Origin of the sequence: Longispora sp. NPDC051575, from assembly GCF_040681875.1 — a bacterium.
Taxonomy (GTDB): domain Bacteria; phylum Actinomycetota; class Actinomycetes; order Mycobacteriales; family Micromonosporaceae; genus Longispora.
Genome location: NZ_JBFAZP010000017.1, coordinates 1 through 57671 on the forward strand (window position 1 = coordinate 1; position 57671 = coordinate 57671).

At 68.6% G+C, this 57671-nt stretch carries 31 protein-coding genes (1 of these 31 running past the window's edge); 20 read left to right on the forward strand and 11 right to left on the reverse strand.

Annotation, left to right across the window (positions count from 1 at the left end):
* Window positions 1-347: 347 nt before the first annotated feature.
* Entirely contained in the window at window positions 348-1406 is a 1059-nt protein-coding gene (locus AB0M43_RS36615; protein ID WP_363731769.1) for a site-specific integrase, read from the reverse strand.
* Between the two features lie 16 nt (window positions 1407-1422).
* Here AB0M43_RS36615 and AB0M43_RS36620 point away from each other — a divergent pair, with 16 nt between their 5' ends.
* On the forward strand, window positions 1423-1773 hold the full coding sequence (locus tag AB0M43_RS36620; RefSeq protein ID WP_363731771.1) for a hypothetical protein: 351 nt from the start codon (window positions 1423-1425) through the stop codon (window positions 1771-1773).
* Between the two features lie 792 nt (window positions 1774-2565).
* Window positions 2566-8952 (forward strand): ATP-binding protein, encoded by a 6387-nt coding sequence (locus AB0M43_RS36625; protein WP_363731774.1) that lies wholly within the window; start codon window positions 2566-2568, stop codon window positions 8950-8952.
* A gap of 83 nt (window positions 8953-9035) precedes the next feature.
* Here the strand turns inward: AB0M43_RS36625 and AB0M43_RS36630 are convergent, their stop codons facing one another.
* Window positions 9036-13580, reverse strand: coding sequence for a hypothetical protein (locus AB0M43_RS36630; protein ID WP_363731776.1), 4545 nt, complete (start codon window positions 13578-13580; stop codon window positions 9036-9038).
* 296 nt (window positions 13581-13876) lie between these two features.
* The gene (locus AB0M43_RS36635; protein ID WP_363731779.1) at window positions 13877-14533 is read right to left on the reverse strand and encodes a hypothetical protein; all 657 of its coding nucleotides are present in this window, start codon (window positions 14531-14533) and stop codon (window positions 13877-13879) included.
* A 246-nt stretch (window positions 14534-14779) separates the two neighbouring features.
* On the opposite strand from AB0M43_RS36635, the gene AB0M43_RS36640 reads away from it, so the two are divergent.
* The 7 genes from AB0M43_RS36640 to AB0M43_RS36670 all read left to right on the forward strand — a co-directional run bounded on the left by AB0M43_RS36640 (window position 14780) and on the right by AB0M43_RS36670 (window position 30611).
* Complete coding sequence (locus AB0M43_RS36640) at window positions 14780-16498, forward strand: hypothetical protein (RefSeq protein WP_363731782.1); 1719 nt, start codon at window positions 14780-14782, stop codon at window positions 16496-16498.
* 128 nt (window positions 16499-16626) lie between these two features.
* Window positions 16627-17694 carry a hypothetical protein gene (locus tag AB0M43_RS36645; RefSeq protein ID WP_363731784.1) on the forward strand — a complete coding sequence of 356 codons (1068 nt, stop codon included), beginning with the start codon at window positions 16627-16629 and terminating at the stop codon, window positions 17692-17694.
* A 746-nt stretch (window positions 17695-18440) separates the two neighbouring features.
* Entirely contained in the window at window positions 18441-21125 is a 2685-nt protein-coding gene (locus AB0M43_RS36650; RefSeq protein WP_363731786.1) for a hypothetical protein, read from the forward strand.
* Window positions 21126-21345: 220 nt separating this feature from the next.
* The gene (locus AB0M43_RS36655) at window positions 21346-24735 is read left to right on the forward strand and encodes an AAA domain-containing protein (RefSeq protein ID WP_363731788.1); all 3390 of its coding nucleotides are present in this window, start codon (window positions 21346-21348) and stop codon (window positions 24733-24735) included.
* Window positions 24728-26131, forward strand: a complete 1404-nt coding sequence (locus AB0M43_RS36660; protein ID WP_363731791.1) for a hypothetical protein — start codon at window positions 24728-24730, stop codon at window positions 26129-26131. Before AB0M43_RS36655 ends, AB0M43_RS36660 begins: the two co-directional genes overlap by 8 nt.
* A 162-nt stretch (window positions 26132-26293) precedes the next feature.
* A complete protein-coding gene (locus tag AB0M43_RS36665; RefSeq protein WP_363731792.1) occupies window positions 26294-27025 on the forward strand; it encodes a hypothetical protein in 732 nt (243 codons plus the stop codon).
* Window positions 27026-27566: 541 nt separating this feature from the next.
* Window positions 27567-30611: a hypothetical protein gene (locus AB0M43_RS36670; RefSeq protein ID WP_363731795.1), complete on the forward strand. Its 3045-nt coding sequence runs from the start codon at window positions 27567-27569 to the stop codon at window positions 30609-30611.
* Here AB0M43_RS36670 and AB0M43_RS36675 read toward each other — a convergent pair.
* Both AB0M43_RS36675 and ligA read right to left on the reverse strand, forming a co-directional pair.
* Window positions 30608-32185 (reverse strand): hypothetical protein, encoded by a 1578-nt coding sequence (locus AB0M43_RS36675; RefSeq protein WP_363731797.1) that lies wholly within the window; start codon window positions 32183-32185, stop codon window positions 30608-30610. The genes AB0M43_RS36670 and AB0M43_RS36675 overlap by 4 nt on opposite strands.
* A gap of 258 nt (window positions 32186-32443) precedes the next feature.
* Entirely contained in the window at window positions 32444-34519 is a 2076-nt protein-coding gene (ligA, locus tag AB0M43_RS36680; RefSeq protein WP_363731799.1) for an NAD-dependent DNA ligase LigA, read from the reverse strand.
* Window positions 34520-34806: 287 nt separating this feature from the next.
* Here ligA and AB0M43_RS36685 point away from each other — a divergent pair, with 287 nt between their 5' ends.
* Complete coding sequence (locus AB0M43_RS36685; RefSeq protein WP_363731801.1) at window positions 34807-34962, forward strand: hypothetical protein; 156 nt, start codon at window positions 34807-34809, stop codon at window positions 34960-34962.
* 255 nt (window positions 34963-35217) lie between these two features.
* Here AB0M43_RS36685 and AB0M43_RS36690 read toward each other — a convergent pair whose 3' ends face one another.
* Entirely contained in the window at window positions 35218-36681 is a 1464-nt protein-coding gene (locus tag AB0M43_RS36690; protein ID WP_363731803.1) for a pentapeptide repeat-containing protein, read from the reverse strand.
* 1036 nt (window positions 36682-37717) lie between these two features.
* Between AB0M43_RS36690 and AB0M43_RS36695 the strand changes: the two genes are divergently transcribed.
* From AB0M43_RS36695 to AB0M43_RS36710, 4 genes are all read left to right on the forward strand, one after another.
* Entirely contained in the window at window positions 37718-38050 is a 333-nt protein-coding gene (locus tag AB0M43_RS36695; protein ID WP_363731805.1) for a hypothetical protein, read from the forward strand.
* The gene (locus tag AB0M43_RS36700; protein WP_363731808.1) at window positions 38040-41024 is read left to right on the forward strand and encodes an ATP-binding protein; all 2985 of its coding nucleotides are present in this window, start codon (window positions 38040-38042) and stop codon (window positions 41022-41024) included. The genes AB0M43_RS36695 and AB0M43_RS36700 overlap by 11 nt, the downstream gene beginning before the upstream one ends.
* A gap of 330 nt (window positions 41025-41354) precedes the next feature.
* The gene (locus AB0M43_RS36705; RefSeq protein ID WP_363731810.1) at window positions 41355-41915 is read left to right on the forward strand and encodes a hypothetical protein; all 561 of its coding nucleotides are present in this window, start codon (window positions 41355-41357) and stop codon (window positions 41913-41915) included.
* Between the two features lie 204 nt (window positions 41916-42119).
* Window positions 42120-42752, forward strand: a complete 633-nt coding sequence (locus AB0M43_RS36710) for a hypothetical protein (RefSeq protein ID WP_363731812.1) — start codon at window positions 42120-42122, stop codon at window positions 42750-42752.
* A gap of 1895 nt (window positions 42753-44647) precedes the next feature.
* On the opposite strand, the gene AB0M43_RS36715 is transcribed toward AB0M43_RS36710, so the two are convergent.
* Window positions 44648-47350, reverse strand: coding sequence for a hypothetical protein (locus tag AB0M43_RS36715; RefSeq protein WP_363731814.1), 2703 nt, complete (start codon window positions 47348-47350; stop codon window positions 44648-44650).
* 280 nt (window positions 47351-47630) lie between these two features.
* Here AB0M43_RS36715 and AB0M43_RS36720 point away from each other — a divergent pair, with 280 nt between their 5' ends.
* The gene (locus tag AB0M43_RS36720; protein WP_363731816.1) at window positions 47631-48242 is read left to right on the forward strand and encodes a hypothetical protein; all 612 of its coding nucleotides are present in this window, start codon (window positions 47631-47633) and stop codon (window positions 48240-48242) included.
* Between the two features lie 286 nt (window positions 48243-48528).
* Here AB0M43_RS36720 and AB0M43_RS36725 read toward each other — a convergent pair whose 3' ends face one another.
* The gene (locus tag AB0M43_RS36725) at window positions 48529-49077 is read right to left on the reverse strand and encodes an Appr-1-p processing protein (RefSeq protein ID WP_363731818.1); all 549 of its coding nucleotides are present in this window, start codon (window positions 49075-49077) and stop codon (window positions 48529-48531) included.
* Window positions 49078-49118: 41 nt separating this feature from the next.
* Window positions 49119-49358, reverse strand: coding sequence for a hypothetical protein (locus AB0M43_RS36730; RefSeq protein ID WP_363731821.1), 240 nt, complete (start codon window positions 49356-49358; stop codon window positions 49119-49121).
* Between the two features lie 764 nt (window positions 49359-50122).
* Here AB0M43_RS36730 and AB0M43_RS36735 point away from each other — a divergent pair.
* Complete coding sequence (locus tag AB0M43_RS36735) at window positions 50123-50365, forward strand: hypothetical protein (protein ID WP_363731822.1); 243 nt, start codon at window positions 50123-50125, stop codon at window positions 50363-50365.
* A 552-nt stretch (window positions 50366-50917) separates the two neighbouring features.
* On the opposite strand, the gene AB0M43_RS36740 is transcribed toward AB0M43_RS36735, so the two are convergent.
* Complete coding sequence (locus tag AB0M43_RS36740) at window positions 50918-51139, reverse strand: DUF6458 family protein (protein WP_363731824.1); 222 nt, start codon at window positions 51137-51139, stop codon at window positions 50918-50920.
* A gap of 365 nt (window positions 51140-51504) precedes the next feature.
* Here AB0M43_RS36740 and AB0M43_RS36745 point away from each other — a divergent pair, with 365 nt between their 5' ends.
* On the forward strand, window positions 51505-52290 hold the full coding sequence (locus AB0M43_RS36745) for a hypothetical protein (RefSeq protein ID WP_363731825.1): 786 nt from the start codon (window positions 51505-51507) through the stop codon (window positions 52288-52290).
* A 180-nt stretch (window positions 52291-52470) separates the two neighbouring features.
* Entirely contained in the window at window positions 52471-52848 is a 378-nt protein-coding gene (locus tag AB0M43_RS36750; protein WP_363731827.1) for a hypothetical protein, read from the forward strand.
* A gap of 11 nt (window positions 52849-52859) precedes the next feature.
* On the opposite strand, the gene AB0M43_RS36755 is transcribed toward AB0M43_RS36750, so the two are convergent.
* Window positions 52860-53939, reverse strand: a complete 1080-nt coding sequence (locus AB0M43_RS36755) for an AI-2E family transporter (protein WP_363731830.1) — start codon at window positions 53937-53939, stop codon at window positions 52860-52862.
* Window positions 53940-54651: 712 nt separating this feature from the next.
* Between AB0M43_RS36755 and AB0M43_RS36760 the strand changes: the two genes are divergently transcribed.
* Together AB0M43_RS36760 and AB0M43_RS36765 are read left to right on the forward strand one after the other, a co-directional pair.
* Window positions 54652-56892 (forward strand): catalase, encoded by a 2241-nt coding sequence (locus tag AB0M43_RS36760; RefSeq protein WP_363731832.1) that lies wholly within the window; start codon window positions 54652-54654, stop codon window positions 56890-56892.
* Window positions 56893-57291: 399 nt separating this feature from the next.
* Window positions 57292-57671, forward strand: partial view of a metal-dependent hydrolase gene (locus AB0M43_RS36765; RefSeq protein ID WP_363731835.1) — the 5' end (the start) only. The gene runs 862 nt beyond the window's last position; only the first 380 of its 1242 coding nucleotides appear in the window; the start codon lies at window positions 57292-57294; its stop codon lies beyond the right edge, outside the window.

The window sequence follows — 57671 nt, forward strand, 5'->3', positions numbered from 1 at the left end:
AACTCGGGCGGGAAAGCTTTCGGCACGAAGACATCCTTCCAGGAGGACCAAGATCCTCACAGATCAAGGAGTCAACCAAACCGGGTGCAGTCCCATCCTGCGGTGGCGATATCGGTGGCCACACCGAGCCTTTCGATCTCTTCTGCCGTCCAGTTGTGCTTGCGCATGACATCTCCAGCTCCGGAGCTCCACCACAGCCGGGACGCTGCGCATACGGGACCTCCTGACATCTGACCGAACTCCCCTGTCCTCAACGGGATCGGGGTGCTTCCCGCGGTTGTCTAGTCCGAGCCTGGCTCAGGAGCTGTCGAGGTGACAGGGGCACTGGGTGACACGTGGGGGCAGGGCTACTGGTGTTGGACTGTGGACGGGGCCATGAATCGCGGCAGGGAAGCGATGGGGCCGGAGAGGGGATGCGGCTGCCCGGTCATCGCGGCCAGCGCGGTGGCGACGGCTTGCACGTCGGCTTTGATGTAGGTCGTGGTGGCGGGGCCGACACTGTCGGTGTGCCCTGCGTATGCCCGCGCGACTCCATAGCCGAAGTGCCTTTCGACCCAGGTCAGGGTTGTGTGACGTAGCCAGTGCGCGGAGACGCCGTGCGCGGCGACCCACGGCAACACCTCGCCGATTCGCTTCCAGAGGGCGTCGTAACGACGGCTGGTGAGAGGTCGGCCGTTCCTGAATCGCAGCAGCTTGTCCACGGGAGCGTTCGCACCGCGCTGCCTGGCGCAGGTGTCGAGGTGCCGGGCGAGTTCGAGGGTGATCGGCTGCCAGCGTTGGGTGCCGCCCTTCTCGGTGAGTCGTACGAGGCCACGGCTGACGTCGAGGTCAACGAGCCGCAGGCCGAGGGCGCCGCCGCGCCGGCACGCGGTCTCGGTGTGCAGCCGCAGGAGAAGTGAATCAAGCACGACGTCGTACCCGCCCGAGCGTGCCACGCGATTGATCTCCTCCAGCTCCCTCCCGGTGAGAGCCCGACGGACGTTCGGCAGGCGGCGAGGCTTGACAACCTGGTGCGCGGGGCTGTCTGACAGCGGGATCAGCTTGTCGGCGGCGGCGCGGCGGTAGATCGCGCGGGCGGCTGCGATGAGACTCTCGCCGGCATGTCGGCCGCCTCGTGAGTTGCGGCGCGGTGTGGATCCGGCGACGATCGCTCGTTGCAGCCCCTCGACATCGCTGGCGGCTATCTCGTCCAACCGGCGTTCGCCCCACGCTTCGACGATGCGGTCCCAGTAGCTGCCGTATGTGCGCAACGCTCCGGGACTGGCCGCAGTCCGTACTTTTGGAACATAGGCGTCGAAGGTTGGAATGCGTCGGGGTTCGGTTTCGTGGCGGAGGTCGTCGAGGGTCACGCCGAGTTCGGCGAGCACCAGCCTGGCGGCGGCAATTCGGCTCGGGTCAGCGGCCATCTCTGCCTCCTCTGACGTGAAGGCGGACGAGGAGCCGGGCGACGACGTCCGCCGGGTGGATGATGAGCAGGTTGCCGGCGACGTACGCGGCCAGGAAGACCGGTTTCTGTGTTCTGATGCCGCACGTCGCACGAATCGAAAACGGCAGTGCAAGACTTCCGCGCAGTCTGACAAGGTGCTCTCCGTCAGCGGACGGAGTGACGGCAACGGCCTCGTGATGGGTGTCCATAGTGACCTTGAGTCCCGGACCCCAGCCGAGGGCATCGAAGATCGCCCGATGGGCAATGCGCCCCGAATCATCGACCCGGCACATGCCCACTATCGGCACTCCGTCATCGGCCGTGGGCAGTCGAGTCAGTGGCGGTAGCGAACTGCAGGGAGACGCCGGGGTCGTGCAGTCTGTCGGGGGTACGAGCGCGTCGATGGGCTCGACTGGGAAGGTTCGGCGGCGAGACATGGGGGCATCATCGCCACCCGCACGCGGTGGCGACGGACCTCGCGTCCGCTACGACGAGCGGCGCATGCTCACCGGACGCTTGGCCACGCGCTGAGATCCCCATGGTGAACGCCTCCGGAGAAGCGTGTTCAAGGGGGGACTAGGACACGCATCCGCGAAGGGCTGCAGCTCAGGGCATGGCTGGAGCTGGTGGGTGATTGAGCTCCGGAATCGATCGATGGTTCATCGTAGCGGCCCTGAGTTTGTGCAGACGTCGGGCCCTCCGTTGAGAGCCCGGCCGGTGGGTGAACCGGGGAGCGAATACGGAGGAGGAAATCCCTTCTGGCCAGTCTCCTAGGATGCCGTGAGCGACTGTGATGTCCGGCCGATTGGTCCGAACGCTCGGCAGCCTGCCGGGTGATTCGCCGTGGATGAACGGCCCGTGGCTGGAAAAGCTCGGCGCGATTGTCCGCGACACCCTGGCCGATGTGGGGCGAGTCGGCCCGTCCGGCGCTCGCCGCTCGATAGGCCCAGATCGAGGAACTGCCCGGCGCGGACTCGGGGAACATGCTCGCCGTGCTCTCCGACCTCGTCGCGCCCGTACGTCGAGCACACGACACTGCGCAACATCTGTACTGTTTGGCCACTCTGTAGCTCCAGGACACGTCAACGAGTGCCCCCCGGGCGGAGGCTGAGCGTGGAGACGTGCTGGATAATCAGCGGGTGACTGGCGTAGCCGATGATCAGACTCCCGCCACCGACGAGGCGGTGTCGTCCTCGGACGGGGAGCGCGTTGCTGTCGAGGGGTTCGGCGGGCAGTACCTGATCGCCGCTCAGCGGGTGCTCATGCTGGCCCAGGATCTCGTCGAGGTGCGGGTCGCCGATCCTGAGGCCGGCGCGGTCGACGACTTCGCGGCGTGCACCGAGGACGCTGTGCACGCCCTGCAGGTGAAGAGCCCGACGTTCCCGGGCACGATCACGCTCAATGACCTGTGCGCGGTCGGGAAGAACGGCCGCAGCCATGTCGGTGACCTGGCCGACGGCTGGACGCGGCTGGTGGCGCGTGAGGCGGAGTCGGGATTGCGCCGCGAGGTGACCGTCTGGTTCATCACGGAGGACAACGCCGCCAACAAGGAGCGGAAGTTCCCCACGTGCACGCTCGGTAGTCACACCTCGGCGTTCGTTCAGAATGCCCTGTACCCCGTGCAGTCGAGGCTTCGTGCGGGCGAGGTCCCGCCGGCGGAGCTTGTCGAGGGGTGGCGGGCCGCGTTCGACAAGCTGCACGATGCCTCGGGCTTGGACGAGGGGGCGTTCTGGGATTTCCTGCGGTGTGTGCGCTTCGAGTTCGGGGCCAAGGCTGATCCCGCATGGCTGGGAGGCTCGGTTCAGCAGGTCGGGCGGCTACGGTCAGAGGCCGTGGCGCTGGCGAAGTACTTCTTCGGCCGGGTCGCGATGCTCGAGGACGATGTGCGGGTCGTGGAGATCGCGGCTGAGGAGCTGTGGAAGGCGATGGTCTGGGACTCTCGGCCGGGTTTTCACCACCCGCACGTGTTCCCGGTGCCGGCGGCCTATGTCGTCAACGACGACGTGGAAATCGCCGTGCACGACCTGGTGGACTCCACCGAGCGTGGGTATGTGCTGCTGGAGGGCGCCCCCGGGAGCGGGAAGTCGACCTTGCTGGCCGCAACCGAGCTTCCGACGGCCCGGGTGGTGCGTTATTACGCGTTCGTGCCCGACACCCCGTCGGTGAACGTGCGCGGCGAGGCGGCCGGCTTCGTCGACGACGTGTGCTCCGCCCTGCGGAAGGCGGGGGTGCGCACCACCGTTGGCGGCTCCACGGCCGCCGACCTGCGGACGCGGCTGGCCGAGGCGATGGACGCCTGCGCGGCCGACTACCGCTCGGGTGGGATGAAGACGGTCATCGTCGTCGACGGCCTCGATCACATCCCCCGGGAGCAGAACCCGGTCATGTCGCTGCTGTCGGTCCTGCCGGCCCCCGACCAGGTCCCCGACGGCGTCGTGTTCCTCCTCGGCAGCCAGACGGCGCAGTTCCTGTCCGGAGCGATCCGGGCTCACCTGTCCACCGCCCGCCGGGTGCGCATGTCCCCGCTCGCCGACGTCCAGGTCCTCGACATCGCCGACCGCGCCGGCGTCGGACAGGCCCTTCACCCCGGGCAGCGGGAGCGGCTCGTCGACGCGGTCGGCGGGCATCCGTTGGCGTTGACGTACCTGCTGCGGTCGCTGGAGGCCGCGCTCGCCGGCGACGACGCCGGCCGCGACGGCCGTGTCGAGGGGGTGCTGGCGAAGGCGGCTGAGTACGGCAGTGATGTGGAGGCGCGCTACCGGGGCTACTGGCAGCAGGTGTGCGACCACGCGGATCTCCTGAGGCTGGTGGCGGTCGCGGCGTGGCTGCGCCGGCCGGTGGACGTGCGGTGGCTGTCCGCCGGCTGGGGCCAGTCCCTGGTGGGCCGGTTCGTCGCGGCGGCGGGGGCGCTGTTTCACGTCCAGGGCGACGAGTGGCACTTCTTCCACAACAGCTTCCGCCTGTTCCTGCGGAACAACACCACCGGCCCCGACGGCGCCGACGAGGAGACCGTCGTGCACGCCGAGATCGCCGACCGGTGCCGCGACCTGGCCGACCGGTGGCCGGATCAGGCGTTCGACGAACTCGCGCACCGCATCCTCGCCGGCCAGCACGCCCAGGCCCTGCAGGTCGCGCAGCCGGAGTTCTTCATGGCCCAACTCGACGCGCTGCGCCCCCACGACGACGTGTGCGCCGACATCCGCCTCGCGGTCAGGCTCGCCGCCGAGCGCGGGGATCTGGCCGCCCTCATCCGCCTGAACCTGGCCCTCAGCCAGGCGGGCCAGCGCGAGATGGCCCTGTCGAGCGAGGACGTCGCCACCGCCCTCGCAGAGTTCGGCTCCGCGACGCAGGCGCTCCCGCACCTGCTCTCCGGCCGCTCCCTGCGGGTGGCGGAGACCGCTGGACTGAAAGCGGCTCGTCTGATGGCGCGCGCGGGATCGCGCCCCCAGGCCAGCCGGCTGTTCCTGGCGGCCGGTCCGATGCGCGCGGCGGTCACCGACGGCGGACGTGACCTGACCCGAGGCGGCGTCGAGCACCTACGGGCGTGGGTGCAGGCGGCCACCTACACGATGACGCCCACCGCGCTTGTCGCGCGCATCGACCGTGACCTGCCCGCCGCGCCAGTCGACGTGTCCGTTGCCACGGACGAAGGTGCCCAGGAGCAGAGGGAGTTGCGGGCCGCCTACCGCGCCCACGCGCTGAAGGCCGCGGTGTCGGAGTGGCATGCCTCCGGCGACACCGACGCGGCGGCCGTGGGCTTGGAGCTGCTGTGGGCTGAGCACACTGTCGCCGCCGCCGCGACGACGATCGGCGTGGTCACGATCCTGTGCGACGACGGGAAGATCGGCCGCGCGCGCCCGCTGATGGATGACCTGGTCACACGCGTCGAAGCGGGTGTGCCGGGCGGGGAGCTGCCGGCGGCGATGTCGACGCGGATCGCGGGCCTGCTGGTGCGCGTCGACGGCACCACCGAGCGGGCACAACGCTTCCTGCCCGCGCAGGAGTCCTTCGAAGGCGAACGCCGCCCCGGAGGCCGGGAGACCCCGTGGGAGAGCAGCTACGAGGTACACCGTCTCCGACACGTCCTCGGCGTCGGCCGCCCCGCCGAGGACGTCGTGGAACCCCCGAAGAACGCACGCGGCGCGGGTGTGGTCCGCTTCGGGCGGGCGCTGCTGACGATCGCCGAACTCGACGCCGCCGCCACCCGTCACGAGTGGCTGGGCGGCCCCGCCCCGTCAGCGGTGCTCGTGACCGCCCGCACCCTGCTGCGGGTGTTCGAGGCGCCGACGAAGCTGACGTTCGAATGGACCGAATGGCACGCTGTCACCGACTTCGGTGAGGAGTACTTCTACCACCTCGCCCGAGTTGTCGCCCGGACCGAGCCGGAGACCCTGAAGGCGTTGTGCGCCTACGCCGTCGAACGGTTCGCCGCTGTCCAGGGCTGGCACCCCCGCCGGCGCAGGCAGCTGATCACCGGTTTCCTGCGCGCCGGCGCGTCACTGTCATGGGGGATCGCGCAACTCGACCTCCTGCAAGACCACCTCGCCCAGCCCGGCGTCACCGATCCCGAAGACCGGGCCAGTCAGCTCATCGCCCTGGCCGCCGGCTACCGGCACGCCGGCGCCGAGGATGCCGCCCACGACGTCGTGCGGCTGGCGGTCGGCTCGGCGACCGGGATCGGCAGCCACGAAGACGACGAACAGATGTTGGTGTGGGCCCGCTGGTTGCACGCCGCCGTGCGCGCCGAACCGGACCGGGACACCAACGCCGCCCGGATCGTCGACTTCCTGCGGCGCCTGGTGCCGTTCGGCGGGGACCAGTACGCGTGGCAGTTGCACAAAGCCGCCGCCGAGGCGCTGCGCGCGGCATGGACAGTGCAGCCGGGCTGGGCGCTGCAGCTCGGCCGCGCGGCCATGCGCCACGGCCTGCTCGGAGTCCCCGACCTCATCGCCGTCCTCATCACCTGCGCCGCCGACGACCCGACGCTTACACCGCTGGCGGTCGACTGCACGGCCGAACTGCTGATCCCCGTCCACGGCCACCCCGCCGACGGCCTGTGGGACCTGCTGATGCGCCACAGCTCCCGGCCCGCGGAGGACCTGCGCACCCTCGCCGACGCCACCGGTGCCCACAGCAACCGGGGCCAACGCTCACAGCACGCCACCGAGGCGCGCCACGCCGTTGACGCCGCCGACAAGGTCACACAGGCGCGCGCCGAAGACTACGACGACCTGTTCGGACTCGACCCCACCGGCGACCACCCCACGACCGGCTCCGACTACGACCCCCTCGCCCGGGGCGAACTGCTCGTGGCCGGGCAGCGATGGACAGCCGCCCAGGTCGCCGCAGCGGCAGCCACCGCAGCCGAGCTGCTCGGGATCCTCCAGGACGCCGAGCCGGTCACAACCCGCGACTACTTCGAGGCCTTCCCCTGGCGGGCGATCCTGCCCCGGGTCCTGCCGACGGCGACCAACGCCCAGCTCCGCGCCATCGCCACCGCCCTCCTCGACCATGACCTCACCGGCGCCGAGCAGCTCCTGCTCGCACGGACACTGGCCGACCGCGGCGATGAGGCGACCGCCCGACGCGTCCTGCGCCACGCCGTCGCCCGCCCGGTCGACGGCATCGAGACCGGCGGCTGGAGCGCCTACCGGGGCGAGACCACCCGGCAGGAGATCTGGGCAATCCTCCTGCAGCTCGGCGACCCGCAGGCCCAAACCGACGCGCTCACCGACCTCGCGGACACGATCGGCCAGGAGAAGATCCACCCGCCTCGCGTGGCGCCCGACCTCGAGGCGTGGATCGACATGCTCGGCCGACCCGACACCCGCGCCACGACCTGGCCCGACGTCGACAAGTACCTGACCCGGGTCGCCGAGGCCGACACCACCGCGACGTTCCCCCCACTCGACCCCGCAGCACAGAAAGACGGCGAGGCCGTGGCGGCGGTGATCGACATGGTCGTCGGGTTCCTCGGACACCCGGCCCGATGCCTCGACTACGGCGCACGTCGGGTACTCCTAGCCCTCATCGACCACCCTAGCGACGAGTCGCAGGCGCAGATCGTCGCCGACCGCCTCGCCGGCGCGCTACGTGACGGCGGATGGCCGGCCGAGGCCGCCGCGGCCGTCCTCGCCGCCGGAGCCAACCCGCCCGGCGGGCACCCGTTGTGCCCGCACCTGCCAGCCGGGGCGAGCCAGGCGCTGCACGACGCCATCGACGCGGCCATCGCCGGCGACGACCTAATCATCGCCGACCTGGCCACCCTCGCCGCCGACCACCACGGACTGCCGCCGGCCCGCCCGACCCCGCAGGACCTGCCCGCCGGCTACAGCATCACCGTCCCGCCCGTGCCCGCCGGGCACCTGCACTCCCCAGACCCCGAAACCGGAGCGGTCGCGTTGGGCGGCGACAACCCGCGCTTCCTCATCGCCCCGTACGACACGACCATCGACACCCTCGCCGACGCGATCGACATGCCGTCGGCGAACCTCCTGCACCGGGCCGCCGCCATCGCCCGCGGCGACACCAGCCTCGGCCCAGCGCCCTGGCGCCACCACAGCGGTGCTGACGCGCCCGACGTCGCAGAGCTCCTCCAACGCGACGGTCTCAAGGTCAGCCACCGGCCGACCTCGCTGCTGCGCGGGCGCCGCGCCATCAGCCGGATCATGTCCGAACTCGACCGGGCCGGCCTGCTACCCGCACCGCGACCCCGTGCCCGGCAGTTCACCCCCGCCGACTGGGCGGGCCTCATCGCACCCGAACTCGCCCGCGCGCCCGTCGGCCCCGTCTACCGCCACACCCGCCTCCCCACGGTCATGGATCGCTCCTTCGAGCCGGGCAACGGATGGCTCGACCAACTCGAAGAGGCGCTCACGGCCAGCACGGCGGACCTGAGCGGCGACCACGACCCCGTCCTCATCGCCGAAACATCGCGATGGCGGCGCAACACCAGCGAGAAATGCGACGAGCTCCGCATGCGCACCATCGCATCGGCACCGCCAGACCTACCTCACGGACCCCTGTCCCAGGCCCCGCCATCCAGGCGCATGGGCTTCGACACCACCTACAAGCTCCCCGACTACCTGGCGGCAGCGACCTCACCCCGGCCCGGAGACCCCGCGCCACAGCGCTGGGTGTGCCAGGACGAACTCCTGCCCACCGAATCCGGAAGATGGGAATGGTTGGGACTGCACCCCGGCCTGTGTCGCACACTCGGTTGGACCCTCGACCCCACCCGGCCGCTGGCATGGCGCGGCCCAGACGGCGCGCTGCGCTCGTGGACCATCTGGTTCGAGAACTGCGACGACTGGTCACCGTCAGCCGGAACCGACTTCGCGCACGGATGCCAGCTCCTGATCACCCGTCACGGCAGCGCAGAGCTGGAACGGGCATTCGGCTCCCTCGAGCTCCAGGCACTCGTCGAGCGCACGACAGAGGCGAGCGCCGACGCTAAGACCTGCTCGACGGTGATCCGACTGGATGCCCCCGGCGAATCCCAGACCCACCTCAACCTGGCTGACTAGCCGGCTATCCCCACCAGCCGGGCCATCACCCGAGCCCAACCGAGGACCCGTGCCGATCGCTGATCCGGGCGGTGAAGGTGTGATCAGGTCAGGCTGATAAGAAGCTGCCCGGCCACGGCGCTGCTCCGTCCGTGGAGACGGGCGAGGAGATGGCGTCCGTTGTCGGCGGTGGGGCCGGTGCCGCGCAGTGGGTTCGGGGTGCGGGCGGAGATGGTGACCAGGAGCTCGGTGACTGCGGTGTCCAGCCGGTCGCTGCGCGGGGCGGTGGAGCGTTCGCGGTCGGCGAACCACCGGACGGCGTCGTGTACGAACGCCGCGGTGGCCGGTTTCTGGAAGAAGTGGGCAGCCGAGTAGGCGAAGTTCTCGTAGGCCATGTGGTCGCCGAACCATGCGGTCCACGCTGGCACGGCCGCGCGCAGGGCGGCGGTCTGCTGCTCGGTGACGGGCGAGCGTCCCCACTCGCTGAGCCCGGCGACAGCGAGCGCCAGGACGCCCGTGCTGCGGTGGCCCTGCCACGTGTCGGCGGCGGCCAGCATGTCGGAGACCAGGGTGAGGAACGCCGCCGGCAAGGTGTCCTTCGCGCACGCCGTCTTCCACACCCCGTCGAGGTAGTGCTCCACCCAGGGGGCGGCGGTGCCGCCGAGGGCGAGGATCGGCTCCCAGATCGTGCGGGCCTGCGCGGGGTCGGCGTTGACGGTGACGTCGGCGAGAAGGTCGAGAGCATGACTTTCCGCTTGGTAGGGGTGGCGGGGAAATCGCTTGGTTGCCGTGGTCGGTGCCAGCCCGGTGGCGACGAAGTCCGCGAGGTCGCCTGCGACCTCCACGACCCGTGGATCGGCCGTGCTGTTCTGGCCGGTGAAGTGCGGGCGGGCGGCGATGAGGTAGTCGAGGTCGAGGGTGCGCAGCATGCGAGTGCGGGCGTCGGTGTCGGCCGGGAACCTGGTCACAGGGGTCGAGTCGAACCAGGCGGCGAGCCGGGGCACGTCGACGGGGAGGCTGCCGTCAGCGAAGGCGTCGAACGCGGCCTCGCAGGCCGTCTCCAGCCCCGCGAAGCCATCGCCAGGGTCGTGATCGGGCTCGTCGTCCTGTTCCTCGTCGGGTCCGTCGTCCTCCTGCGGGTCGAACTCGAAGTCGAAGTCGTCCGCCTCTTCCAGGTTGTGTCCGAGTTCGTTGCGCCACATCGACAGCCGCGCCCAGTGCAACGTCAGGTGCTCGAGCCGGAGCACGTCGTCGGCGAGGTTCGGGTGCGCGGCGACGAGCCGCATCACGGTGGTGATGGTGAGGCGTCGCGGCACGAGTAATAGCCGGGCGACCGCCGCGCGTACGTCGACGTTCTCGGGGTCCTCGGCGAGCAGGGCGATGAGCGCGTCGGCGCAGAACCCGTCCCATTCGTGGTCGGAGGGGTTGTCGGGGTACACGTCGGTCAGAACGGCGGTCGGGTCGGTGAGGGGGCGCAGCAGCGCGGCCCGGCACCACGCCTCCCGGTCAGGGTGGGCGCGCAGCCAGTCGCGGGCGCACAGCACCAGCCACGCCGCGTACCCGCACCGCAGGTCCTCCACGCCGCTGATCGAACTCGGCGACTCCGCGTCCGGGGCCAGAGCGTCGAGTTGCGGCTGGACGGTGGCCCACTGCTCCTCAAGGTCGGCGTCGACGGGCCGGATCTGCTGGGTGATGTTGCTGCGCATGGTGTGGGCGAACGTCATCCAGGTGCCGCTGCGGTCGACGTCGAGGGAGGCCCGCGTCTCGAGGGCCTCTTCCTGCAGTGCCGGCGGCGGGTTGTACTCAAGGAAGGCCGTTCCGCCCGGGGTGCGTCCGGTGCGGTAGTTCGCGCTGTCAGTCGCGGCGAGGATGACCCGCAAACGGTGCGCGTCGGTGGCGGCCCAGTGCGCCCGGGCGGCGGTGAGTTGTTCGGTGAGTGCCCCGGAGACGAAGGCGCCCAAGCGCACGAGGTGCAGGATCGGGGTCTTGCGGTGGTCCATCGTGTGCCAGTCGCGGGCGCGCATCGCCCGGTTGGGGTCCCGGGGAAGCGAGAACACGCGGTAGAGGCGCATCTCCACGTCCATCTGGTCCTGGTCGAGGATGTCCGCGCTGGAGATCACCGGGGCGAGCGGGCCCTCCAGCAGCGCGGGAGTGTGGCGTGCGACGTCGGCGAGGAGTCCCCACACCGCGACCGAGCGGCTGCCGGTGAGCTGGACGAGGATCGCGGTGATGTCACGGCCTTCGTCGAGTGCCCGGTAGAGGTGCGCTTCCAGGGCCATCATCGCCGCCGCCAGGATGTCTGGGACCTGGTGGCCACCGTGGCTCCAGCCCAGGACGGCGCCGTCACCGACCAGCGTGACAGGAGCGCCGTCGAGGAGCACCTCGAACGCCGGCCGCTCCTCGGATGCACCCGTGCTGTGCGTCCTCGCGGCGGTTCGAGCCCGCGCCCAGTGGGTCGTCGCGTACTCGACGAGGGAGACCACCACGTCGACGCCCTGAGGTTCGGCGTTGACCAGCATCGCCCGAAACGGTCCGGACTCGGGGATCGGATCGAACGAGCGCGGGGCGGCGACGACACCGAAGCCGTCACGCAGCCGGTGCCGCTGGCGGCGGTCGGGGTCGACGGCGGCCCGTAACACCAGGTCCCTGGCCAACTGCGCGGACTGCGGCAGCAGGGGCATCACGGTGTCGACGTCCAGAAGGGCGGCACGCAGCCCCGCCTGGCCGCGCCGCCGGCGGACCGCGCCCCGGCCGCCGTGCTCGGGCTGGTTGTCGACTGCGGGCAGCAGCGGGTCGATGAGGGCGGCGACGGCGTCGGGTTCTACCGAGCCGGCGGCGATCACGCACCGCCACAGCACCTGCTCGACCTTGTCGTCGAAGAAGCCGCCGCCGTCGAGGTGCGCGACGATGTGCTGCCCGACCGCCAGGCCGACCACAGCGGCCTGCTCACGAACTGGCCACGTGTCGGGGGCGCGCCGCAACCACAGGTCGGCGATCGCTGCGACCTCCGGGGCCGCGGAGGCGACCGCGGTCTCGTGCTCGGCCGCCAGGACGCGCAGGACCGGCAGCCACAACGGCCACACCGGCAGCCGCGACTGCGCGGCGGAGTACACCGCGTACTCCGGCATGTCGGCGACCACGGCGATCCAGCGGGAGTCCGGCACGGTCGCGGAGAACAGGAACCGCCGCAGCAGCCGGACGAGCAGGGCGCTGTCGCCGGCCAGGCGCGGCCACAGCTCGCCGAGGAGCCGCCCGGCGTCGTGGGCGTAGAACACGGCGTCGAGGTACAGGTCGGCCACGAGTGGCTCGTCGGCGGCGTTCAGTGCGACGCGGTCGGCGTTCCACCGGGTGACGCCGTGCTCTCGGAGCACGCCGGCGGCATGCAGGCGAATCGCCCGGTGCCATGACGGCAATCCGGCCTTCAACGCGATCACCTCAATCGCGTCATCGCCTCGGGTGCGCAGGTACTGCAGAAGTGCCCAGTCGTCGAACAGGTCATGGGCGAACGTGTACCGCGTGTGGTCTTCCGCCAGAATCCCGTCGGCGCGTAGCCGATCAGCGGAAGCGGCCTGGGCGGCGCCAAGGTCACCCGTGGGAGTCCACGGGCGCAATCGATCGGCCTGGTCGACCGCGAGGCCAAGAAGGAGTTCCTGGCGGACGGCGGGGTCCCGGCCGTGTAGCACACGGCGCTGCCACCACAGCTCGGCGACGGAGGCCTCGTCCTGAATCCCGGCGACGTCCTGCCCGGGCATGCCCAAAACGAGGTCGAGGATCTTAGGCCGGCGCAGAAGATCAAAAAATCTACCGGCGATCGCCATCCTGGCCAGGTCCGGATGTTCTATCAGCACCAGCTGCAGATCCGCCTCCGACAAGTTCTCCATCGTGATCGGCTCGAGCTCAGGGGCATTGGCGTCGATGAGCCGCTGGCCGACGCGTGAGGTCTCCATCTGCTGGGAGGTCACCAGCAGCTGGATTCGCCCTCCAGTGGCAACGGCGGCTCGGGCCAGTGCGGCGACGGAGGCGAACTGTGCGTCACTGTAGGAGCGGTCCAGGCCATCGACCACGATCCGAACCTTGCCGGGCACCTCTGCCAGGCAGTTCTCCAGCGGCCGACGCAGCCCAAGCCGAGTGCCGAACCCGGTGAGACCATTGTCTAGATCCTGGGCCGACAGCCACAGACGCTGGTGACCGCCAGCGGCCATCAGCCAGTCCTTCGCCAACACGGTCTTGCCGCACCCGGACGGTCCCGACAACAGGGTCGCGCTGCTGATGTCCGTGAGGAGGGCTTTCGCGTCGTCGCGGGACAGCGTGATCTTCTTCCCGAGGTCGCCACGGATCCCCGCGACGGCTTGAGCGGTGTGCTGCGCGAGGAGGGACTGCTCCCGTTCGGGCCGGACGGCGACCTGGTCGGCCTCGACGCCGGAGCGGATCTCGTCCACGAACTCTTTCCGCGACTCGGCGTCGTCGATCTGCCGCTGTCGGTCGGCGAGCAACGTGACGCCCACCCCAGCCGCGAAGATCACCCCCGACAGGACCGCGAAGGGCCACCACAGGTCATTGGTGAACAGATTGACCATAGCCGCCGACGCCCAGTTGATCAGCTGGGCCACGATCTGGAAGACGACCGTGAACTTGGACGGACGACCCACCGGTTGCCTCCATAGGTCGCAAGAATGCGAACAGTCCACGATAGGCCAGGAAATTGATCTAGCTGCAGGCCGCCGGACAAGTGGGATCATGGCTGGCGCACGCGGCACAGCTGGAGAAGGACCTCGGCGAGAGCTGGTTCGCCGAGACCACGGCGTTGCGCGCCGACGAACGCGACCAAGTCGAGCCGTTCTCCCGCCAGACGCCTCACGACGAGCGGCAGGGCGTGCGAATCGACTGGGCGCTCGTCGGGTCCTGCGGATCGTCGGCTGAACGCAGAACACGGCGCGGCGATCGGTCAGGGGCCGGTCGGTGCGGGGTCCTGGCGGTACATGATGAAGACGTCGACCGCGCCGCTGAGGTGGTTGATCACGGTCCCGCACACCTCTCGTAGCTGTTCCACGTTGACGGCCTCGCCGTTCGGGGCGTCCGGGTCCGCGAGGTGCTGGAAGGTCGTGGGTGTGGTGTTCTTCGCCTCGGTGTAGCGGAAGGCGTCGCCGGCCGGGTCCAGGAGGGCAAGGCCCTTGATCGTCTGGGAGACGTCGTTGGGTAGGGACCTGTCGGCCGGATGGACCCGCAGCACGGCGAGGCACGCGTCGAGCTCGGTCGCCAGCTCGGTCAGGTCGTGGGTGCCGGTCAGCCACTTGTCAGGTGCGTACACCTTGGGCTTGCCGTTACGGGTGAGGGTCGGCCGGGGTAGCCCGTCGTGATCGAGGCAGGCCCACCCCTCGCGGAGGGCCTCCTTAAGGAGCAGTTCGATCGCGTGGCGGTAGTTGAGGGCGATCGGCGCGAACATGCCGTCGTCGATCCCGGTGTCCAGGAGGTTCTGCACCGCGAGGTCGGCGACGCGTTGGAAGCCGCGCGCGAGTGTGCTGTCGTCGTGGTACCACTGGCCCACGAGGGCGTTGTGGCGCCAGTTCGTGCCGGCCGGCACGAAGCCGAATCGTGTTGTCACGTCGACCATCGTGAACGGCGGCCCCTCTTGATCGCTATCGGATTCCGGAGCGTGACGCTGCGCGGATGGTGACCCTACGCGCCGATGCCCCTGGGCGGTGTCGCGCGGCTACCGGAGGAGTTCCCGGGTGACCAGTGACGTGTCCGGGTCAGAGGGCGAGGCGAAGGTGCCCATCAGGTACAGGCTGGCGGTGCCGTGCTCGAGGGCGGCCGTCGCGCGCTGAGCCGCTTCGGGAAGAATGTGCCTATGGCGTCGGTGGTCTGGGTGCGGCACAGCGGGGATGAGATCGAGAAGCTCTTCGCGGTCGGCCTGTCTCGCAGGTACGGGATGGCGGAGCGTATCCGTGCGTCGGTGGGTGACGGTGGGCTCGACGTCATCGTTCACACCGCCAACGGGATCGAGGTGTGGCAGGTCAAGGGCTACACCGGAAACCTCACCGCGAGCCGGAAGACCAAGATCGCGAAGTCCCTCAACCGGATGCTGGAGTACACCCGCCAGGCCGGGATCACGGTCACCCACTGGCACCTGGCCATCCCCATGAACCCGTCGAAGGAGAACCGGGAGTGGTTCACCAAGCTCACCGAGGGCGTCGGGTTCCCGTGCACCTGGCAGGGTGAGATCTGGGCCGACGGGCTGATGGCGGAGTTCCCCGAGATCTACACCTACTACCACGACAACGGACGCAGCGAGCTCCTAGCCGCCGTCCGCGAGCTGACCAAGGCCGTCGACCTCATCAAGCTGGCGGACACTACTGACCCCCAGGCAGTGCTGAGCCCGCGGGAGGCCCAGGCCGGCCTGGAGGCGATCTTCAAGACCCTCAACGGCCACGACCCGCACTACTCGTACAACTTCCGGGTCACCGCCGAGATGCCCGCCCCGGTCAGCGAGAAGAACATGGTCTTCTCCCAGACCGTGGGCTCGGCCGGCTGCTTCGTCACCTACGCGGTGTGCGCGAAGCACCCACACGCGACGGTCGATGAGCCGGTCACGCTGAAGGTCGTGTTCAAGGTCAAACCCGGCACGCCCGAGCACACAGCCGTGGAGGACTTCTACCGCTACGGGATCCCGTTCGGCCGGCTCGAGTCGTGCGCGGAGATCACCGCCGAGCTTCCCGGCGGGCTCGGAGGCGAGGTGACGGGCGGCTCCGTGGCCGTGGGGCCCACCGACGACGACCTCGCGACGCCGGACCGGGTGCTACGGCTGCGGCTGTGCGGACCCGACGGCAACATGCTCGCCGAGACCCGCTTGCTGCACCGGCCGGTCACTTACGGGCTCTACGGCAAGGGCTGCTCCGTGATCGGCCGTCACCCCACCGGACTGTTCACGATCCGGCACCTGTCCAACTTGGAGGCCAACAAGCACGAGCTACGCCTGTCGTTCAGCTACCGGCCAGGCGTGGCGGTCGCCGAGGCCGCCAACGCGTTTGGCTTCCTGGCCGCGTTCACCGCGCCGAACACCTTCCGCACCGCCGAGGAGTACGGCCCGGTGACCATGGAGCCCACCGAGATCCCAGACCTCGTCGACACAGCCCACATCACCCGCTACGCCTTCCTGGCGAGGTGCCTGGAGACTATCCAGCAACACACCCCGACGCAGATCCTCCTCCCGGACGCCGACGAACTCCTGGACAACGCCTTCGAGATCATCAGCGCGGCCGCGGTGCTGATGGGCAGACAGCACACCTCGATGACCGCCTACATCGCCGTCCCCGCCACACAAGCTCCTGCCGACGCCGAGGATGACGGCCCGCGCAACTTCCAGATTCCCGTCCCCCACACGATCACGCTCAACGGGCAGACCATCGACCTCGGCGGCGAGCGCATGCTCACGGCGTATGACGCGGTCGCTGAAACCCGACCCCAGGCGGACGGCACCTTCCTGCTCCACATCACCCCGTTCGAAGGCCCGAACCTCAAGGTCGTCTGCGGGCCCATGCTCGACGAGGAAGACGACGACTCAGCCTGACCCGCCCGCGGACACCTGCCGGCACGGACCCTCAAGGCATCCCGTGCCCGCCGAGCGGAACACGTCCGCGGCAGCGCTTCCCGGCGAAACGGAGTGCGGCCGTCGGCGAGGACGGTCAGGATGGTGGCGTGACAACTCTGGCTGCCCGGACCACTGCCGCGCGGGCGCGGGTCGACGCGCTGCGCCTCCTGATGTTCGGCGACCTCGATGAGACGCGCGGCGGGTTCGGCTGGTGGCACGGGCACCTCGAGCAGCCGAAGGTGATCTTCGCCAGCGACTACCTGCTGCAGGTCACCGGTCAGGTCGGATCGTGGCTGGCGCACGCGGCGCAGTTGGAGAAGGACTTCGGCGAGAACTGGTACGCCGAGACCACGATGCTGCGCGCCGACGAGCGCGACCAGGTGGAGCCGTTCTCCCGCCAGACGCCCCACGATGAGCGCCGGGGCCTGCGGATCGACTCCGAACTCGCCGGGTTCTTCTTCGCCTGCGGCGGCGCGCTCGACGCCCTGGCCGCCGTCACCATCGGCGTGCTGAACCTGAAGAAGGACCTGCCGACCGCCTCCTGGAGCGACGTCGTGCGCGCGCACGAGGGAACCTCCGGAGAACGAGATCGCCTTCTCGTCCCGCCGGGCCCGGAGCGTGCCGCCCAGGAGGCGGCGGTCGCCCGGATCGTGTCCGCCTCCGCCGCCGGCCCGCACGGTTGGTTGCGGTGGACGCTGGACATGCGACACACCTTCGTGCACCGCGCGCACCGGTTCACGTTCCGGCAGTTCTTCCGCACCGACCGGCGCAGCGAACTCCAGTACATCCTCCGGCTGCCGAAAGACCCGCAGCTCACCGACGCCGAGGCGTTCGTCCTCGGCGCCGGAGCCGACGACCTTCTGCTACGCGAACACGCGGGAACGACACTCGCAGGGGTCCTCGACGGGCTGATGGCCCTGGTGGTGTGCGCCATGGACGTCCTGGAACCGACGTGGGTGGACCGGCGTGACGCCGGGACGAGCCGGCAGGTCGTCGAACAGTGGGCGAAGGTGTATCCCCAGCGCCGCGACCTGGCCGGCTTCGCGGGCTTCGACCCCGGCGCCCAGGCGCCCATGGACGGGCAGATGCGCGTGCACCCGCAGCAGGCAGGGCGGCTACGCGCGGCACGGCTCCTCGACGACGACCGGCCCTACTGGTGGAACGCCCTCACCTGACCGCCCCCGGCCCGAGCCGCCCGCAGAACATGGGAGCACGGGGTGCTGACTGGCCGGCGACGCGAACCCGGCGACGCCGTCATCGGCCTGACTCGCGCGGCGGGGGCCTTCTGGGGCGGCTCGGGGCTGTTTTGGGGCGACTGAAAGCCGCATAGCGGTCAACTCGATGCCGCGACCGATTTATCGCGGACTGAGCCGGTGGTGACGACCATCTGACCAACGAGCTCGCTCGGATTCCGAGCGCCCCGCACGTGACATCGAGCCCTCCGCAGCCCTCGTGCACCCCGATTCTGCTCGGGACGCCGGCCCCGCCGGTCTAGAGCTGGTTCCACCGGCGGCTGCTCAGGACGCGCGGCGGGGCGGGGAGCGTGGAGAGCAGAATCGGGGTGTCGGACTGGGTATGGCGCGCTGCCCTCAGATGAGGGTCAGTCGGCTACGGCAGACGTCGGCGGTGGACGGCGCTGTAGACGGACAAGGTGGCCGCGGTGACGTTGAGGATCGCGGCGAGCAGCTGGGTGATGACGTAGGCCTCGGACAACGGGAACTCCTGGATTGAGACGGTGGGACCGGCCGGGTGCCCTTCGTGATGCGCACCGTCATCCCATCAGTGGTCCGGGGCTTCCGGCCACCGTGGCGGAAGGCCCCGGAAGGTCCCGGAAGGCCAGGGTTCCGCAGGCGGGGATCGGTGGTTGCGTGCCGTAGGCTTCACACCGCGTGACGAGACTGGCGCCTTGAGGTGGACGGACATGCCGCAGCAGTTGTCAGAGCCGGTGGCCATCGACGCGGTGACCACGAAGGACGAGTTCGCCGTCTGGCTTCGCTCGGTGAAGGATCGGCGGGGCTGGTCACTTCCCGTTCTCGAGAGGCGGTCTGACGCCCTCGTCAACCAGGACTCCCGGCGCTACGGGCCGATGCGCAGGAGCACCTCCGGTGACGTGTTCTCTGGGAAGCGACTGCCGTCCGTGGAGTGGTTGACGACGTTCATGCAGCTGGCAGAGCTGCCGGAGCCCATCCGGGACGAGGTGTGGGCCGCGCTGCTGCGCGTGCGCGCAGCCGTCGGCGTGCCGCCGCGTGGTGCGATGCGGGTCGCGGACACCTCCGCGCGTGTTCTGGGTGTGCACGCCTGTATCCGGCTGCCGGGCGCTGACGGTGATCTGCCGGAGTACGTGCCGCGGGACGTCGACGCGCAGGTGCGGGCCGCGCTGCGTCCGGGTGCGTTCGTGCTGTTGGTCGGGTCGTCGTGTTCGGGTAAGACCCGCACCCTGACGGAGGCGTTGCGGGCGCAACTCGCCAACTGGTGGATCACCCGGCCGGCTACCCCGGCCGACGTTTCCACGCTGGTGACGGGCGGGCCGTCGCAGACGGTGGTGTGGCTGGACGAGCTGGAGCACTTCCTCGACGACATCGGGTTCACGAACGTCGTCGGAAGGCTGATGGACAACGGGTTCGTGCTGGTCGCGACGATGCGGGCGCAGGAGTACCGGGACCGCAACCGAGACGACGGTCGGCCGGGGGCTGCGGTGCTGAGGTTGGCGGAGGTCGTCGACGTGCCGTCGGAGTTCAGCGCGGCGGAGCTGGAACGCACGCGGGAGCGGATGGTCGCCGACCCGCGGCTGCGGGTGGCGCTGGGTTCGGGGGACTTCGGCGTTACGCAGGTCCTGGCCGCCGGTCCTGATCTGGTCCGACAGTGGGAGCAGGCGCCGGCGCGGTACGTGTGGGCCGTGATCACCGTCCTGGTCGACGCGCGGCGGCTGGGTGTCCGGTCGCCGGTCACCGCGGCGTTGCTGGCCGCGGCGGTCGCGGGGCTGCTGACGCCGGCCGAGCGGGCGCAGGCGCCCGCCGACTGGCTGGACCGCGCGCTGGAGTACGCGTGTGAGGTCCTGCGGGGCGCGGCGTCGGCCGCCGAGGCGGTCAGCGACGGCACGATGGGCACGATCACCGGATACCGGGCCGCGGACTTCCTCCTCGACCACGGCTACGGGACCCGGCGGGCGGTGTGCCCGCCGGACTCGGTGTGGCGGGCGCTGACCGAGCACCTGGACTCCGCTGACTGTCTGGTGATGGTGGCCCGCAGCGCGGACATGCGGTGGCGGTTCGAGCACAGCGAAGCGCTGTACCGCAAAATCGTGACGATCGACGCCGGGCGTGGCCTGCTGAGCCTGACGGACCTGCTCGCCCGTCAAGGCCGGGTGGAGGAAGCTCGGGAACTCCTCGCCGGTGCCGCCGGGGCTGGTGACGAGCGGGCGGCGGCCCGGCTGGTGCGGTTGCGGCTCGAGCACGGGACGGCAGCTGACCTGGCCGCTCTCGCTGACGGAAGGCACCCTGTCGCCGCGGTCCGGACCGTGGAGACGCTCGCCGCCACCGGGGACTGGGACGCCCTGCGGGCCCGCGCCACCGGCGGAGACCTTCTGGCGGCCGCGCGCCTCGAGGAACGCGAGGACATCACCGGCCTGCGCCGCCGCACCGGCAGGTTCGCCCGGGCGCGTCTGGCCGAGGCGCTCGGCGAACGCGGCGACGCCGACGGCGCGGTGAACGTCCTGGAGGAGCTCGTCGAAGAGGGCGACGTCCAAGCTCCCGCCCACCTGCTCGACCTGCTCGCCCGGACCGGCCGGTTCGACATGATCGACGACCGGGCGGCCGCCGGCGACGAAGCAGCCCAGGACCTCCTCGACGCTCATCACGCCGGCGCCGATGCCGAACACGGCGGGCACCACGTGACCCGCTACATCGACGTCCTGCTCACCGCCGGCAACGTCGACGCCGCCCTCGCCCTGGTCGACGCGCACATCGAGGCCGGCATGACAGACCTGGGCGACTACACCGCCGAGATCATCGTCGCCGCCGGTCACCTCGACCAGCTGCGCGCCCTCGCCGATAGCGGCGACTGGCCGGCCGCGCACCGCTACGCCCGCCACCTCGCCGACACCGGACAGCGCGACGAACTACGACGCCGTGCCCAGGACGGTGACTACCTGTGCCGGTGGAGGCTCGGGGAGGTCCTGGAAGCAGACGGAGACCTGGAGGGCGCGCTCGCACTGGCCCAGGAAGCCGCCGACAACGGCGAGGTGGAAGGGGCCCTGCACCTCACCGACCTCCTGGACGCCACCGGCCGCGTCGACGAACTCGCCGCCTACAGCGACGGCCAGCCCTGGGAGATGGCGACCTGGATCCGGCATCTGCGCACGACCGGACGCACCGGTGACGCGATCGCGTTCCTGCGGCCCCGGGCGCGGGCCGGTAACGACTTCGCCGCCAGTGAGCTCGCGGGCATCCTCGACGAGATCGGCGAGACGGACGAGGCGATCGCTGTGCTGCGGCCCTTCACGAACGGCTGGGGTTCTGGCATCGCCGTTCACACCCTCGTGCGCCTCCTCGCCCGACACCAGCGGGTCGCCGACCTGCGCACCGAGATCGACGCCGGCGCGGACTAGGCCGGCGAGCATTGGCTGCGGGTACGGCTGCAGTCCGGTGCCATCGACCAGGACACGGCCCAGCGGATCCGCGCCGTCGGACTCGGGGGCAAAAAGGACCGCTGATCGGGCTGAAGCGCGGTCTTCCGCGCTCGGCGCTCGTAAACCTGTTCGAAGAGGAGCGGGTTCGCGGCAGGTCAGACGGTATGCTGCTCGGTGGTACGGGGCGATAGGGGGATAGGTGGATCGGCGCGTCAAGGACAGGTACGCCCTTCTCGGGGACACGCCGCGCCAGGGAGGCCGCGCGACTGTTCTGAAAGCGACCGACGTCCAGTTGTTGAAACACGTCGCGGTGAAGTTCATCCCCCGCATCCCCGACGATCCCCTGCAGGAGCTCCTGTTCGAGCGGGAGGTCAAAGCCCTCCAACTCCTCGAGCACGACCACATCGTGTCGCTGATCGACTGGGGCGAAGACTCCGACACGGGCGACTTCTTCGTGGTGCTCGACTGGGTTGACGACCTGCTCATGGATGTGCTGCCGCCTGTCGACGACTACGGCTGGGATGACTTCGCTGACTTGATGCTGCCGGTCCTGGACGCGCTGGCCTACGCCCACCGCAAGAACGTGGTGCACCGCGACGTCAAGCCCGCCAACATCCTCGTCGGGAAAGATGGATCGGCGCTGCTGGCGGACTTCGGGATCAGCAAGATCCGCGGCGAGATCGAGACGACCGACGCGACGGTCGTCGACCTGGTGTCTCGCCCGTACGCGCCTCCTGACAAGGAAGGCATGTCGCGGGCGAGCCGGGACGTCTGGGGCTTCGCGGTCACGGCCCTGCACTGTCTGACCCGCGTGCCGATGACCGACTTCCCGCACATCGACGAAGCCCTGGAACTGTTGAACGTTCCGGCGGCGGTGGAACAGGTGTTGCGTGACTGCGTGAGCCGTGACCCCAAGGTCAGGCCGACGAACGCGATCGCGTTGAGAGCCCTCCTACGGGAGATCCAAGACCCGCGGAGTGCCAAGCAGTTCCAGGCGCGGAAGGCGCAGTTGACGGTCAGCCCCGGTGCTGCACGGATCCTGGCCGCGCCGCCATTCGACCGTGATCCGGAGGCGGTGCAGCGGGCGATCGATACGGAACTGGAACGCGGCGCACACCTGCAGCGGTACCGAGACCCGCGTACCCAGCGCCGCAGCACTGACACCCTGGAGTTGATCGGCGAGTCCAGGATTCTACGGCTGGCCATCATCGGCGACGATCCAGTCTTTCGCCTGACGCAGGTCCAGGAGGTCGACGAAGGGGCCCTGGACAGGCGCCGGCGGCAAGCTTGGCCGACTCGGGGGAGGGTTCAGTGGGTGTCGACGCCGCTGCCGCCGGCAGATGCCCGCGAGGCGATGGAGCTGATCCTGGGCAGTCTCGACGAGCATTACGCCGAGGTCATCGCCGCCGAGCGAGTCAGGGACGAGAACCGGCTGTTCGACAAGTGGTCGAACCTGCTGCGGGCGAAGGAGGAGTTCGAGCGCGGCAAGCTCCCGGCGATGCCGTACCGGCGTGCCGACGTCACCGGCCGGCAGGTGCGCTTCACCCTCGAGCATGCCCCGGACTCCGACGTCGTCGGCCAGCAGTTGGTGTGCCAGTTGCCCAGCGACAAAGTCGTCGGCGGGGTCGGCACTGTCATCGCGCAGGACGGCGAGCTCCTCACGCTCGCCTACGAGCGGCGTCCGAAGGCTCTTCCGACCGGAGGCAAGCTGGTCTTACACATCGGACCGGCCGAGACCGCGTTCAAGCGTCAACATCAGGCGCTCACTGACATCCGTGGAGGCTCGGCCGTGCGCGCCGACCTGCGGGAGCTGATCCTCAACCCCACCAGCGTCGCCGTGCCCATCGAGCCGGCGGATTTGCGGTGGCGTAACCCGCGCCTGGACGACGACAAGAAGGCCGCGGTCGCCGGGGCCCTGGGTGCGCCGGATCTGTTCCTGCTGGAGGGGCCGCCGGGCACGGGGAAGACGACGTTCATCACCGAACTCGTGCAGCAGGAGCTTGACCGTAACCCCGGCAGCAGGATCCTCCTGGTCAGCCAGACCCACGTCGCCGTCGACAACGCCCTGACGGGTCTCGCCGACGCGGGGGTCGCGGGCCTGGTCCGGCTCGGTCAACCCGACGACCCCCGCATCGACCCCCGTAGTCGCGACCTGCTGCTCGACAAGCAGATGCCTCGTTGGGTGCGGGAGATCCGCACGAAAGCAGAACGTGAGCTCGCCCTGCGGGCCGCGGAGATCGGCGTCGAGAAGCGGCACGTGCAGGCGGCGGCGTTGTTGTCGGAACTGCGCGAGACGCTGCTGGTCGCCGCCCGCACCCAGGCGCGCCTCGACGTCGCCCTGGCGCCCCGGGCCGCCGGGCTGGACGCGGTCAGCGCGGCGGAGGAGTCATCCGAGGTCGCGACCCTCAACGACCGCCTCGATAAGGCACTCGAACGTGCGCGGGTCCTGCGGCAGGAGGCGGCCGACGCGCTCGATGAGGACCTCGACCTTCCCGAAACGCCGACGGCTCAGGACGCCGCGGATGCCTTCGACGCACTCATCGGCCGCGATGACCAGCTGCGGCACCTCGCCGACGTCCTCAAGATCCAGGGGGAATGGTTCCAGCGCATCGAGTCCACGACCGAACTGGAGGGGGTGTTCCTGCGGGGCGCCCAGGTCGTGGCCGGAACCTGTCTGGGGTTCTTGTCCCACCCGGAGGTGAAGAACCTGCAGTTCGACCTGTGCATCCTGGACGAGGCGTCCAAGGCCACCGCGACCGAGACGCTCGTGCCGCTCGCCCGGGCCCGCCGCTGGGTCCTCGTCGGTGACCCGCGCCAGCTCCCGCCGACGCAGGAGGACGTGCTCGGCGCGCCGGCGCTGATGGACAAGCACCACCTCGAACGCGCTGACGTTGAGCACACGCTCTTCCAGTGGTTCCTCGACCACGTACCCGGCGGAGTGGCGAGGAAGCTGACCCGGCAGTACCGGATGCGTCGTGGGATCGGCGACCTGATCTCGGCCTGCTTCTACGACGGCCATCTCACCTCGCCGGTGAACCCGACGCTGCCGGGCTGGGACCTGCTGCACCGCGATGTCTCCTGGCTCGACACTTCTGCCCTCCGCCGCCATGAAGAGCGCGAGGTCGGTACCGGTCGAGCGAACCAGTGCGAGGTCCAGGTGATCCAGGACGCCGTCCGCACGGTCCGTGACCGGCTCGAGCGCAACCTCCTGCGACCGGACACCAGCCCGCTCAAGCTGCTGGTGTTGACCGGCTACAGCGCGCAGAAGGACCAGCTGAGCCCGGCGCTCGCCCGTCTGAGGTCACCGTCGTTGGACATCGAGGTCGCCACCGTCGACGCCGTGCAGGGCCGCGAGGCCGACATCACGATCTTCTCCGTCGTCCGCAGCAACCGCCACGGCCAGCTCGGGTTCCTCGGGCCGCTGTCCTGGCGGCGCATCAACGTCGCGCTATCGCGGTCACGGTACGGCCTCGTCATCGTCGGCGACGCGACGTTCTGCCGAGCCCACGAGGGTCCCCTGCAGAAGGTGCTGGAGTACATGACGGCGCACCCGGACACCTGCACGATCGAGGAGGCAGCACGTGGCTGACGCCACCGTCATCGCAGCCCGCCGCTACGCCGACGCCTACCCCGGCTTCCGCCTCGCCTTCCCCGTCGAGGTCGCCGTCCCCATGTCGCGCCTGACACTGGAACTCCTCGTCCAGGAACGGCGCCCACTGCCGGTGGTGGAGGAGTACGCGCTGCGCCTGACGCACGCGGGCGTCACGAAGATCGGCGACATCGCCCGCTACCTCGGCCTCGACGACGCACCCGTCACCGACGCGATCGTCGCCCAGATGCAGGAGGAGAACCTCGAACACCGACCCGACCCCCACGGCGGACGGATGCTCGTGCTCACTCCGAACGGCATCGACGCCGCCACGGACCTGCAGGCCGTCACCATCCTGCGGGTCGAAGCCGAGCGGATCTTCGACCGACTCGCCTGGAAGGCCGTCGACTACACCGCCCGGGAGCTCATCCACGCCGACGACGTGAAGGCGGACGGCATCGTCACGTTGCCCTCCACCCGCACCGGCGACGTCGACCTCGCCGACATCACCCCCCGAGCGCTCAACAAACTACTCAACAGCCGCTCCGACCGGCGGGAACCGCCACCGTTGCAGATCCTGAGCGTGGAGACGATCCTGCGCGAGACACGCTGGTACCTCCCCGCCGTACTGCTGGTCTATCAAGCCATCGGCGCCAACGACACCCGCTTCGCCGTCACCGTCAACGGAGCCCGCAGCACGCCCTACGAGCAGGCGCTCGACGCCACGGGCGGATACGACAGACTAAAGATCAACATCCAGCCATCGGCCGGAGAACCCGCCCTCCCCATCGAACTGACCACTCAGCGCGTCGCCCACGACCGTGTTGTGGGCTGGCACCGCCAGACTGCCTGGGCCACCCCGGCAACCCCAGGGGACGTGTCCGCCGAGACCGAGGACAGCAAAGCCGCCCGCCACGAACTCGACACGGCACCCGTGCGGGCCGTTCCGGCGTTCGAGCACCGCCACCTCCTCGCCGAAGCGCTGACGACCGCCCGCCGCCGGCTCCTTCTCGTCACCTCCTCAGTCCGAGACGCCGTCGCAGGCGACTTCTTCGACCACCTCGAAACCGCCCTGCGCCGCAAGGGCATGCGCGTCACCATCGTCTACACCAACAGTGACAACCGGTCAGACCACGACCGCGACGCCATCGGCCGCCTGCGCAAACTCGCCGAACGGCACACCAACCTCACCCTCGTCGCACACCCCGGACCCGCCTCGGCGGCACTGATCTACGACAACACGTGGATCAACTCGAACTTCGGCTGGCTGTCCTACCGCGGAGACCCCACCCACACCTACCGCAGCGAAGAAGGCACCCTGATCCGCATCCCGGCCATCGTCGACGCCCACCATGACACCTGCCTCGCGACATTCGTTTCTCCCAACACCGCCTGACACCGCATGGCGCGGGCCCAACGGCGCCGTGCCGGTGGCGCTCCGGCGACCGGGGGCGTCCATCACGCAGTGGCTGGCCATCCGGGGTCCGATGCCGAGGGCGAGGGCGTCACGGAGTGTGGCGGCAACCCTGGGAAGTTGGTCGGTGTCAGCGGCGACATAATGTCGAATGTGGACGAAAGTGTTGGGGGTAACGATCGCGCTGATTCGGTGGCGCGGGTGCTGGTGAAGGTGCGCGCGGTCCTGGGTGATCCGGCTGGGTGGGTCAGTCCCGGCGGCTACCCCGGGAGCCTTGCTCTCTGCGCGATCGACGCGATCCAGTCCCTCGGGGTGAGATACACGAGCGTGGAGCGTGTCGTCGCCCGCTACCGGAACTTCCGCCGAGAACAGGGACACGACCCTAACGCCGATGGTGTGACCGAGCTTCTGCACACCTTCAGCACGGTCGGCGGGGCGCGCCCGTGGGCTGAGACGATCGGCACCCTGCACCGGACCTCCACGCACGCCGGCGCGCCGTTGAAAGCCGAAGCGATCGAACAGGCGGCCCGGGCGCTAGCGGCCCGCCGGATCCTCACCTGTCGGGACCTAGCATCCGCGGAGGCTGACCACCCCGGCCAAGCGAAGGCGGCATGGCTGCTCGTACGCGGTCAACGTTCCGGGACGTCGTGGCGGTACCTGCTGATGCTGTCGGGCACGCCCGGCGTGAAGCCCGACCGGATGATCATCCGGTTCGTGGCCACAGCACTCGACCGGCCCGAAAGTACTGTCAGCACGCAGGAGGCGGTTCGTCTCATCACCAGTGTCGCCAGGGAGCTCGGGGTCAGCGCGACTCTCCTCGACCACGCGGTGTGGCGCTGGCAGTCCGGACGACGGGTGAACTCCTCAGACCGGTGACGTCGGCCGCGACAGAAGCCGCCGCCCGGTGCGGATGATTTTCGCGATCGGTCACCGCGTGTGGCTGGTGCCGGCAGCCCTGCGGTGCCGTCTGGGATGAGGCATGCGGCCCGCACGTGCCCAAGGGGGTTCGGGGGAATCGTCCTGGCTGGCGGCCTTCAAGAACCATCCGATCACCGCCAGGTCGCCGGCGGTGATTGTCAACCTGGGAATCGGGGTGCGTGGGAGACTGTGGGGAGCGTCGCTGTCAGGAGTGATCATGAATGCGGTCGGCAATCCTTTGTCTCCAGAAGCTGGTGTAGAGCTGTCGCCGCGTCAGTTGCGAGTGGTCAATTGGCTTAGGGCGCTAGTGGGTGACGGACCTGCCGACTTCTTCATCGACGCCTGCCAGCTGTTGGCCGGTAGCCCAGCGTTGGCGTCCATGACCCACCTCGTTGCGCATCTACTTCGCGAGGTGGAGAGCGCGATGCGCAAGGTCCTAGAGCCGGCCGGTGCAGGGTCTGGGACGTCCGGTGACAAACATCGGGCGAGAATTCTTGCGGTGCTCGATGTACTGGGCATCTCCCACGACGACGGCATCGCTGAGGACTGGCTTAGCGTGGTGGGAGAAGGCAACTCGGGCAGCCTCGCCGCGCGGGCGCATCGCAGCGCGCTGACCTCGCCGCGTCCAGCGGATGTCGACTTCATGGACTTCTTCGACAGGTTCGAAGGGGTGCTCGATACGGTCATGGAGCGGTTCGAGAGCGAGTTCTCCCAGATCTTCGATCGGCTCGACGACTTGTTGGCCAAGGAAGTTCCAACGGCGGCTGACGCCACGTCGCTTCGCCAGACCTTCCCAGCCATTCGAGCGACCTCGATCCGATTCTTCCCCCGCGCCGGGGTGGCCTGGCTTGAGCCCCTACGGCGTGCTGGGTACTTCACCGATCCTCCGACTGCCGAGTACGACCACGCGTCAGGAATGGCGGCACTGCCTTTCTGGCCGGAGTCGGAGTACCTGGCGCGGGTCGGGAAGTTGGATCCTGTCCGGGCTGTGAGTATCGCCGTGGCGATCCCGCCCACGGACAACAGCAGGGTCAACTACGATCTTGTGGAACTCGCCCTTGCGGTACCTGCTGTCGACAGCGAGCGCCTGGTACCCAACATCATCGCGGCTTTAGGCACCCGGTTCGGGGTTTTGATTCCCCACAGGGTCGGCGAGTTGCTCGTGCATCTATGCGCTGCGGGCCGCGTTGACCAGGTCATCGACCTGACAAACGCATTGCTGAGAGGGTTTCCCGACCGCCAGCAAGCCAGCAGGACCGACGCGTATGAAGCTGCCGAGATCCTGCGTGAACATCTCCCAGCGGTCGTCGCCGCGATGGGGATGCCTGCCTTCCAGTTGTTGACCAGCCTCCTGGACGAGGAGTTGGAAGACGGCGCGGGGCAGTGGTCTCGGGCAGGTGGTGATGACGGCTCGGCCATGTGGCGGCCGATGCTAGGTGAACCCGAACCGCGTGTGGGATCTGACCTGCGACAGGCACTCGTGACCGTCATTCGAGACGCCGCCCTCAGCCTCGCAGAGCGAGGACCGGACGCCGCCACCGACGTGATCGCCGAACTGGAATCGCACTCCTGGCTGATCTTCCGCCGGTTGTCGTTGCACGTGCTCACCGCACAGGCCGCGAGCCTGGGCGACATGGTCACGGAACGGCTGACAAACCACCAGTTGATGTCCGAACGATGGCTGGCCCGGGAGTACCTGCTCCTTGCCCGAGCTGGCGCTGCGAGCCTGAACGCTGCGGCGACACGACGCATCTGGACCCTCATCGACCGAGGCCCCCAGATACCGGCAGCAGAGCAGGACCCACAGCAACCCGCACCGGCAGCCGATCAGTTTGCCCGCAGCCGCCTTGCGAGGTGGCGGCGCGACAGGTTCGCCGCCTTCGAATCGGTACTGCCGCCCGAGGAGAACGCCAAGTACCAGAGCCTGGTGGCGGAGTTCGAGCCGGCGCCGGATCCGGCCGCGCCAGTCCCGGAGATCGAGTTCGAGGAGGTGCCCGGCGTGCCGACGCCTTCGGCGGCCGAACTCGCAGTATTGCCCACGGCCGCACTTGTGGAGCTTCTTCGCTCGTGGAGTCCGCCCGCCGAAGATCGGTGGGAGCAAAGCGCCGGGGCTCTGCGGGGGGCATTGCATCTGGCCGTGCGTGAGGACGCACGACGGGTCTCGTTGGACGCCGCCTTGTTCATCGGCCTGCCTGCGGCATTCGTCGGAGCGGTCTTCGACGGCCTGTGGCAGGCGCACGGCGGCGGCGTCGAGCTTGACTGGGGACGCGTCATGGAGCTGGCGGCGTGGGTCGATCAGCAGGCGGTCGCAGAACTCACGGCCCCGTCGTCGCAACCGCACGAACGCCAATGGCGTGAGCCGCGCATCGACATGTTGCAGCTATTCATCGCAGGGCTCAGCGGGGAACTCGCACAGTTCACGGAGGAAGAGCTGGAGCGAGTCTTGGGCATCATCGAGCGTTGCTGCGACGACCCCGATCCCGACCCAGGGACGGAGGCCGTCCAAGCGTACGACGGGGACGGAGGGTATTTGACATTCAACGTCTATGCGGTGCGACCCTACGCGCTGGAAGCGGCAATCGCTCTTGGACTGCGCCTGCATGCAGCGAACCAGCACGGCGGAGTGGCGCGGGTCCTGGCCGTGCTCGACCAGCATCTTGACCGCTGGCAGGACTCCTCCCTCGCCGTTCGGGCGGTCTACGGTAAGAAGTTCGCCTCCCTTATGCGATTGAACTCCGGGTGGGCACAACAGTGCATTCCCGCAATCTTCCCGGTGGGGGCCGATCCCCAGCTGCTGGTGGACGCGAGCTTGGACGCCTACCTAAGTTCCCAAAGGATGTCCACGGAGATATGGACCGTTCAGGCTGGAACATACTCCGCAGCGGTTGACCGGATGCCGGAGGAAGGCGGTAGGCGATCTGGCGAGGAGCGGGCGGAGAACCTCGGCTGGCACCTCCTGTACGGCTTGTGGAACAACCTGATCAGCATCGACAGCGGCGATGGCCTGCTTCGTAGGTACTACGCGCACGTGTCCCCGGAGGTGGCGGCCCAGCTCATGTCGTTGATCGCAACGCGGGTTCATCGGCAGCCGGCTGTCGACGAGGCACTGAAGGCGAGGCTCACCGCGTTGTGGGAGTTCAGGCTGACGGCGGCCAGGAGTGATAGGAAATGGGGCATCGAGCTGCGGGAGTTCGGGCTCTGGTTCGCCTCCAAGCACTTCACCGCGAGGTGGCGCCTCGAGCAGTTGATCACGACTCTGGAGCTGGCCGGTGAGGTCGACTCCGAGGACAAGGTCCTGACCGAGTTGGAAGCGCTGTGCCCAGACCATCTATACCGGTGCCTTGATGTACTCGACATGTGGGCCGATCACGGGCAGTGGGGTCGACGGACCACCCGCCACCTGGGCACTATCCGCGGAGTGCTCGGAATAGGCATGGCCGGCGACGCCACCGCCGTAGTCAAGTCCAAGAGGATCATCAGCAAGCTCCTACGGGAGCACAACATCGACTTGAGAGATCTCCTGAAGAGCGACACGACAACCTAGACGGCAGTGGGGCGCACCAACAATCGATCGCGGTCTGCTTCGATGTATCCCCACGACTGCGCCAACTGGGCCAGCCCCTGCGCGGCCCATTGTCGACGGCTCGGGCGCTTGATGTCCATCGGCGCATAGACGCGGAATCCGGCTTCCTGCCGTTGCCCGTCACGTGTTGACCGCCCCAGCGCGGCGAGGTTGACGACGTCGTTCAAAGAGAGCGGGTGCTGCGACGACGTGAGGTAGGCGGGGCATGCCTGGACGTGTAGTTCGGCGTAGGGCGGCCCGGCGAGCGCCACGGTATCCGGGGTATCGACGGCCCCGAGAGGGATCACTCTCATCGCCGTCCCCCACGCGGACGCCAAGACCTCTATCGCATCCAGCAGCGACAGCCGCAGATCCGCCGACCCGGCCTCAGATTCGCCGACGGCTGCCGCCCGCAGACCCTCGTAGCGGACTCGCAGCTCCACGCAACCCACCAACGAGGTCTCGCGGAAGCCATCCGGCAACTGCACGATCACGTCCCCACTGAGCGCCATTCCGCCGTCGGGAGCGGACTGCTGACATCGAAGGTGAATGCCGCGATCGGAGTTGAAGCTGTCCGTACCCGTCGCCGTCTGCCAGGAAATGGCCTGCAGGTGAGCTCCGCGGTCGGTCGCCAAATTGAGGAACACCTGTGAGAACTCCGTCCAACCCAGCGCCTGCTGGACGGCAAGCCGGCGCTGCCTGCTGATCTGACTCGGCAGGGCAGTGGAAGGCCAAGGTATACCGACGACAACCCGAATCCGTACATCGAACTCGCCGCCGGCGCTCCACTGGTCCCGGTGACGGGTCTCGAAGGTCAACCTCGGCTTCGGTCTCCACCGCCACCCACCTGAGGGTTGGGCGCGCCACAGTTGCCCGGGCCCCCACTCGCCGCCCTCGAGGTCGACCTCCATGGTGGTGGGACCCACCAAAACGCCATTGCCCGCTGGTTGGGGCGAGACTGGGAAGCCGACAGCGGCGACTCCGTCCGGCGGATCGGTTGTGTCGCCCGCCGTGGCGATCACCTGCCACACGTCAGCTGGCAGCAGGCTCGCGTTCTTGCGGGGAACACCGCAGATGGCCACCTGACCGGCCCCTTCGCCGAAGAACTGGACAAAGCCCGGCCCCGCCGGCCCCGCCGGCTGCGCCGCGTTCACAGGCACGCCCAGGACGGGCGCGCCTCCTGCCGCATGGAAGACATCACGGAATGTGGATTCGCATACCTCCGCGCCTTCACCAGGGCGGACCGAAGGTGCGCTGGTCGCGACATCCGAATCGCTGTCGCTCCGATCGCCACCTGTCTGGTCCGAGCTCGACGCGGTCGCGCTCCCGTCGGGGTGCCTGCTTGAAACGACAACCGTCACAGCCGTGAGCAAGATCAGGACAAGCGCTATCACCAGGCACGATGCGAACGGGTGCACCTGGATCACGCGCAAGCCCCAGGGCCACGGAGAGGAAGTGGCAGTTGCGGCGTTGATCGCCACCGCCATGAGCTGGGAGACGATCACCAGGACAACGGCACAGCCGACAGCCACCATGTACCGGAGGCTTCTAGTCATGCAGGAACGATTTCACACTTCACGCGGCATCGAAGCACTGGTGGCAACGGAGGCGGTCCCCGTTCCGCTCCCGATCGAAGGCTGCCATCCGGGCACGATGCCGCGAGAGGTGTCCCGCTGCGGCGCCGGTGCCCTGGCTCAAGACGGAGGTCCTCTGCCAAGAGCTACCACTCCTGTGCGCCGGCAGCCCTGACCGCCCGCGCGGGGAGGAACGCCCCGAGGTTGCTGGGAATCTCGGGGGGTTCCTGTGGCTCGGCGTCAGGTCGGCAGGAACGCGGCGACGAGTTCGGCGAACTCGTCAGGCCCGATGGCAGTCACGCCGAGGGCTTCGGCCTTGGCGAGTTTGGACCCGGCCTTGTCTCCGGCGACGAGCAGGCTGGTCTTCGCTGACACTGACCCGGACGCTCTGCCGCCGGCGCGTTCGATGAGTTCGTTCATCTCGGTGCGGGACAGGTCAGCGAGGGGGCCGGTCATGGAGCCGGTGACGACGACGGACTTTCCCGCGAGCGGGAGATCGGATGCTTCCTCGGCTGGTTCCTGGCCGGGCGGTGTTGCGCCGGGTTCGACCATGTTCACTCCGGCGGCGATGAGCTTGTCGATGACCGGAGCGAGGTCGGTGAGTTCCTCGACGATGACGGGTGTCTTCTCCGGGCCGAGGCCGTCGACGGCCTGGAACGCCTGGGCGTCGGCGGCTCGGATGTTGTCCATGGTCGCGAAGTGCTTGGCGATCCGCCGGGACATGGACCGCCCGGTGCCGCGCACCCCGAGGGCGGTCAGGACCCGCGACAGTGGCTGCTGCTTGGCCACATCCAGTGCGGCGAGGAGGTTGTCGACGGACGTGTCGCCCATCCGGTCCAGGCCGAGGAGCTGCTCGCGGGACAGGCTGAACAGGTCGGCGAAGTCGGTGATCAGGCCGGCGTCGACCATCTGGTCGATGCGGGTGCGGCCGAGGCCTTCGATGTCGAGGGCGGGGCGGGAGACCGCGTACTCGATGGACGCCGGCGCGTTGCAGGCCCGGCCCAGGACGCACCGCCACCGCTCCTGCGAGCGGTCGATGTCGTTGCCGCACCGCGGGCACACCTCGGGGATGGCGATGGGCATCTCCGCCCCGGTGCGCACGGCGACGAGGGGCGCTTCGATGGCGGGAATGACGTCACCGGCCCGGTACACGGTCACCTGGTCGCCGAGCAGCAGGCCCTTGCGGGCGATGTCGGACGGGTCGTGCAGCGTGGCGTAGGTAACGATCACCCCGGCGATCTCGACCGGTTCCAGCACGGCCCGGGGCGCGATGACCCCGGTGCGGCCGACCTCCCACTCCACCCCGACCAGTTTCGTGATCTTCGTGTCGGCCGGCAGCTTGTACGCGATCGCCCACCGGGGCGCCCGGGAGGAGAACCCGGCCTGCTCCTGGTCGGCCGCCGCGTCGGCCTTGATGACGATGCCGTCGATGCCGAACGCCAGCCCGGCGCGGGCGTCGGCGATCGCCTTGATCCGGCCCAGCACCCCGTCGAGCGTGTCGTAGCGGATGTCGCCGGGGAGTGCCGCCGCGCTGGTCTGCACGCCGAGCCCGGTCAGCAGGTTGAGGAGGCCGGAGTGCGGCAGGGTTGCCAGGTCGGTGACGAGGTTGTCGGCGGTGCCGTCGAGGGGCAGGGCGCTGTAGCCGAAGAACGTCCACTCAACCTCGTACGTGCGGGCCTTCGTCCGCATGGCCCCGGCGGCCCCGGCGCGCGGGTTCGTGAACGGGGCACTGCCGGCGGCGATGCGCCCTGCGTTGGCGGCCTCGTACTGCGCGCGGGTCAGCAGCACCTCCCCACGCACTTCAAGGGTCACAGCTTGCGCCAACGTGTCGGGGAGGCCGACGACGTGGCCGAGGGCCTGGGCGGTCACGTCCTCGCCCTTGCCGCCGTCGCCCCGGGTGACGAGCTGGACGAGACGCCCGTCGCGGTAGCGGGCGGCGATCGCCAGGCCGTCGAGCTTCGTCTCCACCGCCCAGGCCCCGACCGGGCGTCCGAGCCGCCGCTCCAGGCCCGCCGCCCACGTTGCCAGCTCGTCGGGGCCGAATACGTTGTCCAGGGACAACATCGGCCGGGTGTGCGGGACATCGCCGCCCGCCGTGCCGCCGGCGACCTTTCCGGTCGGCGAGTCGGGCAGCACGTCTTCGGGGTGCTCTGCCTCCCACGCGGCGATCGCGCGGACGAGGGCGTCGTAGACGTCGTCGTCCATGGTCTGGGTGCCGTCGGCGTAGTACGCCGCGGCGGCGGTGCGCGCGGCTTCGACGGCGGCGGCGTAGTCGCCGGTGGAGGCGATGGCTGAGGGGGTGGATGTGCTGCTCATGGCCCATATTCTGCCCTGCGGGTGCGACAGTTTCAGGGCCTTGCGGGCAGGCTCTGAGCCCCCATGCCCGTGTCGCCGGCCCCGATTCGTGCGGTACCGGGCGGTGCTGTGGTGGTGGGTCCGGCCGGAAGCAGCCGGGACACCCGGACCCACCGGAGTAGATCATACGTTCGAACTCTGACAGTCCGGCTTGACTGCGCCCCGGCGCGTCGGCGGAAGGATCGGGGCGCCGGGGATGGGGGGTCTGGGGACCTGTCGCCGTGGTGAACATCGGCCAGAATTGGCTCATGACCATCTCGACCTCCGATACTCCGCTGGCCGTTGACGTTGCCGGGCCGACCGCCATCGTCGCCTCCTTGCGACGGACCATGGGCGAGGTGCCCAGCCCCGTGACCCGGACGACCGTGATCGCGACACAACCCCTCACCGCCGATCCCGAGTGAGATCACCTTCGGCACTCAACTACGAGCAGGTCACGTATGTGGTCGCCGCCTAACTTGCGGGCCTCCGCGAGGCAGGGTGGTCTGGTACACGTCGAGGATGGAGCGTCGGTTACCTCCTCCGCGGTAGGCGGCCACCTCCCGGCGGGTGGGGTGGAGGTGGTCAGTCGCGGTCGGTGACGACGAACGCGGTGCCGTCGAGGGCGGAACCGACGGGGGTGGTTCGCCACTGCGCGAGGCGTGCCGGGTCTCCGGCGACTACGTTCGTGGCCAGGTCGCCGGCATCGTGACCGAGGCGGGGAGGTCGGCCGGTAGGCCGATGATTGAGGCCGCGTCGGAGAACGTCGCCTTGGACAGGTCTACATCCCCTCCCTCGAACCGCGCGCCTGAGAGCCTGATGCGGCAGCTCAACTCCTGGCCCTCGATCTCGATGCGGGAGCCGGCGCCGAAACGGGCACGGATCAGTTCCAGGCGAGGTGGTTGTCCGTCTTGGGAACTCAAGGATCCTCGGGGGAAGGAGACTCGGGTTCCCGCGGCCAGGTGAGCCTCCTCGAAGCTGACCGTCGCTCCCGCCAATCGCGACCAGGGGAAGTCCACGGTCGCCCCTTCGAGCCGCGCTCGGTGAAAGTTCAGGGTGCAGCCGTCGAGGTCGACATTCAGGAAGTAGAACTGACTGTCGGAGTCGGAGACCACGTGTGCTTCGCTCAGATCGATTCGAGTGCCGGGGCTCGTGGTGACGCGGATCAGCTCGAGGTTTCCGCCGTCGAGCTCTAGCCCTTGGAAGGCGAGCTCACCGCTGACGGGACAGGTGTGGAGCACGATTTTCCCGTCGTTGACGACGCGGGCTTTGCTGAAGCGGATCTGCTGATCGCCGATGGTGGTGTCGTGGATGCGTACCTCCGCGCTGTCGATGCGGGCCTCGATGAAACTGAGTTCTCCCCGCTCGCCGAAGGTGAGGTCGCTGAAATACGCCTTGCTGCCCTGTCCGAAGGTCGCGCCGTCGAACGAAACGCTGCCCGCAATGTGCCACCCGTTGAGGCGAAGCCGGCCGGAGAACAGCACATCCCGCAGGTTGATGTCGAGATCGTGCCAAGGATGGGCGGCGTTGACGTACATACGCCGACTGATCAACCCGAGGATCTCGATCCGCACACTCCTCTCTGCAAGGCCTTCCGTGCCTGCCTGAGGGTCGTAGGGGAGCCGGGCGTAGCCGCACAACAGGTCAGCGCACCGCTGACGTCCCTGCGGCCACGAGTCGGCGAGCGCGGCCAACCAGTTCACACCTGCGAGCCGAACAGCGGGTGATGCGTGGCCGAGCAGCTCCGCGCCGCGGGCATAGCGCTCCTCGAAATGGCTAACGTCATCGCGTGAGGCGGCTGCGCTAACAAACTGATGAGCCGCTTGCGAACGGCGCTCGGCGATCTCGGCGAGACCGTGCGCTGCCTCCGATACCCGCTGCTTGCGGTAGTTGACGACCAGCGCGACGACACCTGCGGGTAGTACAACGAGGCCGAACACGAGCTGCAGGACGCCGATCACCGTGCCGGCCGACAGGGTGCCGCCCCGGTGGACCGATGGTGTTCCCGCCAGCCACCACAGGCCGGCAACTACTACGACCATCCCGACGAAACCGGAGGTGACGGCAATCGTCACCGCCCGCCTCATCGGCATGGCCCTGAGGCGTTCTACCTCGTCCCGAACGGTGCCCTCATTGCCCGACATGGCGCGACTATATCGATATCCATCGGCGGAATAGTCGTTCGTCCTGGTGAAGGCCAGCGTCGTGACGAACTGCTGCCCCGTTGCTCCGGCGCAGCGAGGAGTGCGTGACCTGCGGGCCTGGTCCGCGTTGAGTATTCGAGGGGCCTCGATTCGGAATCGGTGAGCGATTGCGCAGTCACTGCGGCCACGCCGAACCCGTCCGACCCTCCGCGCCCCTGAAAGATCTGGATGCTGCTCGATGCGCCGGCCCGACCACTCGCGACCTGGTACTCGGCGACCTGGTCGGGGTGGCCCCCACTCGGATCCTGCCCGTCCCTATCGCCCTCGCCGACGCGGGTGAGGTGCTCCGTTCCACGGACGACCGGTGAGGTCACCTGTCGGGTATGCGATCAGTCAATGGATATTGACATCCAATTGCGATAAGAACGGTCATCGCGGACGATGCAACGGAAGGGTTCCCGAACACCGCTGTCAGCCCAAGGATCGTTCAGTCAGCACTCGCGGAGACCTAATGGGTAGTAGTCAGCGAAGCAGTCGGCGGCAACGCCGGGATCCGGTCCGCAAGTCCGTGCCCGCCCCCGCTGGCGGTGCCGTTGTGGCGCTTGACGGTTCTGCCGATGCGGCTCTCGTACTTCAGCCGGGTGCGGGTCTGCTCACCCGGTCGCGGGATGATTCCGTGCCAGTTGAAGCGACGCCGCTGTTCATGATGGTCGCTTGTGTTCACCAGGCCATGAACGGCAGGCCTCGGTACACCGGGCTCCTGGCTGCCGCACACGTGGTTCGGGCGTTGGACTACCTGGGATTGATCGCGGAGTTGATTCCCGTCTGTACCACGATATCGGGGCCTGGAGGACGACAACTTGGCGATGTCGGTGTCTGGCGTCAACCGCCTACGGTCCTCGATGACGGAACCACAAATGGACACTGCGCCGTGTGGACGGAGTCATTCAACAGATGCGTGGACTTCGGCCTGTGCCACGCCCGGCCGCTGCTACGCGCCCAACGCTCGGGTCTCCCGCTCCTCACCGACCCTCTCATGACGCCGATTGCAGGTGGAAAGGGGGAACTCCTCGAACCTCGCGGCCGCGCGGCCCTTCGGGGGCGCTTCGGCATCCTGTGGATGTTCCTCCCCGGATGGCGTGATGCGTTCGACCCGTTCCTCGCCCACCACGAGCGGTCCATCGACCGTGCCGGGTTGGCTCTTGCCCATGTCACTATGGACATGTTGTCGTTGCTGGCGTTGCAGCGTGACATCAGCGTCCTGGGCGACCTGTACCCGGTGCTGGGTGATCTTCTCTCGGGCCGAAAGCAACTCCCCCCGTCGGGTGAGATCTCGGCAGCGGTGAAGGGCGGTCTCGGTGGCTCTTGATGGCGGGCGGATCGCCGCACAGGGATTCCAGTACCAGTACCTTCGCACGCTCGAGGCGATGCTCGACGTCGTCGATGACCCGCAGATCGCCGCAGTGCGGGTGGAAGGACCACCGAGTGCGGAGACCTACGCGGACAGCGTGGACTTCGACGTCGTCGGCGTGGACGGGTCGTGCCGGGCTGCCGTACAGGTGAAAACCAGGCAGCCCGGTGGGATCGTCAGTGGAGTCGACGCCTACGCGGTCTTGGTGAAGCTGATCGCCGACCAGGATGCCTCGTCCTACCAGTTCCTGACCAACGGCAGCCCCGCCCCCGCCGCTCAACAACTCGCCGACGCACTCGCGGCCGGCCCCGGACCGGCGGCCCTTCGGGAGGTGTTGGAGATGGTCTTGAACAGGGCGCCGGCACGGCTGGAGCACATGCGGGCGCTGGGCCCAGCAGAACTGGACCGGCTCAGCCGGTGTCGGATCAACTTTGACCCCCGCGGCGAGGATGAGATTCGGGACGGCCTACGCGAGCGTCTACGACACTATCGAAACGCTGCCAGGGCAGGACTCGGGCAGCAGTCGGCGGGCCTTCCCACTGGCTATCTCGTCTCCGAGACCCTGCGTCGGGCAGCCGATGAGCAGGCTGCGACCTTCTCCATGGACCAGTTGCGCGCGCACCTACTCACAGACGGTCGCATACTGGCCCATGCAGGTGGGCGGCGTGACTGGGGCATTACCGTCGGCCTCGATTCGCCCACCCCGGACGTCGCCCGCCCAGCGCTCCTCGACAAACTGGTCGCCGCCCTCGACCAGGCAGGTAACCACCAGATGCGGCACGCGGCCCTCGTCGGCCCATCCGGTATCGGTAAGTCCAGCCTCGCGGCCGCCTACATAGCTGACCGGGCGGATGCCTATGACTGGATTTTGTGGGTGGAGGCAAACTCCGAAGAGTCCCTGCTGGCCTCGTTCCAGCACATCGCCGTCGCGCTCGACCCGAACCGCGCCGGCGCCCAATACCTCGCTTCCGCCGGGCAGATTCGCGCCGAGGTACACACCGAACTGAGTCGACTCACGGGCCGGTGGGCACTGGTCTTCGACAACGTCGGTGATCCACGTCAAGTCGAACGGTGGATTCCGCGGGCCGGACGCGGAGACATTCTCATCACCGCCCTCGACAGTGCCGCCCGCTACGGACGAGCCACCGTCATTCCAGTCGACGTGATGACTGACGGGGAAGCCACGGAGTTGCTGGCTCTGAGGTTCGCCCTGACGGACGTGGAACGCCGCGTTCACCAGGCCGACCTGCTTCAGCTCGCCGACAGCCTGTCGAACTGGCCGCTGGCACTAGAACTCGCCAGCGGATACATGAACTCCTGCGGCATCACGCTCGACAACGTCGACTACTACCTGGACCGGCTCAAGGAACGGTCACTGCACGACGAGCGCTCCCTGTCGGGGCCGTACCCGAACACGCTGGGTGCCGCGTTGTTCCTGTGCCTGGACCAGCTCAACGAACGAGCCGCTCCTGACACCGACGAAGGCTGGCGATACCGGCTGGCGGCCGGCGCGATTACCAACGCCGCGTTCCTGGCACCCCGCATGCTGCCCGTCCACCTGATCGCCGCAGCCAGCGTGGTCGCCCCCCGTCCCGAGACCAGGGGCCCTATCTACCTGGACCCCTCCGACGCCAACCTGGGCGAGGTCGTTCGGGAACTACGCAGGTTCTCGCTCGTCTCCTTCGACCAGGATCTCCCCGCAACTGGTGGTGAACGCGTCAGCGACGCCAACCGCACCATCACCACCAACTCGATCATCCAAGATCTCATCAGGGCCCGCGTGGATACCCAGAAGTCAAGCCCGATGCTCGACAGCCTCGCAGCCCACGTGGAACTGTGGCTTCACGCCGCGATTGAACTCAACTTGATGGAGCGCGCGTCCACCCTCCTCGACCACGCCGAGACGCTCGCCGAGCACCTGGAGCAGTTGGGCATCGTCGGACGGGCCGTGCCGCTGCTCTACGGGAACCTGGCCATCGCCCACCAAGCCAGGGGCGACGACGCTCGTGCGGTTGAACTCCTCCAAGTCGAGCTGGAGATGCTCCAAGCCGACGGCGATCCGAACGAATACCTGATCGCCCAGACGAGGCTCAGCCTTGCCCAGATCTCCCTCACCACCCGCGATCAGCCTTCACGAGATCCGGCGACGGCAGTCGCCCATCTCAACGACCTCATCGCCTACCTGAAGACGATCGTCGAAGCTCATCCGGGTTCCGCCGCGAAACTCGCGATCGAGGCAGGAAATCTGCTGAGCCACCCGCGTTCATCCGCCGCCGATGACGTCGAGTTTCACCCGATCGCCAGCCAACTCGCGCGAATCGCCGCACTGGCCGGCCCGACGGACTACTCCCGGGCGATCGACGCTGTCCTGCGCGCGAGCTCACTCGTGCGTGACGGGTCGTTCATCGAGGCGGAGGAACTCTGCCGCCCGACGTTAGAAGGCGGAGTGTTGACGGCAGGATCGGAAATCTCTGCACGACGCATCCTCGTCGAATCCCTAGTGAACCAGGAGCGATGGCCGGCCGCGCTACAGGAGTACACAACCGTCCGTGAACTCTTTGGCTCGAGCACGCTCTACCCGGACCACATCATGGAATTCGTCCACAATATCGGCACGTCGTGCGCCCTACGCGTCCTCACCAACAGTGACTCTCAAGCCGACGCGCTACTCACCGACATGCTCGCCTGGCCGGCACTCACGGCGCTGCTAGTCAACCCACACCCCGGCACCGTCTCCCGGCTACGCCTCCTCACCGTCATCCGCGACCTCGCACACGGCGAACTGGCGACGGCGGAGGCGACGATGCAACACATCAGACCAGAATCCCTGACCGAAGGATCGGAACCAGAAACCGAGGCATGGAGAATGTGCTGGCAGCTGACGCGCGCCGTCGTCTACCGCGGCGTAGCAGCTAGATTTCTCCCCGTATGAAGCGCCCTACAGTCCTCACGCCGACACGGACGACGGCATCCACCCATGCCCCGCCAGCCTCCGATTTGGCCTCGACCCTCAAGGGGTCTACCGCCCCTGAGCCCGCGGTCGGCCTCGACCGACCAGCCCGACCGACACCGTTGCGGACGTCGAAGCAGCCCAACCATGCCTGACAGCCGAGGGGACCCACAGGCCGAGTTTGACCGCCTGAGGATCACCCCGATCCGATGGCTCCCGTGAGCGTCTCTGTCCCGATCGGTGGCGGCTCGGGAAGCTCGACGGTGAGGCCCGGCGGGCTCGCCCCTTGAGGAGGTGGCCGTGATCAACCCGGTGATCGAGATGCTGCTCGAGGAACTCCTCGCCGAGCAGGTCCGCGGGGAGCCCCCGCTCGAAGAGGCCGCTGTCGGCGAGCGGGGAGATGAGGCCGCCGCGGCCGTATCGGCCCGGGGAGGTAGCCGCGTGGTCAGTGGTGCGGGTGCATGGCTGGTGGGTCATATTGGTGGGGTGAACACCTTCGAGTCGCATGACGCTGAATCCGCTGCGGTGCTGCGGACTCCGCCCGGTAGGCAGCGGTACCTGTTGGGTGTGCCGTTCGAGATGGTCGCCCGCTCGGAGGTCGTGACGGCACCGGATCCGTACGAGCCGCAGATCACCGGGGAGGAGTCGGCCCGGCGGATGCCGGTATGGCGTGAGCAGCACGAGCTGTACACCGCGATGGTCGCCCTGGCCGCGGCCGAGGCGATCGCGACAATGACCGAGCTTCCCCTGGCCGAGCACGGGTTCCTGTTCTCCAGCGCGGTGGAGACGAAGGAGACCGAGCCGGTGGAAGGGCTCACCGGGTACTCCTACAACCACGCCGACGTGTTCTTCGAGCCGCACGGCGGCTGGTGAGCCCGACCCGCACACGGCTTCGGCGGTCGACCGGATGAACCCGATGCGCTCGAGCAGCGCGCCCGCGGCCGCCTGGCCACCTCGCCGGATCGTGCCCGACTCGGCCCGGTCCGACGTCGGCGCGGCGGCCGGGTCCTGCAATGACCTGTCCCGCCGGTGCTGGTCGCCTGGCTCATGCGGCGTCCCGGCCGGAGCTGGCCCGGGGTGGGCGATCCCGACGTCCCGGCCTCACCGGGAGCCGGCCCGGTGAGCGGCGGCGTGCCCGTGTGGCTCCTCGATATCGACGGGGTCGTCAACGCGATCGGTAGCAGACCAGACCGGTCGACATGGCCGTCATGGCGGCAGCTCGACGCGGACTGCCGCGGGGAGACGTGGCCGATCCTGTGCGCCGAGCCGGTTCTTGAGTTCCTCCGCCGCGTGCACGATGCCGGCGCGGCCGAGGTCCGCTGGCACACCACCTGGCAGGACGAGGCCTTGATGCTCGGCGAGCTCCTGGACCTGCCGTCGTTCAAGGTCCAGCCGTGCCCTGAGTACGACAACGGCGAGGCTGTCGGAGGGGCGCGTCCGGTTGGAGCGTCGTGGTGGAAGCTGCCGGCCGCAGAGCGTGTCGTGGGGGTTGAGGGTAGGGATCTCGTCTGGACCGACGACGATGCCCAGTGGGAACTCAAAACCCACCGGCCGATCATGGACAACCCAGGCCCGTTCACACGAGTCCTCAACCAGGTGCTGGTGATCAGCCCCCACCAGCGCCTCGGACTCAGCCGCAAACACCTTCGCCGCATCGCCGAGTTCCTCGACGTCGATTGGCCCGGTAGCCCCGGCTGGCCCCTAACCTGACCGGACGGCTTTCGAAGGGCGTCCGTCGTCGACGCAGTCGTGGGTGCCGCGGCGGCGATCGGCGGGATGGTCATCACGAACATCGTCAACGCAAAACTCGCCGAGGCTGGCAACGCGGGCTGAGGAGCTTGTCGAACGCCACCGAGAGCGTGAGGCGCTCAGCCAGGCGGCGACAGTCCTTTCCGCGATTGAACTGCTGGACCGAGACCTATCGGCATCGAGCTGGTCGTCATAGCCCGCGATCGTCGCAGAGTAAGCCCCTGAACAGGTGTCGGGCGAGACTTCCTGCCGCAGCCTGCTGGCGTGGGATGCTGGTGAGTGTGAGGCAGTCTGAGGTGGAGGTCGGGGGCGAGTACACGTTCGTGACGTATCGGCGTCCCGACGGCACGCCGGTGGCGGCGCGGGTGCGGCTGGTGTCCCTCGATGGCCACGGGAACGTGACCGTGCAGGTGGTGGACCCGGGCCGGAGCCCGACGAAACTCGCGCAGGTCGTGCGTCGGATGAAGCGGAACGAGGAACTGCAGGTCTCCGTCGGTGTTCTGGAGTGTCCGTGGGCGGACTGGCCTGAGCGCGCCGAGGTCATACAGGCCGAGCATCACGCGCGGCTCCACGCCGACAACGACGACTGGGAGCGGCGTCTGGCCGATCGGGTGCTGGCCGACCCCGTCCGGCTGCTCCCGGAGTTCTATCTCGGTGAGGCTGACGACGACCTCGATGACGGGCAGGACCGTGCCGCGCTGACCGCCGCGTACGCCAAGGCCCGCGATCTGGGGCCGTACGTGAAGCTCGAAGCACTCCGGGTGCTGCTGGCCGACCTTCCGGTGCTGGTCGTACGGGACCTCATCGCCGCGTCCGGTCGCCACAGCGAGGCGCCTGCCCCGGGCACGGTTGCCGCGACGTTCGCCCGGGCCGCGCGGTTCCTGGAGGCGGCCCGCAACCCCAACCGCCGGGCGCTGCACCCACACGACATGCTGGGCGACGCCGACGTCGCGTTCCTCGACGCGGTCGGAGACAGCTTCGCCGTGGACGGCGGCGAGCTGGTGCTCCCCGTCGTGCCGCCCGTGCCGTCGTGGGCGGACGAGTACTACCGGGAGACGGAGCGGCCGATCGTGGTCCGGTCTCTCGGCTGGTTGCGGGTCGCGGTCGGTGACACCGGCCGGGGAGACCGGCTGCACGCGGTCGACTGCCGCAACATCCGCTCGCGCCCGACCGAGCAAGTCGATCATTTGCCGTGGTGGCATCTCGTTCTGGAGGGTCACCGGCGGCTGTGCATGGTGTGCGGCGGCCCGGGCCTGCGGGACCTGCAGGCCCTGACCGGGTTCGTCGCCGCCGATGTGTGGCGCGACCGCGGCGGCCGCCGGATCGAGCGATGGCAGCAGGTGGCGGTGCTGCGCCTGGTGGCCGCGACGAGCACCGCGCGGGCCGCCATCGGCGAACCGGACGTCACGCTGGTCGCGCGTGTGGTCACGGCCCTGGTCGAGGAGGTGCCCGCGACCTGGGGTGGGCGGCGTACGCGCTCACGGCCGCCGAGCCCAGGAGCCAGCGGGGCCGGGGCCTCGAACGGTTCACGCCGCACCAGCAGGAGGAGGCGCACGTCGTGGCGCGCGACCGACTCGCGGCCGCCGAAGCCGTACTGCCCGACGCGCTACGGCCACCACCGTGGCCGCCGACGGTGGACCAGGCCGTGCTGCGGGAACGCTACGCCGTGCTCACCGATCTGCTGGCCGACACCGTCCCGCAACTCGACCGGCTCCTGTTCACCCTCCCCGGCGCGCGCTGAGAGCCGGTCCGCTCTACTCGGTGACGGAATGAGGTGGCATCGAGGCGGAAGGCTCGTCGGGGTATGGCCGTGGCAGGATGGCGCGGAGCTTCGAGTTCGGTTCGCTCTGGGCTGGTCAGTGCCGGCAGGGGCACGTCACTGTCGCGCCAACCGCGTCGAGGAGATTGAGGTCGTCTGTGCGTCCTTGCCGCTGGAGAAGCTCGATGAGCGCGAGCCATGCGGTGTGGTCGCCCGTGGCAGCCCACCGTCGCAGGTCGCCTTCGCGGTCGCCGTCGAGGAGCATCCGTGCCCGAGCCTGTCGGGCGTGATGAGCCATGCCGGGGGCCGCGGTCTCGACCATGCGCTGGAGGTCCTCCTCGCGACCCCGCATCGCGTAGGCGTCCACGAGGTACTCGTCGAGGTCATCGTGCCGGGCAAGGTCCTCAAGTTCTGCGATGTCCTCATCGCTGGCTCGGGCTGCCAGAAGCTCTGCCAGCCCTCGCACGGCGTGCATTCGATCGTGGGTATCGTCGGTGGCTGCCATGGCTCGTAGTTCGGCTTCGCGCCTCTGGGCCGTCAGGAGCATAGTGAGGAACATGCGAGCGGCTGGCCATTCTTCTGGTGAGGAGGCTCGCAGTTCGTCCTCACGGCCGCAACGAACGAGCATCGCTCCTAACGAGTGGGCGCCGGGGTCAAGATCGTCGTGTTCAGCGAGGGTCCCAAGCGCGTCGATGGCCTCGTCGATCCGGCCGGCTGCGGCGAGGAGATCGGCCAGGTCGTCGAGCGCCAACGGGTGCTTACCAGCCTCGTGCCGCAGGTCGTCCTCGCGGCCTTGGTCGGCGAGCAGGCGCCAGTAGGTGAACTGGGAAAAGTTGTCCCCTGAGTCGGCGAGTTCGCGCAGGGTCTTTTCCTGGCCACGGTTGACGAGGCCGACGAGCAGCGCGTGTAAGGCGTCGGTCTCCCCGTCGGGATCGACCTCATGAAGGAGAGGTAGTGCCTCGGGTACCCGGTCCTGCTGCAGGAGCAGTTCCAGGAGCCCCCACTGGGCTTCGATCTCACCGTTGTCGGCGTGTTCCCGCAGTTCCGCTTCGTGTCCGTGCTCGACGAGGGCTCGGGCGAAAGCTTCGATCACCTCGACATCGGTCTCCGAGCAGTTCATCGCGGTGCGGCATAGGTCAAGGGTCTGCGCTGATCGGCCCCGGGAGTAGGCGGCTGAGGCAAGTTCCAACAGGTCTTCGGCGGCCGTGAGATGCGCCGGCAGCGTGTTCCACAAGCCATCGGGGATGATCTCGAAGTACCTCTCCCGCGCGCCGTGTTGCTGGAGGTAGTCGGCGAGGTCGTAGCCGGCGTTGACGCTGATCGAGGCCCCACGGACGGGGCTGAGGGCTCGCACCCCGCCGCCGAGGTCCGTCGTCGCGTACTCCAGTGCTGCTCGCGTCCATTCCGGGCCGGCCTCGACGAAGATCGGGTCGGGTAGGTAGTGCACGGCCACGTCGGTGAGCATCTCCGTCGTCAGCGGTGCTTGGACCCCGAGCCGGCGGATGTCGATCGCGGCGTTCAGTATGGCGAAGCCGTACGGGTTCAGTGCCTCTGCGTCCAGCCATCGGCTCATCAGCCGCGGGGCACCGGCGAGGTGCTGGGTAACGTCGAATCGTGAGTCGTTGAGCGCCGCGGCCAGTAGCTGGTCGCCGGCCGCGTGGTGCCGGGCTTGATGACGCTCCTGGGGGCTGAAGCGTGACCGCACACGCACCGGTGGGCTGACGGCCAGCCGTAGTGCCTCCCGCGCGTCGCGCCAACGGTCGCGCGTGACCGGATCACGCTCAGACTGGGCGTGATCGCCGTGGCGCTGCCCTGGTTCGGTGGTCATGATCTGGAACGGTCCGGGCCACACGAGATACACGATGACAGGTCCGACGTCCTGGTTGTGCGCGCGAGTGTGTCGGCGGATCAGGTTCTGGATGTCGGTGCGGGTGAGATTACCCGGAGCCAGATGTGTCACGGCCGGGGTGTCGTCGAGTAGCACGACCGTCCTGTCTGGGACGGGCTCGGTAGCGCGGAGCTCAGTCACCGAGCCGGGCACTATCACTGCCCAGTCGGACATGATCACGTTGAGGGCTTCCCACACGCTGCGCGACTTCCCCGAGGACGAGTCGCCGACGACCACGACCAGGCCGCCACCAGCCATTGCCGCCCGAAGCTGGGTACGTAGTTCATCGTCATGATCACGGGTGACGTAGGTGGATATCGTCCGCCCGGAACTGTGAACACCGAGGTCCTCGGGCCTGCAGTCCGCGATCCGCAAACCCTGCCCGGGCTCCTCTGCGGTCTGGGAGCCAAGCTCCGGGCGGGCGGTCCTGCGGAGGGGCTGTGCGTCCTCTACCAGCCGCGCCCAGTAGCGCCTGTCGTGCTGGGGCGGCTCCTCGGTCCAGACGGACCATGTCTGGACAAGCGCCCAGATCCGGTCGGCGTCTCGGGGTGCTCTGCCCTCCGGCTTCATCCAGTCGCTGATCCGCTGCGTGTTCAGCCCGCTATCGGGCAGGAACTTCCTGGCACCTTTGACCGCCTCACCACGCGTCGCCGGCTTCCCTCGGCGCCTACGCATCTCAACTGCACGCTTCTCCAGCGCGTGCAGTTCGTGCTGCAAACGCTCGAGTCCCGGGCTGCGGTCCGGCACGAACCCACCTCCGTCGTCATGGCGGCCTGCCCGGTTCATCCGTTCAGGATGATCCGGGCAGGCGGACTGAGCGGCAGCGTAGCCGCCGAAGTATCCGCTGTGGCCGATCTGGACCGGCTCGGCGGGCGATGTCAGCAGAGTGACATCCAGCGGTGCGCAAGGCACCGCACCTCGAGAGGAGCCCTACATGCGTCTTCGTCTCCGCCCCCGGCGCCTGTCCCTGATCAGCGCGGCGATCTCCGGAGCGCTTTCCGGTGCGTGCCGGGCGCTGGTCGACTGGCTACTGCGCCTCTAGTGCCGCATCAGGCCGCGTTCGCCCAGCCACATCAAGGTCACATGCGCCCCGGTGGGTTGCGGGTGCACGGAAGCGCCGCGGGGAGGCCGCGCAGTTCATGAGGTGTTCGATGATTACATCGGGTGACGGACGGTGATGTAGCGTCTCGCCATGGTGGACAAACGTTCAATTTTCGGCTGGGACGGCAATTCCTGGAGCGTCGAGCTGAGCTGCGGAGTGCCCGACTGCCCAGCGACGGTCGAACTTGCTCTTCACATGCGTGCTCGACGTGTTGACCTGGACCCGGAGTACTTGCGCATGGGGAGGCGCACCGCCAACGCTCTGCATGCTCTCGGCTGGAGTTGGGACGACTGGACAGGAATGCCATCCGCCGAGGATGAGACGTTCTGTCCTGCCTGTCATGCCGACGGACCGACAGGTCTGTATCTTGTGGCAAGTTCCGGCCGGAGCGCGGTGAAAGTCGGCGTCGCCCAAGTGTTCGGGAGGCGACTCTTCGATCACCGCCGCGAGGGTTGGAGGCTTGCATCCACCTCGGAAGAACACGAGTTCTACTGGGAACTGCCAACACGCGAACAGGCGATGCTGGTAGAAGGTCAGGTCATAAAGCGGTGGCGGAGTGGCGGAATTCCGGAAGCCGACTCGTGCCATGACATGCCTCAGCACGGCCGGACCGAGACTGCGCCGATCAGCGCGGTAAACCTGGACGATCTCCATGCCTTCATGAGTTGGTGCGTTCAGGAGATTCATTCGCAAGAGCCATAACGCGCGTGCCTCGACGAGTGCTATTGCGCGGTCTGTGTGAGGTCGATCGGCTGGCGACGAACTCTGCCCAGTCGCGATGGAGTTCGATAGTTCAGCGGTGGACGGTTTGGACGTGAAGCCGAGGAGGCCGGGGAGAACGGATGTGAGTAGAACGACTCTCGAACACCGATCGGCGATTCGTGCGGACCTGAACTGGGCAGTTCTGGCTGCTGTGCCGGGGGCCACAAGAGTGAATACGGACCAGAGGATCTCCGTAAGGTGCCCGCCGCTATCCATGTGGCCGTAGTCAAACCCGCTGGTCGGCGTCTGCTGCCGGGAAGTCGTAGACCGTGACGGGGATGTCATGAACGCTGAGGGTGGTCGTGATGAGTGGCTCGATGACGTTCCACGTTCCGCCGGACAGTCCGCAGCCGATGCGCGGCATATGCACGCTGGCCTCCAGGTGCAGGGCGGTGCGGGCGAGGGTGGTGAGGCATTCCTCGATCGCGTCGTAGCGCACCGGGGGGCCGGCCGCGGTGGGGCGAGTGAGGTGCTGGCCCACCATGTTCGCCACCCAGATGTCGGGCGTGACCTGGACGAGGCGGGTGGCTCCGAGTCCGAAGTCGTTTCCGGCCCGTCCGCGCCACCAGGCCCGGAAGTCACGCTCCGGCTCGGGCCAGCGCTGCGACAGGGCGAGGACGAAGCCCTTGCCCCATCCGCCGCGATCGTTACACACGTGCGCGATGATCTTTTGCCCCGAGGCCTGCGGGTCGGTGGCGTCACCAGTGATGATCGAGAGAGGTGTCACGCGGGTCAGACTGCCAGGAGGGTGTGACATCGCCCGGTCGATGCGCACGCCCTGGGCCAGGTGGTCATGGGTGGCTGGAGACGCGGCGATCAGCTGGCGTCGGTGTCTGGTTCCCCGCGCAGGATCGTGGCGAGCACCGGCAGGATGTCGGCTTGGGCGGAAAGGCGGCGCAGAGCGTCGATGGTCTCGGTTGTCAAGGGGCCGCCGCCGGCGGAGAAGCTGTCGAGCACCAGCTCCAGCGTCTCGTGGTCGGTGAGCAACCGGGTCGCGGGTCGGCAGCCGTACGGGCAGGCCATCACTTCTGCGGCGCCCCATACCGGGCAGATCATCGGGCGTGCTTCGTACCCTCCGCAGCGCCCGTCGTTGGTGAGCGCCGCACACCGTCCGCCTTCACCGGTGGGGGCGACGGGCAGGACCGTGCCAGTGGCCTCGGCCATGCGGGTGGACTCGGCGCCACGCTGACCTTTGAACGGGGGGACGGGCGGGTCGCGTTCAACGCGTTGACCCGGGCCGCGTTTGTCCGCTGGTGCGACCTGATCGCTATGGCGTGGCGCACGGTGTCCTCGGTGATCACGCTCGGGTGTGGGCGACGCAACTGGACCCGCTGCCGACGTCCAACGCGAGCGGACCTGCGGTGCAGCGAACTCCGCTCCACGCAACTCACCCGTGGGAGCGCCCGTGCGGAGCCCCTGGATCGTTCGGCAGGGAGCGCACTTGATTCACCGTGGCACCGAACGTGGTACCGATCCCGGCTTGAGCGGTGTGGACTGAGCATCCTACGGCGGATCAGATGAATCGAGGAGTTCGAATAGTCCCAGCTAAATGGACGTCAGTGGATTATCTAGTGCTATCTAGCAAAAGATATAGACAACTGGGGGTCAAGGGGTCGCAGGTTCAAATCCTGTCAGCCCGACAGATATCGAGGGTCGTTGAGTTGGGAGAAATCCCAGGTCGGCGGCCCTTGTTCTATGCGCATCCATCGGTGACCGTCCACGTCGTACCGGCTTCAGATGATCTTATGGCCCGGGCGTGATACTGGAGCCGGCGTACGGTTGAGATCAACACCCCCTTCGGTGCCACGTAGGCACCTCCGATGGCTGGGTACGAATACCTACTCGCCAGCGGCAAGACCCGCTGGTTCTACAAGTTCGACCTCCCCGCCGGACCCGACAACAAGCGCCGGACGAAGAAGGAACGCGGCTACCTCACGGACCAGGCCGCGGTCGAGGCGGAGCGCAAGGCGCGGGAGATCTGTGGGCAGACCGACCTCGCCGCTGACGGGGGCGTGAAGCAGGAACTCGCCCAATGGCTCAGTGAGCGCGAACTCGATCCGTAGGAGACCTCGCAGGTCAACTACGCCGACCTGATCCGCGTCTACATCGTCCCGCACATCGGGGGCAGCTGTACTCGCTCGACAAGAACGTGATCCACGGCCTGTGCAAGACGCTACTCGCCAAGGGCGGCAAGTCCGGAGGTCCACTGTCGCGACGACGGTCCGCACCGTGCACCGAGTGCTCATGAAGGCGCTCCGCGAAGATCGTGCACGGCTCCGGCGCTCACCTGCCCTACGAGAGGCCGGAGCCGCTAAAGCGATACCAGACCCGGCTGAAACAGGGGGACGCCAGATGCGGGCGAGGCGGCGTAACCCTGAGGCAGTGGGCGGGTCGCGTCGGCGGCGTGGATCCGGACTACAGCGACGCGGCCGGCAGCCGGGCCACGGACTCCACGTGGCCCGACTGTCCGCTCTTTCGATCCCTGCGGCCTGGCGGGAAGTATGGTCCTGTCCAGAAACCATGCGGTACACCTAGCCGGTGAGCGCGGCCGGCCGCAGCCGGCGTTGATACCGCGACGCGGCGAAATCGGACGACCGCCGAGCCCGCGCTCGCGACTACATCGGGGGAGTGTTCGGGTCGTCGTACTCGCGGCGCTCGGTCACCACAGCGCTGCGGCGGCGGTTCCAGAACGCGAAGAAGAAGATCAACCCTGCCGCGCCGGCTGCCATCAGGATCCAGCCGACGAGTCGGATGTCGATCCCGGAGACCTGCCAGTCCACGGCGAACGCGAGAATCGCGCCCACCGCGATCAGGAAAATGCCAGCTCCAATACCCATGTCTCATGGTGTACCCAGATCCGTGAAGCCTGAATCGAACCGACGGGTCGACGTCTGCGTACCGGAGACCTCCCCCTCCTTCCGAAATGGTCGTGCGGTTCCCTTCCGGTGGATACGTCGCAGGGCTGACGATCGGCGCGCGACGTATCGCAATGATCCGCGAGGGTCCGGAAACACGCCGGCGCCCGCCGCCCCTGATGGGGTGGCCGGCGCCGTCGTCGGTTCTCGGTGCGGGCGTTCAGAGCGGCTTTTCCCAGGTCAAGCCGTACTACCCGGGGCATTCCTCGCGGCGCGCCGTGAGCGCCGTAAATGCATTGTCAGCTTAACTATCCGGGTTGATGAACCCGGCCGGCAAGGGGGCGACAGTGCCCGAAGAAGAGAAGCAAGGCGAGAAAGGGTTCACGCTGCCGACAGCCTTGGCGGCGTCCCTGGCGCTGCTTGTGGCCGCCTTCGCGGTGGTCGGGGTGAGCGGTGGACTGCTGACCCGTGCGGTGCGAAACCAGCCGGAAGACCTCGCGCAGATTTTTGTTTTTGGGCTCGTGGTGGCCGGCGTAGCCGCTTCCGTTGTCATTCTCGGAGCTGCGGTGGCGACCCGCTGGGCAGCGTTCAATGGTGTCAAAGGGATCGTCGTTGTTGTCGCGGTGCTCGCGCTCACGGCAGGGGCGGTGAGGGCCGTGCAGGTGGGTGCGAACAGCGTTGCCGAACGCGAGCAGCCCTTCGTGTCGATGTCCTTGGACCCCAAGGGCAAAGACACGGAGTTGTCGGTCGTCACCGTGGAGGTGAGCGGCGCCGGCCTGCGGAACATCGATCAACTGCTGATCCAAGTCATCGCCCTGACCAAGTTCCGCCACCCGGACACCAGCGCGCGGAGTGTGTGCGAGAAGAACTGGGCCGACCCTCGACCCTCGAAGTCCGGACCACCCGCCAACGAGACGTTTCGGTCCGAGTGGGGAGCGGTCATCCTGTCGGAGCGGCTAGGGCCAAATCAGGATGGAGCAGTAAAGGCAACAGTCACACTTCCCATAGATATAGACAAATACGAGGGTATCTGTGCGTGGGCGCCCCTACCTGTGGGCCCGGGTGACACGGTCGAGGACTACAGGTCGTCGGTCGCTTACCTGAACCTGACCACATTGCGGGTCAGCGCCTGATCGGTGGAGGCGCCACGATGACGCATCCGAGCCGCACGCCGACCTGGAACCACGGCCCGAGCTGCGGTTGCCCAGGCTCGCAGGACGTACTGGTCGGCTTCAGCGGTCGATCCGGCCGCACACGTGACAAAGACGGCCCGTGTACATGTGCGGGAAGCCGTGACCGGGCAGACTGGGCCGATGCGGCAGGTGTTCGTAGTCGAGGCGGTACTGGAGATGGCGGCCGACGCTGACCTACGCGCTCCGGGTGGGGTGGTCACGATCGCGCTGTGCGGTTCGTTCACCCACGACCCGCCCTGCCCGGTGGCACCGCACCACACCGAGACGACCCGCACGGCGGCGGCCGGCGACCAGGGAGCCGGGGATGGGGCGGTGCTGTCGCGGACCGTGTTCACGGTCGAGCCCGCAGACGAGGGGCAGGTCCGTGACACCATCACCGCAGCCCTGTCCACGGGGCGGTTGCGGGACCCCGAGGGCACCGTCACGTGCTGGAGGCTGCTGCACTGTCGGGCTGGTTCGGTGACGGCGGAGGACGCAGGGCACTTCCTCGACCGGTGAGGGCCCGCCGGCTAGGAACTCGTGGTGTCGGCTTCGTCGGTGAGGGCGGTGGCGCGTTCGCGGTGGTCGTCGATGAGGACCTTGATCGCGGCGGCGACGGGCACGGCCATCAGGATTCCGACGAGGCCGAGGAGGGCGCCGCCGGTCAGCCCGATGAGCAGGACGGCGACGGCGGGTAGGTTCGCGGCGTCGCGCAGGACCCTGGGGGCGATGACGTAGTTCTCCAGCTGCTGGTACAGCAGGAAGAAGAGGGCCACGAGTCCTCCGGCGGGCCACAGGTCCACGCCGAGGGTCGCCACGGCGGTGCAGATCGCCGCGCCGAGCAGTGCCCCGATCAGGGGGATCAGGTCGGTGACGGCGACGACGACGGCGAGGACGACCGCGTAGGGCACCTTCAGAAGCAGGAGGACCGGTAGGGCCGTCAGGCCGGCGATGCCGGAGATGACGAGGTTGCCGATCATGTAGGCGCCGACCTTGTCGACGATCACGTTCACCGCCCGCCCCGCCGCCTGCCGGCGCGCGGCGGGGAACAGGGCGACCGTGCCCCGTCGGATGCGGGGCAGGTCGAGCATGAAGTAGACCGTCAGCACTGCGACAAGCAGTGCGGAGACCAGGGCGCTGAGGACGTTCACTCCCCAGGCCAGGGCCGAGGCGCCGACCTTGGCGGGCAGGTCGGCGGCCCACGCGGTGACCTTGTCGGTGACCTGGAGTCTGTCGCCCAGGTCGCGCAGGGTGCGCGAGTTGTCGCGGGCCTGGGCGAGGTAGTCGGGCAGTTGGTTGATGAGGTTCTGTCCTTGGTCGATCATGGTAGGCACGACAGCGGCGATGAATCCCGCCACCGTGGCGAACATGACCGTGGCGATGAGCCCGACCGCCCAGGGCCGGCCGAAGCCGCGCCGGGTCAGCCATCGCACCGCCGGGTCCAGGCTGACCGCGATGAACAACGCCACCAGGATCAGGGTCAGCAGGCCGACGAGCAGGTACAGGGCGCGAACGATGATCAGTACCGTGACGACGGCGACGGTGGCGGTGGCCGTGAGCCAGAAGACGCGGCGGGCCCGAGCCCACAGGGCGGGTTCGTTGACGGGCATGTGGTGCTCCGGTGGGGGTGGGGGCGGGCTGGTGCGGGAGGTGCGGAGGTACTACCCGCCCGGCCGCGAATCATGCCGTTGGACGAGGAACGCACACGGTCCGAGGGCGTATCCCGGGAGAGGTTTGAAACCGCCGGCTGCTGGATACGTGTCAGGTGGCCGTGAACATGTCCGGCCGAGAGGTCGCCGGAGCGCCGCTTGTGGTTTGAGGGGGCTGCGGGTGGCGAGGTGACCTCGCCGACGGTCCGTGGGGCGACATCTTGGGCAGTGTCGCCCCACGCGACGCGTCCAGCAGGCGCACCCCGTCACCAGGAGGGAGCGGCGTCGGCGGCACTCGTCGTCAGCCTGCGCTACCGCCGCCGAACCACGCGCGGGAGTGACGAACCACGCGCGCGAGTGAGCCGCGATCCCGCAAGCGGTCGGCTCGGACCCGGAGCCGCCGGGGCCTCGTCCAACTGCGGAGTCCGCCAACTCCAGGATCTTTGGCCTGGTCCTTGCCAAGATGGCAGTGGGTCGCCTGCGTTTCACCGCAGGTCAGCGGGGTACGGGTCACGCTGTGGCCGTCAACGGGCGGTGGCGTAGCCGCTGAGCACGGACAGGGTTTCCATCCGACGACGTGAGGCGAAGCCGTGACGATCAGCAACGAGGACTTCATCGACAGCCTGCCCGAGGGGAACCTGGAGTTCGCCACAGCACAGGGAAAGGCGATGTCATGACCGCCAAGCCGAGGAAGACCACAGCGACCAGCCCCGCGAAGAAGGCCACCCCGCCCACCGGGAAGGCCACGACCAAGGCTGCCAAGCCGGCCGGGAAGTCCCCGTCCAGAGCCAGCGCGCCCGACCCCAAGCAGGCCCAGCTCGCCGCCCACCAGGTCGACCACGCCGACTCGGTGATGACGACGGACCAGGGCGTCCTCGTCGAGGACACCGACAACGCGCTGCGCGCCGGCCCCCGGGGCCCGAACCTGTTGGAGGACTTCCACCTCCGCGAGAAGATCATGCGCTTCGACCACGAGCGCATCCCGGAGCGGGTCGTGCACGCCCGGGGCTCCGGCGCGCACGGCTACTTCCAGCCCTACGACGACTCCCTCGCCGGGTACACCGTCGCGCCGGTGCTGTCCGACCCGGCGCGGCGGACGCCGGTGTTCGTGCGCTTCTCCACCGTGCAGGGCTCGCGCGGCTCCACGGACACCCCGCGCGACGTGCGGGGCTTCGCGGTCAAGTTCTACACCCAGGAGGGCAACTTCGACCTGGTCGGCAATAACATGCCGGTGTTCTTCATCCAGGACGGCATCAAGTTCCCCGACGTCGTACACGCCGTGAAGCCGGAGCCGCACAACGAGATCCCGCAGGCCGCCTCCGCGCACGACACGTTCTGGGACTTCGTTTCGCTGCAGCCGGAGACCATGCACCACGTGATCTGGCTGATGAGCGACCGGGCGCTGCCGCGCAGCTTCCGCACCATGCAGGGCTTCGGGGTGCACACCTTCCGGCTCGTCGACGCCGACGGCGTGGCCACGTTCGTGAAGTTCCACTGGACGCCAGTGCCCGGCGTGCACTCCCTGGTCTGGGACGAGGCGCAGAAGATCTCCGGCAAGGACCCCGACTTCAACCGCCGCGACCTGTGGGAGTCCATCGAGGCCGGGGTGTTCCCCGAGTGGGAACTCGGCGTGCAGCTCATCGCCGAGTCCGACGAGTTCGCCTACGGGGTCGACCTGCTCGACTCCACCAAGCTGGTCCCGGAGGAACTCGTCCCGGTCGTACCCGTCGGGCGGTTGGTGTTGAACCGCAACCCGGCCAACTTCTTCGCCGAGACCGAGCAGGTCGCCTTCGGAGTCGGCAACGTGGTGCCGGGCATCGACTTCACCAACGACCCGCTGTTGCAGGCCCGCCTGTTCTCCTACCTCGACACCCAGCTCACCCGCCTCGGTGGCCCGAACTTCCAACAGATTCCGATCAACCAGCCTGTCGCCCCGGTGCACCACCACCAGCAGGACGGATTCCACCAGCACGCCGTACCGCTCGCACAGGCCAACTACCACCCCAACAGCCTCGGCGGCGGTTGCCCCGTCGTCGCCGGAGCGGCGGGCGGCGCGTTCGTCCACCAACCCGAGCACGTCGACGGCATAGCACGCCGCCAGCGGCCGGAGACGTTCGCCGACCACTACTCGCAGGCGACCCTGTTCTGGAACAGCATGGCGGCGTGGGAGAAGGAACACATCGTCGCCGCCTACCGCTTCGAACTCGGCAAGGTCACCAAACCGCACATCCGAGCGCTCGTGGTCGACCACCTCAACCAGATCGACCACACCCTCGCCGTGGCCGTGGCGGCGGGCATCGGGGTACCGGCCCCCACAAAGGGCCCGTCCAACCATGGCCGGTCGTCCCCGGCGCTGAGCCAGACCAGCCTCCCGGGCGCGGGCGGGATCGCCGGCCGTAAGGTCGCCATCCTGGTGGCCGACGGCGTGCTCGCCCCCAGCGTCGAGGCCGTCCGCGCCGCGCTGACCGAGGCCGGCGCGGTGGTGGAACTCCTCGCTCCCGTCGACGGGACGGTCACCCCGGCCAGGGGCAAGGCCCTGCCGGTCGACCGGGCCATGAACACCGTCAGCTCCGTCCTCTACGACGCCACCGTCCTCGCCGACGGCCCGGACGCCACCGCCGTGCTGCTCAACGACGGCTACGCCCTGCACTGGGTCGCGGAAACCTACAAACACGCCAAACCTCTGGGGGTACTGGGCACCGCGGACCTCCTCGTCCGAGCGGCCCGGCTACCCGTGCACGACTCCTCCGGCCACCAGGAAGGCACCGCCGGCAAGCCGGTCGCAGGAGCCCTCGACGGTGTCGTGTTCGCAGCCGCCGGCGCCAAGCCGAACAAGGCGTTCCTCGCCGACCTCATCGCCGCGATCGCAGCCCACCGCCACTACGACCGTCCCGTCGACGGCATCGCCGCCTAGGGTCGGGCCAGATGGTTGCCACTGGCGGCCTGTTCCACGCTCGTACTATCCGGAGCTTCGGTCTTGGCAGTTGGGGGTTTGTGATTCGTCGCGGACCTTGTTCCTCGGCGAAATCGGGTTCGGATCCGCCGGGAGCGGGCTCGGTCTCCGGTGTGCCGGCCGGGTCGGTGCCCGGGTGCGGCGGGACCGGTGGTCGGGTGGGTGTGGCAGGCTCGGGATTCCCGTTCATGTCTGCTCCTGGGGAGATGTCGTGCTCGGAGCTGCGGTCGGTGGTGCGGCGGTTGCCCGCTCCCTCGACTGGCTACGTGCCATCACCGACGGCCTCGATCCACGAGACAGAACCCGGACTCGCGGACAAAGCCAGGTTTCCGCGTAGCGGGGCGATTACGATCACGCGCCATGGACAATGTGACGCACACGCTGATCAGCATCGTGGTGGGCGAGGCGCTGCACCGGTCCATCCGGCCGTCGACGGTGCTGAGCGACCGGGCCCGCCGGACCGTGGCACTCACGGTCATGGCCGTCGGCGGCAACCTGCCCGACATCGACGTGGCGTACACGGGATGGGCCGGCACGACGTTGGACTACCTGCTGCACCATCGCGGGCACACGCACACGATCCTCGGTGCGCTCGGCCTGTCGGTGTTGCTGTTCCTGGCTGTCCGGCTCTGGTGGCGGTTCACGAAGGTCACGCCGTCGCGGGCGGACCTGCTGTTCGTCGCCGGGGTCGCCGTGCTCGCCCCTCTGCTGCACATCGGACTGGACTTCACCAACAGCTA

What these genes read in the sequence shown, in the direction of transcription:
- AB0M43_RS36685 (WP_363731801.1), top strand. Translation starts at nt 34,807, where the DNA reads ATGACCATCTCGACCTCCGATACTCCGCTGGCCGTTGACGTTGCCGGG.
- AB0M43_RS36665 (WP_363731792.1), top strand. Translation starts at nt 26,294, where the DNA reads ATGTCGAATGTGGACGAAAGTGTTGGGGGTAACGATCGCGCTGATTCG.
- AB0M43_RS36695 (WP_363731805.1), top strand. Translation starts at nt 37,718, where the DNA reads ATGACGCCGATTGCAGGTGGAAAGGGGGAACTCCTCGAACCTCGCGGC.
- AB0M43_RS36640 (WP_363731782.1), top strand. Translation starts at nt 14,780, where the DNA reads ATGGCGTCGGTGGTCTGGGTGCGGCACAGCGGGGATGAGATCGAGAAG.
- AB0M43_RS36650 (WP_363731786.1), top strand. Translation starts at nt 18,441, where the DNA reads ATGCCGCAGCAGTTGTCAGAGCCGGTGGCCATCGACGCGGTGACCACG.
- AB0M43_RS36755 (WP_363731830.1), bottom strand. Translation starts at nt 53,939, where the DNA reads ATGCCCGTCAACGAACCCGCCCTGTGGGCTCGGGCCCGCCGCGTCTTC.
- AB0M43_RS36675 (WP_363731797.1), bottom strand. Translation starts at nt 32,185, where the DNA reads ATGACTAGAAGCCTCCGGTACATGGTGGCTGTCGGCTGTGCCGTTGTC.
- AB0M43_RS36730 (WP_363731821.1), bottom strand. Translation starts at nt 49,358, where the DNA reads ATGATCTGCCCGGTATGGGGCGCCGCAGAAGTGATGGCCTGCCCGTAC.
- AB0M43_RS36740 (WP_363731824.1), bottom strand. Translation starts at nt 51,139, where the DNA reads ATGGGTATTGGAGCTGGCATTTTCCTGATCGCGGTGGGCGCGATTCTC.
- AB0M43_RS36720 (WP_363731816.1), top strand. Translation starts at nt 47,631, where the DNA reads ATGGTGGACAAACGTTCAATTTTCGGCTGGGACGGCAATTCCTGGAGC.
- AB0M43_RS36760 (WP_363731832.1), top strand. Translation starts at nt 54,652, where the DNA reads ATGACCGCCAAGCCGAGGAAGACCACAGCGACCAGCCCCGCGAAGAAG.
- AB0M43_RS36690 (WP_363731803.1), bottom strand. Translation starts at nt 36,681, where the DNA reads ATGTCGGGCAATGAGGGCACCGTTCGGGACGAGGTAGAACGCCTCAGG.
- ligA (WP_363731799.1), bottom strand. Translation starts at nt 34,519, where the DNA reads ATGAGCAGCACATCCACCCCCTCAGCCATCGCCTCCACCGGCGACTAC.
- AB0M43_RS36750 (WP_363731827.1), top strand. Translation starts at nt 52,471, where the DNA reads ATGCGGCAGGTGTTCGTAGTCGAGGCGGTACTGGAGATGGCGGCCGAC.
- AB0M43_RS36615 (WP_363731769.1), bottom strand. Translation starts at nt 1,406, where the DNA reads ATGGCCGCTGACCCGAGCCGAATTGCCGCCGCCAGGCTGGTGCTCGCC.
- AB0M43_RS36735 (WP_363731822.1), top strand. Translation starts at nt 50,123, where the DNA reads ATGGCTGGGTACGAATACCTACTCGCCAGCGGCAAGACCCGCTGGTTC.